A 57,185-nucleotide genomic window follows, 5' to 3' on the forward strand; every position below is an offset into this window, starting at 1 on the left:
CCCCGCGCGGCAGCGAGCCGCTGTTACGGGAGTTCTACGAGGGTCTGCTCGGCCTGCGCGAGGTGCCCAAGCCGCCCGATCTGGCCAGGCGCGGCGGCGTCTGGTTCAGGGGCGAGGGCGTGGAGGTGCACCTCGGCATCGAGGACGACTTCAGGCCCGCACGCAAGGCCCACCCCGCGTTCCTGGTGGACGACCTCGACGCGTACGCGGGCAAAATGCCGGACGCGTCCATAGATCACCTGTTCCCCGGCTACCGCCGGATCTACGTCTCTGACCCGGTGGGTAACAGAATCGAACTCCTGCAACCCGTGTGATGTTCACCTTCCGGTGGCATCATGGTCCGAAATCGGACTCTTGCGAGGTGTAGTGGGCATCGAGATCGAGGACAAATTCGACGTTCCCTCTGAGTACGAAGTTCCGGACCTCAGTGGTGTGGCCGACGTCGCCGGCCCGAAGAACTACCAGCTCGTCGCGCTCTACTTCGACACGCCGGACCTGCGCCTGGCCGCGCGCGGCGTGACGCTCCGGCGAAGACGGGGCGGCTCCGATCCCGGCTGGCACCTGAAGCTGCCCAAGGCCAAGGGTGTCCGCCAGGAGATCACCCACCCGCTCACCCGCAGCACCAAGGTCGTCCCCACGGAACTGGCCGAACTCGTCCGCGCCTACACCCGGGGCGCCGAGCTCCAGCCGGTCGCCGAACTCGACACCCGCAGGAGCGTCACGACCCTCAGCGACGGCGAGACCGGGCTGGTCGAGATCGCCGACGACCGCGTCAAGGGCACCGCCTACGGCCCGGAGCCGGTGATCGTACGGTGGCGCGAGGTCGAGGCGGAGCTGCTCGAAGGCGGCACCGAGCAACTGCTGGCCAAGGTCGGCAAGCGGCTCAGGAAGGCCGGGGCCAGCCCTTCCGCGGCCGCCAGCAAGCTGGCGAAACTGCTCGAACCCGCCCCGCTCCCCACCGCGCCCACCAAGCCGGGCTCGGCCGGCGAGGTCGTCGTCTCCTACCTGGCGGGCCAGGTCAAGGCCCTGCTGTCGCAGGATCCGCGGGTCCGCAGGGCCGAGGAGGACGCCGTGCACCAGATGCGGGTGGCCGCCCGCAGGATGCGCAGCGCGCTCAAGGCGTTCAAGACCATCGTCACCGACACCGAGCAGGTCCAGGAGGAGCTGCAGTGGCTCGGCACGGTGCTCGGCGAGGTGCGCGACCTGGAGGTGATCAGGGCCAGGTTCGCCAAGGAGCTGAGCCGCCTGGCGCCGGAGCTGGTCACGGGCCCCATCCAGATCCGGCTCGGGTCTGACATGTACAAACGCGAACAGGAGGCGTACGAGCGGGTCAAGGAGACACTCAGCGGCGAACGCTACTACTTCCTGCTGAACGCGCTCGACACGCTCGTCTCCGCCCCGGTCCTGGCCAAGGCGGCGGGCAAGCCGGCGCAGGAGCGGCTGCGCACCGACGCGGCGGCCAACTGGGGGCGCGTGACCAGGGCCTACGACCGCGCCCAGGCCATCGAGGACCTGGAGCGCCGCGAGATCGCCATGCACGACGTACGCAAGGCGGCCAAACGCGCTCGTTACACCGCGGAGGCGCTCAGACCGGTTCTTGGCGACGACATGGGCAGGCTCGCCAAGCTGGCCGAGAACGTCCAGGAGGTGCTCGGGACCTACCAGGACGGCGTGGTCACGCAGGAACTGCTGGCCAAGGAGGCGGAGAGCGCCCGCCAGGCGGGCGAGGACACCTTCACCTACGGGCTGCTGATCGGAATCGAGCGCGGCATCGCCGAGCAGGCACACGCCGAGTTCCCGGGAGTCTGGAAGGAGACGCTGAAAGCGGTTAGTAAGGTTCTATGAGGAGCCTTCCTACCATCCCCTTCGAACGCGGCAGTCTGCTCGAGGTGCCCGTGGCGTACCGGGAACTGCGGGCGGCGAAGGGCATCGCGAAGGTACGCACCCCGCTGGGCGACGAGGTCTGGCTGGTCAGCGGGTACGAGGACGCCCGAGCCCTGTTCAACGACAGCCGGCTCGGACGTTCCCATCCGGACCCGGGCAACGCCGCCCGCCTGTCAGGATCCGCCCTGCTCGGCGGGCCACAGGGCGAGGCGGCCACGGAGAAGGCCGAACACGACCGCATGCGCAAGCTGTTCGTGCCCTCCTTCTCCGCGCGCCGCATGAAGAAGCTCTCCGACCACGTCGGCTCGCTGGTAGACGAGCGGCTCGGCCACCTCGCCAAGCTCCCGCAGCCGGCCGACCTGCACGCCGAGCTGTCCTTCCCGGTCCCGGTGCTGGTCATCTGCCAGCTCCTGGGCGTCCCGTACGAGGACAGAGAGTACTTCAGCGGCGTGTCCTACCGCATGGGGGACATGCTGGACCAGGGCGTCAGCGAGGCCGCCCAGGAGGAGCTGAAGGCCTACATGGCCGGCCTGATCGAGCGCAAGCGGCACGAGCCGGCCGAGGACGTGCTGTCCGACCTGGCCGGCGAGCTGGACGACGACGGGACGATCGCCCAGCTCGCCGCGGCGCTGCTGTTCGCGGGCCACGAGACCACCGTCAACCGCATCGACTTCGGTGTGCTGCTCCTGCTCGCCAACCCGGGCCAGCTCGACCTGCTCAAGGCCGACCCGGGCCTGGCGAAGGGGGCGGTGGAGGAGATCCTGCGCCTGGCCTCGCCCAGCCTGCACGGCCTGCTCCGGTACGCGCACGAGGACATCGAGATCGGCGGCCTCGTCATCCGCAGGGGCGAGGCCATCGTGATCACCCCGGGTGTGGCCAACCGGGACGAGCGGATCTATCCGGATCCGGATGAGTTCGACCTGAACCGTCCGCAGACCGACCCGCATCTGGCCTTCGGCTACGGCCCGCGCTTCTGCATCGGCGCCAGCCTGGCCAGGGTCGAGCTGGAGGCGGTGTTCAGCCGGTTGTTCCAGCGCTTCCCCGGCCTGCGCCTGACCGTGCCGGAGCAGGAGCTGCCGCGTACGGAGGGGAGGATCACCGGCGGCTACGCCCGCCTGCCCATCACCTGGTGACCGTCACGGCCGGTGCACGGTCCCCGGCCGTCAGGTCGGGTAACGCTCGACGCTGACCACCCGCCCGCCGGCCCGGTGCAGCACGGCGAAGGTGCCCTTGCGCAGGTGCACCCGCTTGCCGCTCAACGCCTCGATCAGACCGGGCAGCACCTTTCCGTGACTGCACACGGCCGCGGGCGCCGGAAGGCCGCGTACCAGCGCGGGGGTCTTGCGCGGATCCTGGCCCTCCTCGCTGAGCAGCGGCTCGACCCTGATCTCGGCCGGCTCCCCGTCCGGCGCCCCGATCGCGGCCGCGTACGGCTCCAGCGTCTGCACGCACCTTGAGCTGGGCGAGCTGATCAGCAGGTCGGGCCGGTAGGCGGGCAGCGCGGTGGCCAGGTTCGCCGCCTGGGAGATCCCGTCGGAGTCGATCGGGCGGGCCGCGTCATCGCCCTGCCACTCGCTCCTGGAGCCGGCCGAGCTGTGCCGTGCGAGCACGAGGGGCTGGGTGTCCAGCGGCGCGACGTGCAGGGCGCGCAGCAGTCCCTTGTCCCACTCCCACGTCAGCAGCCTCTTCGCCTCGGCCACGGGCAGCCAGCGCAGCTCGTCCACCTCGTCGCCGGGCTCGAACCCGGCGTCGGCGACGGCCCGCGCCACCCAGTAGTCCACCCGCTTGAGCCGGTCGGCGCTCATGTAGTGGACGGGCGGCAGCGCGCGGCCGAGCAGCACGGTCAGGCCGGTCTCCTCGCGCACCTCGCGCAGGCCCCCGGCGATCACGTGCTCCCCGGACTTCAGCTTGCCCTTGGGAAAGGTCCAGTCGTCATAGGCGGGACGGTGGATGACGGCCACCTCGGGGTCGTGCTGGTCACCCCGCCAGACGACGGCTCCGGCCGCCCGGAGCGGGTCAGTCATCAACGGTCCTCCAGCGGCGCGTGCCGATGTGATGGCTCTGCAGGTCCTCGCCGGGATGGCGGACCCAGTTGCCGTCGGAGTTGAGCCACCACGCGTTCGTGGTGTCGGCCATGACCTGGTCCATCAGCTCGATGAGGTAGGCCTTGTGCTGTTGCGAGGTGACCTTGACCAGGGCCTCGACGCGGCGGTCCAGGTTCCTGCGCATCAGGTCGGCGCTGCCGATCCACACCTCTGGGCGCCGGCCCAGGCCGAACTCGTACACCCTGGAGTGTTCGAGGAAGCGGCCGAGCACCGAGCGCACCCGGATGTTCTCCGACAGGTCGGGGATGCCGGGGCGCAGGATGCAGACGCCGCGCACCCACAGGTCAACGGGCACGCCCGCCCTGGAGGCCCGGTAGAGCGCGTCGATGATGGGCTCGTCGACCAGCGAGTTGGTCTTGAACCTGATCCGCGCCGGGCGGCCCGCCTGCTGGTGGGCGATCTCCCGCTCGATCCTGGCCACCAGGCCGCTGCGCATCGAGTGCGGCGCGACCAGCAGCCGGCGGTAGGCCGAGTGGTGGGAGTAGCCGGTCAGGTGGATGAACAGGTCCGTGACGTCCTCGCCGACCAGCGGGTCGGCGGTGAGCAGGCCGAAGTCCTCGTACTGGCGGGCGGTCTTGGGGTTGTAGTTGCCGGTGCCGATGTGGCAGTAGCGGCGCAGCTCGCCGGAGGGCTCCTGGCGTACGACGAGGGCGAGCTTGCAGTGGGTCTTCAGCCCGACGACGCCGTAGACGACGTGGCAGCCGGCCCGCTCCAGCTTGCGTGCCCAGGAGATGTTGGCGTGCTCGTCGAAGCGGGCCTTGATCTCCACGACCACCACGACCTGCTTGCCGGCCTCCGCCGCGTCGATCAGCGCGTTCACGATGGGGGAGTCGCCGCTGGTGCGGTAGAGGGTCTGCTTGATCGCCAGCACCCGCGGGTCCTCCGCGGCCACTTCGATGAAGCGCTGCACGCTGGTGGCGAAGGAGTCGTACGGGTGGTGCAGCAGGACGTCGCGCTCGCGCAGGGTCGCGAACAGGTCGTCCTCGGCGTTGATCACCTCGGCGGGCACGAACGGCCGGTAGTTCAGCTCGCCGCGGTCCAGGTCGGCGATGGCGTGCAGGCCCGACAGGTCGAGCGGCCCCGGCAGCCGGTAGATCTCGTGCGGCGCCAGCTCCAGCTCCTCCACCAGCGGCGCCAGCACCTCGGGCGTGATCGTCTCCTCGACCTCAAGCCGTACGGGCGGCCCGAACCGCCGCTTCAGCAGCTCCTTCTCCAGGGCCTGCATGAGGTTCTCCGTGACGTCCTCGTCGACGTCGAGGTCCTCGTTCCTGGTCACCCGGAAGACGTGGTGCTGGAGGATCTCCATGCCCTTGAAGAGCTGCCCGAGATGCGCGGCGATGACGTCTTCGAGCGGTACGAACCGGTCCTTGGACGCCTGGACGAACCTGGGCAACTGCGAAGGAACCTTGACCCGGGCGAACACCGTGTGGTCGGTCGCCGGATTGCGTACCAGGACCGCCAGGTTCAGGCTGAGGCCCGAGATGTAGGGGAAGGGGTGGGCGGGGTCCACGGCCAGCGGCGTCAGGACGGGCCTGATCCGCTCCCTGAACAACTTGCGCAGCTCGGTGCGCTCCTCGCGGCCCAGGTCGTCCCACCGGACGATCTCGATGCCCTCGGTCGCCAGTTGCGGGGAGATCTGCTGGTGGAAGGCCGCCGCGTGCCGCCTGGCCAGCTCGTCCGCGACCATCGCGATCCTGGCCAGCTCCTCGCGCGGCTTGAGCCCGCTCTTGGTCCGCAGCAGCAGGCCGGTCGCCATGCGCCGTTTGAGGCCGGCCACCCGTACCCGGAAGAACTCATCCAGGTTGCTGGCGAAGATGGCCAGGAACCGCACCCGTTCGAGCAGCGGCAGCGCGGCGTCCTCGGCCAGTTCGAGCACGCGTTCGTTGAACTGGAGCCAGCTCTCTTCGCGGTTGAGAAACCGCTCCTGTGGTAGAGGCAGGTCATTAGTAGGCTGGAACGGTTCCGCGGACATATGGCGTATATTGCCCCGTTTGGTTGAACAGAACGTTAACGTAGTCGCAACGGCTTACCCGTGAAGGTCGGCCCTGCTCAAACCCATCGTCACCCCTGATGCCCCACGTGTTCAAGGCTCACTCGGGATGATCTACCTGTTCCAGGCGGGCGGCCCGCTCGGCCAGCCTGGCCTCCCGCTGGCGGAGCTTCTCCTCGCGCTCGCGCGCCTTCTCGGCCTCCTTCAGGAGCCGCTCGCGCTCCTTCTCCGCCTCTTTGAGCTGCCGTTCACGCTCCTTCAGCTCGCGAACCCTGGCCTTCTCCGACTCCTTGAGCTCGCGCTGGCGGAACTTCTCGGCCTCCTTGAGCTCCTTCTCGCGGGCCTTGTCCAGCTCGCGCTGCTCCTTCTCGCTGGAGTTGGGGACGGGGCCGGAGACGCGGGGCGGCTGCTTGACCTCGGGCACGTGCCCCCGGCTCGTGCTGGTGAGCGCCGGATTGGGGTTGAGCCCGGTGAGACCGTTCCAGGCCAGGTTGACCAGGTGCGAGGCGACCTCCTCGCGACCCGGCTTGCGCACGTCGAGCCACCACTGGCCGGTCAGCGCCACCATGCCGACCAGCATCTGGGAGTACATCGGCGCGAGCTTGGGGTCATAGCCGCGTGACACGAACTCGTCGGCCATGACGTCCTCGACCTGGCTGGCGATCTCGCTGATGAGGCTCGCGAACGTGCCGGTGCCCGAGGCGGCGTGCGAGTCGCGTACCAGGATGCGGAAGCCCTCGCTGCTCTCCTCGATGTAGCGCAGCAGGGCCAGTGCGGCCCGCTCCAGCTTGATCAGGGAGTGGGAGGCGGCGAGGGCTTCGGTGATCATGCCGAGCAGCTTCTGCATCTCGCGGTCCACGACGACCGCGTAGACGCCCTCCTTGCCGCCGAAATGCTCGTACACCACGGGTTTCGACACCTGTGCGGTAGCGGCGATCTCCTCGATAGAGGTCCCGTCGAACCCCTTCTCGGCGAAGAGGGTGCGGCTGATGTGGATCAGCTGCTCTCTTCGCTCGCTACCGGACATGCGCCTGCGAGATCGGGGTTCGGTCACGGTTTCCATAATGACGGTCATGGGTGCATGACCGCTCACCCGCGGAGCGGCGCCGCCAGCGGAGGCCGTGGACGTGCCGCTAGGCAATGCGCTTCGCCGCCAGGCGCTCGGGAGTGGGCCAGCGGACGTCGTACGCCCAGCCCAGCTTCTCGAAGATCCGGATCAGGCCGGCGCTCAGGTCGATCTGGCCCTTGAGCGCGCCGTGGCGGGCGCAGGTCGGGTCGGAGTGGTGCAGGTTGTGCCAGGACTCGCCGAAGGAGGGGATGGCCAGCCACCAGACGTTGCGCGACTTGTCGCGGGTCTGGAAGTCCTCCTCGCCGAAGACGTGGCAGATCGAGTTGATCGACCAGGTCACGTGGTGCAGCAGCCCGATGCGGACCAGGGTGCCCCAGAACAGCGCGGTCAGGGCGCCCTGCCAGGACCAGGTCAGCAGCAGGCCCAGTACGCCGGGCAGCAGCATCGAGACGATCGCCAGCGGGCCGAACCACTTGTGCAGCTTGACCACGTCCTGGTCCTTGCACAGGTCGGGGGCGTACTTCTCCCTGTTGGTGCGCTCGCTCTCGAACAGCCAGCCCATGTGGGCGTACAACAGGCCCTTGGACATGTTCTTGAAGCCGGGTCCGAAGCGCCACGGCGAGTGCGGGTCGCCCTCCTTGTCGGAGAACTTGTGGTGCTTGCGGTGCGTGGCCACCCAGTCGAGCACGGACATCTCCAGGGACAGGGTGCCCGCGATGCCCAGCGCGATCTTCAACGGCCGCTTGGCCTTGAACGAGCCGTGCGTGAAGTAGCGGTGCAGGCCCACGGTGACGCCCAGCCCGGAGACCACGTAGAAGACGAAGGCGATGGCGATGTCCGTCCAGCCGAGGCCCCATCCCCACGCGAGCGGCACGGCCGCCGCGATCGCGATCAGGGGGAGCCCGACGACCAGGCCGAAGGTGATCAGTTCTGACTTTGACTTCGGCTCGGGTTCGAAGTCGGGCTTCGGGGCAGGTGATGAGCGCTCGGCAGTAACGGTCATTGGCGACCTCCAACGACGTGTATGAGATTGAATGTCCGGGCTACGCAACCGTAACCTACGCCATCGTAAGTAAGGAAGACCTAAGACCGGAATGGATGGAAGGAGGGCCGGATGAGCGAGGTTCGCGCGATGTGCCTTTTCGGGCGGGCTGATATGCGGCGCGCCATGCCGCAAGCCCTCTGTCAGCAGGGCTGTTGACGGCTGAGGTGGGTGTGGGAGCCAATTACGGGCGCGCGCGTGGGCGCGGGGTCGGTATCGTAGGGGGTGTCGGACGTCACGTGTCCGATCTGTCCCGGATCGTCTAATCGGCAGGACAAGTGGTTTTGGTCCACTTTGTAGGGGTTCGAGTCCTCTTCCGGGAGCTTTGAGGCACTCCCCGGCGAGAACGTATCGGGGGAGGCCAGGTATCCTCACGGTGTCGGGAGGGTTGCGGTGCGGTTGACGCACCCAAATGCCCTGATCTGTCCAGCCACAGGGAGCCTCTGTCCGTGAGTGTGCCGCGCCCGGCAGCCGTCATCGTCCTCGCCGCCGGCGAGGGCACCCGGATGAAGAGCCAGACCCCGAAAGTCCTGCATGAGGTGTGCGGCCGCGCCCTGGTCGACCACATCCTCACCGCCGCCCGAGATCTCGGTCCCGAGCGGCTCATCGTCGTCATCGGCCACGCGCTGGAACGGGTCGGCGGCCACCTGGCCGTCAGCAGCCCCGACGCGCGCGCAGTCGTCCAGCGGGAGCAGCGCGGCACCGGTCACGCCGTGCGCACCGTGCTCGAAGAGGTCGGCACGATCTCCGGCACGGTCCTGGTCACCTACGGCGACACGCCGCTCCTGCGTACCGAGACCCTGGCCGGTCTGCTCGAACAGCACGCCGCAGACGGCAACGCCGTCACCGTGCTGACGGCCGAGGTGCCCGATCCGACCGGCTACGGCCGGATCATCCGCGACGAGGCCGGCGCGGTGCTGGAGATCGTCGAACAGAAGGACGCCAGCCCCGAGCAGCGCGCCATCAACGAGATGAACTCCGGCATCTACGCCTTCGACGGCACGTTGCTCGCCGACGCCGTCAAGCGCGTGTCCACCGACAACGCCCAGGGCGAGGAGTACCTCACCGACGTCCTGGCCATCCTGCGCCGCGACGGCCACCGGGTCGGCGCCTGCGTGGCCGCCGACTTCGTCGAGGTCGAGGGCGTCAACGACCGCGTGCAGCTCGCCGCCGTACGCAAGGTGCTCAACCGGCGCCTGCTGGAAGAGCACATGCGCGCCGGCGTCACGATCATCGACCCCGCCAGCACCTGGATCGACGTCGATGTGCGGATCGGCCGCGACGCGGTCATCCACCCGGGCACCCAGCTGCACGGGGCCACCGTGATCGAGACGGGCGCCGAGGTCGGCCCCGCCAGCACGCTGACCGACACCTTCGTCGGCGAGGGCGCGGTGGTCCGCAACGCCGTCTGCGACCACGCCGAGATCGGCCCGGAGGCCAACGTCGGCCCCTACGCCTACCTGCGTCCCGGCACCGTACTGGGCCACAAGTCGAAGGCCGGGACGTTCGTCGAGATGAAGAACACCAAGGTCGGCCGGGGCTCCAAGGTGCCGCACCTGTCCTACGCGGGGGACGCCACGATCGGCGACGACGTCAACATCGGCGCCTCCACGGTCTTCGTCAACTACGACGGGGTCAACAAGCACCGGACCACCGTGGGCGACGGCGCGTTCGTCGGTTGCGACACCATGCTCGTCGCCCCGGTCACGGTCAAGGAGGGCGCCTACACGGCGGCCGGCTCGACGATCACCGACGACGTGCCCCCGGGCGCGATCGGGGTGGCGCGGGCGCGGCAGCGCAACATCGAGAAATGGGTGTTGCGCAGGCGCGCGGGTACCAAGTCGGCCGCGCACGCCGAGCGCGCGCTGGCCGAGCAAGAACAGCGGGAGAGCGATCAATGACCAGCATCAAGCAGCCCGGAGAGAAGAACCTCATGCTCTTCTCCGGGCGGGCCCACCCGGAGCTGGCCGAGGAGGTCGCCGAGCACGTCGGCGTCTCCCTTACCCCCACCAAACTCATCGACTTCGCCAACGGCGAGATCTACGCCCGCTACCTGGAGTCCGTACGCGGCTGCGACGCCTTCGTCATCCAGAGCCACACCGGGCCCATCAACAAGTGGATCATGGAACAGATCATCATGGTCGACGCGCTCAAGCGGGCCTCCGCCAAGCGCATCACCGTGGTCATGCCGTTCTACGGATACGCCCGCCAGGACAAGAAGGGCCGCGGCCGCGAACCCATCACGGCCAGGCTCATCGCCGACATGTTCAAGACCGCCGGCGCCGACCGGCTCATGTCGATCGACCTGCACACCTCGCAGATCCAGGGCTTCTTCGACGGCCCGGTGGACCACCTGTTCGCCATGCCGGTCCTGGAGAGCTACCTCAAGAACAAGCTCGACCTGGAGAGCACCACCGTCGTCTCGCCCGACACCGGCCGCGTGCGGCTGTCGGAGCGCTGGGCCGACACGCTGGGCACGCCGCTGGCGTTCATCCACAAGCGCCGCGACCTCGACGTGGCCAACTCGGTGAAGGTCAGCGAGGTCGTCGGTGACGTACGCGGCCGCACCTGCGTGCTCATCGACGACATGATCGACACCGCGGGCACGATCTGCAAGGCCTCCGACGCCCTCTACGAGCAGGGCGCCACCAACGTCATCGTGGCCGCCACCCACGCGGTCTTCTCCGACCCCGCCGTCGACCGGCTCAAGAACTCCCGGATCTCCGAGGTCATCGTCACCAACACGCTGCCGCTGTCGCAGGCGGCCCGCTTCGACAAGCTCACCGTGTTGTCCATCGCGCCGCTGATCGCCCGCGCGGTGACCGAGATCTTCCAGGACGGCTCCGTCACGAGCCTGTTCGAGGGCGACACCTGAGCGAGTAAACTAGCGGGGTTGCGCTCGTAACGCCTTCCGCTAGGGCGGGTGAGGGTGAGCGCCGACGCATCCGTCAATCGCATCCCTAGGAGATGTCGTGTCCGAAGTACGTATCGCAGCCGAGCCCCGCACCACGTTCGGCAAGGGCGCCGCTCGCAAGATCCGCCGCGACGACAAGGTGCCCGCCGTCCTGTACGGGCACGGCATCGACCCCATCCACCTGACCCTGCCCGGCCACGAGGTGCTGCTCGCGCTGCGCACCGCCAACGTGCTGATCCACCTCAAGGGTGACGGCGTGGATGAGCTGGCGCTGCCCAAGGGCGTGCAGCGCGACCCGCTCAAGGGCTTCGTCGAGCACGTCGACCTGCTCCTGGTCCGCCGCGGCGAGAAGGTCACGGTCGAGATCCCGGTCACCACGGTCGGCGACGTCAACTCCGAGGGCCTGCTGGACCAGCAGCTCATCTCCGTCGCCGTGGAGGCCGAGGCCACCCACATCCCGACCGGCGTCGAGGTCGACGTCGAGGGCCTGGAGATCGGCACCGTGGTCACCGCCGCCCAGCTCAAGCTGCCGCAGGGCACCTCGCTGATCGCCGACCCCGAGACCGTCATCCTGCAGGTCATCAACAAGCCGGTCGAGGCTCCCGAGGAGACCGAGGAGGCCGCCGAGGGCGAGACCGCCGCGGCCGCCGAGGGCGAGACCGCCGAGGCTCCCGCCGAGTAACCGCGGGTGCAATCGTGAACGGGGCGGCCGGACTCGAGCCGTCCCGTTCCGCTATCAGGGGCTTGAAGGGCTGGGAGCATGGATCGCTGGCTGATCGCCGGACTGGGCAACCCGGGGGCCGAGTACGCCGGCAACCGGCACAACGCGGGCTTCATGGTGCTCGACGAGCTGGCCGCACGGGCCGGCGGGCGGTTCAAGGCCCACAAGAGCAGGGCCGAGGTGTGCGAGACGAGCGCCGCCATCCTGGCCAAGCCCCTGACGTACATGAACCTCTCCGGCGGGCCCGTCAAGGCGCTGGCCGACTTCTACAAGATCGGCCCTGAGCGGCTGATCGTCGTCCACGACGAGCTGGACGTCCCCTACGGCGCGCTGCGCGCCAAGCTGGGCGGCGGCGACAACGGCCACAACGGGCTCAAGTCGATCACCAAGGTCCTCGGCACCCGCGACTACCTGCGGGTCCGCTTCGGCATCGGCCGCCCGCCCGGCCGGATGGACGCCGCGAGCTTCGTGTTGCGGGACTTCGCCACCATGGAGCGCAAGGACCTGCCCTTCCTCGTGGACCGGGCCGCCGACGTGGTGGAGTCGCTGCGGGAACGCGGTCTTGAGGCCACCCAGAACGACTTTCACCGGGCCGACCTGAACATTTCCGGCCCTCCTCGCTGATCGCCACATAGAGACGTTCGCCGGTTCTCGGGTCGCCACGCGGCTACCATCTGTGACTGTCCGTTCAGGAGTTGGTCACACCTGGAGACATGCGTGCGTGGTGAAGGACTCATGTCCGTCGTCAGGACCGGGCAGGGAGTCCGCCGGGGAACCGCACCGCGCACGCCCTCCTGGGTCCGCTCTTACCGGCTGGGAGCCGTGCTGGGCGATCTGTGCGGCGCGGGGCTCGGCGCCGGGGCGGCCTTCACGGTCAGGTTCGGCGGGCTGACGCCGTACGTGCTGCCGTACCTGCTGGTCAGCCTGGTGCTGCCGCTCGTATGGTGTTGCGCGGTGGCGCTCAACCGCGCCTACGAGCCGCGCATGCTCGGCGTCGGCTCGGAGGAGTTCCGCCGGGTCGTGCAGGCGGGCGTGGCGCTGACCGCCGGCACCGCCATCGGCTCCTACCTCACCAAGACCGACGTCGCCCGCGGCTACGTCGTGCTGGCGCTGCCGCTGGTCACCCTCTTCACCCTGGTCTTCAGGTACGCCCTGCGCCACTCGCTGCAGCGCCGCAGGGCCGCGGGCGCGTGCATGCGCAAGGTCGTCGCGGTCGGGCACGCCGCGTCGATCTCCGAGCTGGTACGCCTGTTCCGCAAGGAGCCCTGCCACGGCATGCACGTCGTGGCCGCCTGCCTGCCCGGCGGGCGGGCGGGGGAGTCGGTGGCGGAGGTTCCGGTCGCCGGAGACCTCAGCGACGTGCCGATCGTGGTGGAGCACTACGAGGCCGACACCGTGGCCGTGCTGGCCTGCCCCGAGATGGACGGCCAGGCGCTGCGGCGGCTGGCCTGGCGGCTGGAGCGCACCCACACCGAACTGGTCGTGGCCCCCGCGCTGATGGACGTGGCAGGGCCGCGCACGACGATCAGGCCGGTCGCCGGGATGCCGCTGCTGCACGTCGAGCATCCCGAGCTGAGCGGGGCCAGGCAGCTCGTCAAGAACGTCTTCGACCGGCTGGTGGCCGCCGCGCTGCTGGTGCTGCTGGCGCCGGCGCTGGTGGCGCTGGCGGTGGCCGTGCGCGCGACGAGCCCGGGGCCCGCCCTGTTCCGCCAGACCCGGGTGGGCAGGGACGGCAGGGTGTTCACGATCGTGAAGTTCCGCACAATGCGCCGCGGATCCGAGGAGCAGAAGATCACTCTGGTGAGCGACGGGGACGGCGTGCTGTTCAAGGTCCGCAACGATCCGCGCGTCACCCCGCTGGGCGCGCGGCTGCGCAGGCACTCGCTGGATGAGCTTCCGCAGCTCATCAACGTCGTACGGGGCCACATGTCGCTGGTGGGCCCCCGCCCTCCGCTGCCCGACGAGGTGGCGCGCTACGGTGACGACGTGCGCAGACGACTCCTCGTACGCCCTGGGCTGACCGGGCTGTGGCAGGTCAGTGGAAGATCTGACCTATCTTGGGAGGAATCCGTACGTCTCGACCTACGTTACGTGGAGAACTGGTCCCTTACTTTGGACCTCCAGATCCTGTGGAAGACTTGGTCGGCCGTCGCCCGCGGGCAAGGAGCATATTGATGACGATTCGCGACGATCACGCCCTCGCCGCCGACTTGGCGACCGAGGCGGGTGAGAGGCTGCTGCGGATCCGCGAGCGCACGGGTTTCACCGACCCTGCCGCGCTGAAGGCGGAGGGCGACAGATCCTCGCACGTCTACCTCATGGAGTCGCTGGCCCGGCTGCGGCCCAGCGACAGCGTGTTGTCGGAGGAGGCGACCCGCGAGGAGCGGCTCGACCCGCGGAGGCTGACGGCCGAGCGCGTGTGGATCGTGGACCCGCTGGACGGCACCCGTGAGTTCTCCGAGGAGGGCCGGGCCGACTGGGCGGTGCACGTGGCGCTGTGGGAACGCGGCAGGCTGAGCGCCGGGGCCGTGGCGCTGCCCGCCCAGGGGCGCACGCTGACGACCGGCGAGCCGCCGAAGATCCCCACCTACGACAAGGGCCGCTTCCGCATCGCGGTGAGCCGTACGCGGCCGCCCGAGTTCGTGCGCAAGCTGGCCTACCTCGTGGGCGCCGACCTGGTGCCGATCGGCTCGGCCGGAGCCAAGATCTCGGCGGTGCTCACCGGCGAGGTCGAGGCGTACGTGCACGCCGGCGGCCAGTACGAGTGGGACTCCGCCGCGCCGGTCGCCGTCGCGCTGGCCGCCGGGGCCCACGCGAGCCGCATCGACGGCTCCGAGGCCACCTACAACCAAGCCGACCCCTCACTACCGGATATCCTGGTTTCCCTACCGGAGCTGGCGACATCCCTGCTCGCCGGCATCCGGGACCTGCACCGCTGAACCGCCGGAGGAAGCTCCCATGCTCCAGCGCGACTACACGACGTCGCAGCTCGACGTGCTCGAAGCAGAGGCCATCCACATCATGCGCGAAGTGGCGGCCGAGTTCGAGCGTCCCTGTTTGCTCTTCTCCGGCGGCAAGGACTCCATCGTCATGCTCCGCATCGCGGAGAAGGCGTTCTGGCCCGCCGCGATCCCGTTCCCGCTCATGCACGTCGACACCGGGCACAACTTCGACGAGGTCATCGAGTTCCGCGACCGCCGGGCCGCCGAGCTGGGCGCCAAGCTGATCGTGGCCTCGGTCCAGGACTCCATCGACCAGGGCCGGGTCGTGGAGGAGACCGGGCGGCGCGCCTCCCGCAACCGCCTGCAGACCACGACCCTGCTCGACGCGATCGAGGCCAACCGCAACGACGCCGTCTTCGGCGGCGCGCGGCGCGACGAGGAGAAGGCCAGGGCCAAGGAGCGGGTCTTCTCCTTCCGCGACGACTTCGGCCAGTGGGACCCGAAGAACCAGCGCCCCGAGTTGTGGAACCTCTACAACGGCCGGATCCGCCAGGGCGAGCACATCCGCGTCTTCCCGCTGTCCAACTGGACCGAACTCGACGTCTGGGACTACATCAGGCGCGAGGGCATCGAGATCCCCTCCATCTACTTCGCCCACACCCGCAAGGTCTTCGAGCGCGACGGCATGCTGCTGCCCGACGGTGACGTCGTCCAGCGTGGCGACGACGAGCCGCTGTTCGAGGCCGTGGTGCGCTACCGCACCGTGGGCGACATGACCTGCACGGGCGCCGTGCAGTCCACGGCCGCCACGGTCGAGGAGATCATCGAGGAGATCGCCGCCACCCGGATCACCGAGCGCGGCGCCACCAGGGCCGACGACCGCTCGTCCGAAGCCGCGATGGAAGACCGTAAACGCGAAGGCTACTTCTGATGATGACCGTCCGTACCAGTTCCGCTTCTGTTGGAAGACCGGCTGTGTCTAATTTCAAGGGTTACTTCTAAACCATGGACATTCTTCGCTTCGCCACCGCGGGAAGTGTCGACGACGGCAAGTCCACCCTCATCGGACGGTTGCTCTTCGACTCCAAGGCGATCTTCGAGGACCAGCTCGAAGCCGTCGAGCGCACCTCGCGCGACCGCGGCACCGAGTACACGGACCTGTCCCTGCTGACCGACGGCCTGCGGGCGGAGCGGGAGCAGGGGATCACGATCGACGTGGCGTACCGCTACTTCGCCACGCCGCGCCGCAAGTTCATCATCGCCGACACCCCGGGGCACATCCAGTACACCAGGAACATGGTCACCGGCGCCTCCACGGCCGACCTGGCGATCATCCTCATCGACGCCCGCAAGGGCGTGCTGGAGCAGTCGCGGCGGCACGCCTTCCTGACCTCGCTGCTGCGCGTCCCGCACCTGGTGCTGGCGGTCAACAAGATGGACCTGGTCGACTACTCCCAGGAGCGCTTCGAGGAGATCAAGGATGAGTTCACCGCGTTCGCGTCCAAGCTGAACGTCGGCGACCTCACCTTCATCCCCATCTCCGCGCTCAACGGCGACAACGTGGTCTCGCGCTCGGAGAACACGCCCTGGTACCTCGGCACGTCCCTCCTGCACCACCTGGAGAACGTGCACATCGCCTCCGACCGCAACCTGACCGACGTGCGCTTCCCCGTCCAGTACGTCATCCGCCCCCAGCGGGCCAACGACCCCGCCTTCCACGACTACCGGGGTTACGCGGGCCAGGTGGCCGGCGGCGTGCTCAAGCCCGGTGACGAGGTCGTGCACCTGCCGTCCGGGCTGACCACCCGCATCGCCTCCATCGACACCTACGACGGGCCGGTGGAGGAGGCGTTCTCGCCCATGTCGGTGACGCTGCGCTTCGAGGACGACCTCGACATCTCGCGCGGCGACATGATCGCCAGGCCCAACAACCAGCCGAGCGTGTCGCAGGAGCTGGAGGCGATGGTCTGCTGGATGGCCGACGGCGCCAAGCTGAGCCCGCGCACCAAGCTGACGATCAAGCACACCACGCGCACGGCCAGGGCCATGGTCCGCGACCTGCACTACCGGCTCGACGTCAACACCCTGCACAGGGACGAGGAGGCGGGCTCGCTCGGCCTCAACGAGATCGGCAGGGTGTCGCTGCGCGTCACGCAGCCGCTGTTCGTGGACGACTACGCGCGCAACCGGATGACCGGCGGCTTCATCCTGGTGGACGAGGCCACGAACGGCACGGTCGGCGCGGGCATGATCCTCGACGCAAGGTAGATCTTTAAGGGATTTCCTTACCTGTCGTTTACTCTCCGCGCTAGGGTCATCGCGTTCCGTGTTCACGACGCGAAAGCCCTCACCGTGACTGATCACGTGACCGCCCAGGTGATCTACCTGGGCGGCCTCGGCCGAAGTGGCACCACCCTGCTGGAGAGGCTCCTCGGAGAGCTCCCCGGCGTGGTGGCGCTGGGCGAGGTCGTGCATCTGTGGGACCGGGGGGTTCTGGCGGAGGAGCTTTGCGGTTGCGGATCGGCCTTCCCCCGCTGCCCGTTCTGGCGGGCAGTGGGGGATCGTGCCTTCGGTGGCTGGAGCCGGCCGCTGGCCGAGCGCATGCTGGCGCTGCGCGGCCGGGTCGACAGGACCCGCAGGATCGCCAGGATCGACCATCCCGACCTGGCCGAGTACGTGGCGGCCTACCGGCGGCTGTACGACGCGACGGGCGCGCCCGTCGTGATCGACTCCAGCAAGCACGCCTCGCTGGCCTGCTGCCTGGTGGCCGGCGGCCTGGACCTGCGGATCGTCCACGTCGTCAGGGACCCGCGCGCCGTCGCCCACTCCTGGGGCAGGACCGTGCCCCGGCCCGAGAACGGGCGGCCCATGACCCGCTGGAGCCCCGCCCGCGCCGCCGCGCACTGGTCGGCCCAGAACGCGGCGCTGGAGCTGCTGCCGGGACGCGGGGCGCGGGTGACCAGGATCAGGTACGAAGACCTGCTCGCCGCCCCCGCGGACGCCCTCAGGAACCTGGTGGTGCGGCTCGGCCTGCCGGAGCCCGAGCTGCCCTTCCTCGACGGGCGCACGGTCTGGCTCGGCCCTTCCCACACGGCCTCCGGCAACCCGATGCGCTTCCACGTGGGGCGGGTGGAGCTACGGCGGGACGACGCGTGGCGCTCCAGGCTGCCCGACGGGGACCGGCGCGTGGTCAACGCACTCACGTGGCCGCTCATGGCCCGGTACGGATACTGGGGGATGGCGGCATGAGGTCACAACCTTCCGTCGGGGTCGTCATCCCGACGCGCGGGACCCGTCCCCGGCAGTTGCGGGAGGCCGTGCAGGCGGTGCTCGTCCAGGACTATCCCGGCGAGCTCGAAGTGGTCGTGGTGGCCGACGGCGGGTGCTCCCGCTGGGTCACCGGGACGCTCGGCCCGGCCGTACGGGTGTTGCCCAACGCGCTCAGCCCCGGCCTGCCCGGCGCCCGCAACACCGGCATCGCCGCCTGCCGCAGCGACCTGATCGCCTTCTGCGACGACGACGACATGTGGCTGCCCGGCAAGCTCAACGCCCAGGTGAACGCCCTCAAGGAGGCCGGCGGCGAGTTCGCGAGCTGCGGCATCGAGGTGGAACACGGCGGGCGCCGGATGTCCCGCCTGGCGGGAACCTCCACCGTGACTGTGGACCACCTGGTCCGCTCACGGATGATGATGGTGCACTCGTCGACCTTTCTGTTTGAACGCGGCGTGCTCTGGCCCGACGAGAGCGCGCCCGGTGGACAGAACGAAGACTGGGACCTGGCCCTACGCGCCGCCAAGCGGCGGCCGCTTGTCCACGTCGACCGGCCGCTTGTGCTGGTGCGCTGGGCCGGGTCCCACTATGCGGCCCGGTGGGCGGACCGCATTGCCGGGCTTGAGTGGATGCTCGCCCGGCATCCGGAACTGGCCGTGGACCCGTGCGGCGCGGCGCGGGTCTACGGCCAGCTCGCATTCAGCCACGCCGCGCTGGGACAGCGGCGCGCGGCCGTCCGCTGGGCCGGCCGCGCCTTCGCGGCCCGCCTCGCCGAACCCCGGGCGCCGATCGCGCTGGCGGTGGCCGCCGGCCTCGTCTCCGCCTCCACCGTCCTGTCGCTCCTGCACAGCCGCGGACACGGCATTTGAGCCCGCCCCACGGCGACCCCGAGCCGCCCGGCCGGCGGGTGCACGTGGGCGGGGCCGGGCGGGTGCGCGTGGATGGGGCCGGAGGCGGGCGGGTGCGCGTGGACGGGGCCGGAGGCCGGCGGCTGCGCGTGGGCGGGGTCGAAGGCGGGCGGGTGCGTGTGGGCGGGGCCGGAGACCGGCGGGTGCGCGTGGACGGGGTCGAAGGCGGGCGGGTGCGTGTGGGCGGGGTCGAGGTGGACGCGCTCACCGAGGGCGAGGTCGTGCGGCGGGTGGCGGCGGCCATGGAGGCCGGCGAGGGCGGGCGGATCGTCACGCCGAACGTGGACATCTGCCGCGCCGCCGCCTCCGACCCCGCGCTCAGGGAACTCGTGTGCTCGGCCGACCTGGTCGTCGCCGACGGCATGCCGCTCGTGTGGGCGGCCCGGCTGCTCGGCACCCCCCTGCCCGCCCGGGTCACGGGCGCCGACCTCCTCTGGTCGCTCACCGAACTGGCCGCCCGCCACGACTGGCCCGTCTACCTGCTCGGCGGCGGCCCGCCGCACGTGGCGCCCAAGGCCGCGCGGGAGCTCACGAACCGCCACCCCCGCCTGCGGGTGTGCGGCGCGCACGCGCCTCCTTTCCACTTCGACGCCACCCCGGAGGGCGCCGCCGAGGTACGCGGGAAGGTGATCGCCGCCCGGCCCAGGCTCGTGTTCGCCGGGCTCGGATTCCCCCGCCAGGACCTCCTCATCGCCGCCCTGCGCGAAGAGCTGCCGGAGACGTGGTTCCTGGGCTGCGGCGCGGCCATCGCGTTCGCCGCCGGCACACTCGGCCGCGCGCCCGCGTGGATGCGGCGGACCGGGCTGGAGTGGGCCTTCCGCCTCGGCGCCGAGCCGGTCCGCCTGGCCCCCCGCTACCTGGTCAACGACCTGCCCTACGCGGCCCGGCTGCTCGGCGGGTCGTTCATGTCCGCGTCAGTGCGCGGACGCGGGCGACCTCCTGAGGGCTGAGCCCCCGTGTACCGTGGGCCAGCGCCAGGCGGGAGTCCATGGGCCGGTACGCCGTGCGCGACAGGCCCGACCAGGTGAACCCCTTCCCCGCCGCGCCCGAGTCGTGGCAGCAGGCGCGCAGGATGCGGCGTTCGGCGGCCGGGGTCCAGCACAGGCCCGCGTAGGCGTACAGGTCGCGGAAGCCGGCGATCGGGTCGGCGGCCAGCGACTCGTAGGAGGTGAGGTGGATGCCGGGGGTGCGGGCCAGGATGCCCCTGGTCACCCGCCACAGCGCGGCGGCCTTGGCCAGCCGGTCCTGCGAGCCGACCAGCGCCCGCAACTCCAGCAGCTCGGGATGGTCGCGGACGAGCAGCGGCTGCTCCAGCAACTCGTGGAAGTACACCGTCCAGCCCAGCCGCTGCCAGCTCGCCACGAACGACACCGGGTCCCGTACCAGCGCGATCACCCGGCAGCCCAGGTGCCGCGCGAACCATCCGGCGCTCAGCACCGCGAACGGGTCGTCAAGCAGCGCCCGCCGCCCGGCCAGCCGCCCGTGGGCGAAGGCGGCGCCGTAGCGGAGCAGGCGGGCCAGGTCGTACGGGGAGCGGTTGGCGCGCAGCTCGGCCAGCCACCGGTAGCGCAGGGCCACCGTGTCGCGGAAGGCGGGCAGCCAGTGTGCCGTGTTGTCGTCGCAGATGTACTGGAATCGGTGCGTCACCCGGGCGGCGAGCACCCCGGGACAACGGCCGGGCGGATGCTCGGGATTGAGCGGCTCGTTGACGTAGACGAGGTCGCCGCCGGCGGCGAGCATCTTGCCCGTCCAGCTCGTCCCACTTCGCGGCAACCCCGTCACCAGCACCGGCGCGCCGGCCGCCGGAACCAGGTCTCGCGTGTCGTGGTCCGCCGGGGCAGGTTCGCGGCTCATGCGGCCGCCCAGCCGCGTACGCGCAGGGCCGTGAGCGTGTGGCGGCCGAAGGGGTGCAGGCCGTAGCGGCGGTGCAACTGCCACAGCGGGAGCAGGTTCTTCACGACCACGCCCGCCGACCAGCCGGCCACCGCCCCGAGCGCGCCGTAGGAGGGGATCAGCGCCAGGTCGAGCAGCACGGTGGCGCCGACCGCGGCCAGCAGGTTGGCCAGGCTCGTGCCGGTGTGGCCGGCGGCGGTCAGCACCACGTCCACCATCCCGCAGGCCGTGGCCAGCATCATCGTGCCCGCCAGCACCAGCGCCACGGGCGCGGCGGCGCCGTACGAGGGGCCGAAGATCCGCAGCACCCACGGTGCCAGGGCCGCGTACGCCACCCAGACCGGCCACGTCAGCAGCACCAGCCAGACCGTGGCCGCCTGGTACAGCCGCCCGGCCCGCTCGTGCTCACCCTCGGCCAGCGCTCGGACCAGCCCGGCCTGCACCGCCTGCGCCAGCCCCTGGTTGGCGAGCTGCCCGACCACCTTGAACCGGGTGGCGGCCGTGTAGACGGCGGCCTGCGCGGGCCCGGCGAGCAGCGCCACGATCACGATGTCCACCCGCTGGAACACGGCCTGGATCGCCCCGGCCACCGACCTGGGCGCGGTGTAGCGCCACAGGTCCCGTCCCGTCCCCGGCAGGTAGGGCGTGCGCGGCAGCCGCCCCCGCAACCCGGCCGCGGCCAGGACCAGCACCGGCAGGTACGGCCCCGCCCACGCCAGCGTCAGCACCCACCCGGAGGCCCCCGCCAGGGCCGCCCCGCCCACCGCGGCGACCTGGCAGAGCGGCATCAGCACCCCGTCGAGCAGCACGGTGGGCCGCACGGTGCCGAACCCGCGGGTGGCGGCCAGCAACACGTCGGCCACCACCATGACGGGCAGCAGCGCGGCCACAGGCCCGAGCCGCGGATACAACACGACCGCCGCGCATCCGGCCACCGCCACGCACGGCACCAGCGCCGCCCGGACATATCCGGAGATGCCCCGGTAGCCGTAGGTCTTGGCGCGGGCGATGAAGTAGATCAGCCCGTTCCCGGCGTCCAGCTTGGCGATGCCCGCCGCCATGAGCGCCAGCGCGGTCGCGGTGAAGAACGCGCCCGCCTCGTCCGCCTCGTACGCCCTGGTCACCACCACCACCAGCACGAACTGCCCCAGCGCCCCGCAGGCCGCCCCCGCCAGCCCAGCCAGCCCTCTGCGGCCGAACCCCTGGAACCCGGTCACCGCCGCCACGAGGGCTCTCCGCCCAGCCAGCGCGTCAGCCGCGCGTCGTAGACCTCGAAGTGGTCCCGCAGCGCCCGCCCCAGCACCGGGGACACCCGGCGCGGCAGAGAGCGGCCGTTGTGGCGCTCGAAGGCGGGATAGCCCAGGTTCGGCACTCCCAGGAAGTCCAGCACCCGGTCGTAGATCGACTCGGGCTCAGCGAAGAAGCGGTGGCTGTCGAGCACGAGGATGCGTTCGCGGCCGATCAGCGCCTCAAGCCGGTCTAGCTGGTCTGCGTAGCGGCCCCTGGCCAGGTAGCCGTGGTGGCGGTGCGAGTGGTGCAGCGCCAGGGGGGAGTCGCGCAGCAGTTCCTCGGCGCCGGCCAGGCGGGTGGCCTCCAGCTCCACCGCGTACTCGAAGTGTGACTCGGTCTCGTAACCCCTGGCCAGCTCGTGGGCGTGCGCGGAGCAGGCCCGCTCCACCGGGTCGCGGACCAGCACGATCAGCTTGACGCCGGGCAGGTCGGCGGCGATGCGCTCCCCGGCCAGCGGGTGGAACAGGTAGTAGGGGGAGGACTCGTAGGCCAGGGCGCGGGTGCCGTACCGGTGGCCGAGCAGGGCCGCGCTCACCCGCAGCGGGAAGTGCGCCTGGTACCAGGCGAGGTTGCGCCAGTAGGCGACGTCGAAGTAGTGCACACCCTTGTGCAGCACGGGTTTGAGCAGCAGCGGATGCTGGGCCAGCGCGCGGTACAGGGAGGTGGTGCCGCACCGCTGCGCGCCCGTGATCAGGAACGACGGCAGCACGCGCGCTCCCGACGTGAACCGTCCCGTGGTCAGCGACAACGACAACACCGATCGCTTCATGGTCCTCAAGTGAGCTGCTCCTCGTGGTCTACGGCCGGGTTGAGCCAGGACTCCGGCGGGCCGAGCGGCGCGTGGCCGTCGGCGTGGTGCCGGGCGGCCAGCGCGATGAGATAGCGCAGCGCCGTCTGCCTGGCCGGCGCGGCCGACAGGCCCAGGGGCGCCAGCACCCGTACGGCCCGCGCCACGCACGCCCGCGCCGCGTCGGGCGGCCCCATCCTGCGCAGCGCCCGCTGGAAGAAGTGGTGCACGGCGTCGAAGCCGTAGGGGACGCCCACCTCGTACCGCTCCCAGTCCCACACCAGCAGCCGTCCGTCGGCGGCGCGGCAGATGTTCCAGGGGGACAGGTCGCCGTGCCAGGCCGGGCGCGCGCCGCCGGTGCCGGCGATCTCCCTGACCGCCGCCATCAGCAACGATCCGGGCACCCGGCCGCGCCGCACCGGCAGCGGCGACAGCGCCAGCACCGACAGGCCGCGCCAGTGACCGTGATGCAGCACGTCGGGGGCGGCGACCGTGCCGAGGGACAGCCCGGCCAGGCGGCGCAGCGCCGCGGCCTCGGCGGTGATCAGCTCCCGGGCCCGCGCGCTGTCGCCGATCTTCACGAACGCCAGCCGCCGCCCGTCCGCGTGCGCCTCCAGGATGGGCTTGCGGTTGGCCCGCCGCGCGGGACGTACATGAAGGACGGTTTCGACCCGCCGGTGGAAGACCTCGCTGAGGTGCGCCGAGATCGACCCCTCGACCGGCACCACGACCTCGGAGCCCAGATGCCACCACCGGCGCGGCGCCAGCCTGCGCGGCACGACGGCGTGCGGCAGCAGCGTGTACGCCCGGGGCGAGCCCGCCCCCGGATACAGCAGCCGCACGGTCTCCGCGAGATAGTCCAGACGGACGGCGGCGTCGTTCATGCGTGGTCCCCCTGTTCGGCGTTCCGCCACAACAGGGCGAAGGAGATGAGGTAGAGGCTGAGCGGCGTGACCAGGCCGTCGTAGACGAACATGTAGAGCAGCACGAGCCCCATCACGAGCACCCCGCCGAGCCCGATGGGGCTGCGGTCGCGCCAGTGCCGGCGGATCGCGCCCAGGAAGAACGCCACGTACAACGCCGCGCCCGTGAACCCCTGCGTGATGATCAGCAGCCAGAGTTGCCCGTCGCTGCCCAGCGGCGGATGCCCGCAGGTGTCGCACCAGTCGGTCTTGCCGGTGGTGATCGTGCGGTGGTTGCCCCTGGCGTTGCGGGTGTTGCCGTACCCGATCACCGGCGAGTGCCCGGCGGCGGTGAGGGTGGCGCCGACGGTGAACGCGCGGATGTCGTTGGAGTGCGGCTTGTCCAGGCGCTGGGCGAACACCGAGGCCAGCGGGCTGAGCGTGAACGCCAGCGTCGCCGCCGCGGCGGCCCCGCACAATGCCACCCTGGTACGCCCGCCCACCCGGACGATCAGGTAGAGCACGGCCAGGCCGAGGCCGATCCACAGGCCGCGGTTGAGCGAGTACACGATGGGGATGGCGGCCAGGGCGAGCACCACGGCGACGAAGACCCGGTGCCGCGTCCTGCCGTACACCCACCAGCCGATCACGAACCAGACCAGCAGCACCGAGGCGTTGCTGCCCCAGGCGTTGGCCCACTCGAAGGGCGCCTCGGGGCGGGCCAGGGAGAAGCCCAGCACCTTCTGCGTCTGGGCGGCGGTGGGGTGGATGATGTTCTGCACGAAGGAGTTCCCGCCGATCCACTCCGGCAGCAGCAACTCCACCGGCGAGGTGAAGGAGAATCCGGGCAGGAACACGCCGAGCAGCCCGCCGGCCACGGTGGTGACGAACAACACGCCGAGCATCCGCACCAGGCGCAGCTGCGGCAGCTCCCGCCGGGTGAGGTTGCCCAGGTAGACCACCATGATCAGGATCGAGACGTAGAGCGCCAGCCGCATGCCGTAGCCGACGACGCGACCGGGACCGAACGCGCCGTACGTGCCCGGCGGCGTCTCCGTCAACATCAGCGCGCTCACCAGGTACCCGGCCAGCAGCAGTAACCACAGCCCGAACCCGCGCGGCACCCTGATCGGCCGCCGCCGCCACAACAGCACCGCCATGGGCACGGCCAGCACGATCACCGACAGCCCGCCGAACCCCAGCGCCCACCAGACCGGATAGCCGACCAGCAGGGCCGCGATGGGCCAAGCGGGCCCTGTCACGTCTGCTTGCCCGGCCGCCGGGGCTGGTGGAGCGCCTGCATGGGCGTGGTGTCCGCCGCCACGCCCGGCTCCAGCTCGCCGGTCGCGACCAGCTTGCCGAGCGGGGTGCGGGGTTCCAGCAGGGGTACGAACGAGGGCACCGCGTCTGTGGCCGTCACCACGCCGATGATCGGCACGTCGTGCCTGGCGAGGCGGCGTACGACGGCCTCGACCTCCACGGAGGTGACCCGGCCGAGGCCCACCAGCAGCACGGCCGCGTCCGCCCTGGACAGGTCGCGCACGTCGGATCCGTCGAGCACGACCAGGGGCGCGCTCACGGCGAGCGGTTCGGCCAGCGACGAGGCGTACAGGTCGGCGGGCAGCGACCTGACCAGCAGCCGCTTGCCCGGGCACGCCGAGACCACGGCGCAGGCCAGGTCGTGCAGCACGCCGTGCTCGCGCGGGCTCGACAGGTCGCTGAGCACGGGCAGGCCGGTGAGCCGCTCGACGTCGGCGGGCGTGCGCAACCGCCGGTCGAACCGGTCGCGCACGTAGGCGGTGGCCGAGCCGGTCAGCAGGCCCAGCATGAGCCCGGTGCCGAGGTACAGGGGCAGGCTGGGGGAGCTGGGCGTGTCCGGCGGCGCGGCCTGGCTGATGACCGAGCCGGGGGTGACCGCGACCGTGCGCAGCGCGTCGTACTTGAGCGCGAGGTTGGCCGCCTGCCGGCTGAGCACGCTCTGGCGCTGGGTGGCGATCGCGTGCTCGGGGCTGGTCCTGCGGAGCCGGTCGAGCCGCTTGATCCCCTCGTCGATTCCGGCGTTGACCTGCTTGAGCTTGCTCAGCACCGCCTCCTGCTGCTCGGCCATGGAGGTCAGCGCGCTCTCGCGGCGATGGGCCAGGTACGCCTCGGCGTAGGCGCGTGACCAGGTCGCGGCGGTTCCGGGGTCGGCGGCCGTCACCGAGATCAACAGGACCGAGGAGTTGGGCGGCACGGTGACCTCGACCGGCTCCGCCTGCACCTCGGTAGTGGGCCCGGCCGCTGCCCCGGTCGTGGGCCCGCTCGTGGTTCCAGCTGTGGCCCCGGCTGTGGCTCCGGTCGTGGCGTCGGTTCTGGCGTCGGTTCTGGCGTCGGCCTCGGTGAGGCCGAGTGTTTTGGCCGCCCGGGCCGCGACCACGGCCGACTGCGCGACCTGGGCCTCGGTGTCGAGGTTGAGCGATTCGCGCAGGCGGCTGGTCACCTGGTTGGTCGGCTCCTGCGGGCCGAGCGGCGTGACCAGCACCTGCGTCGTGGCGGTGTAGGCGGGCGGGCTGAGCCGCATCAAGGCCAGCCCCGCGGTGCCGCCGAACACGACGCAGCCCACGAGGAGCAGCCACCGCCTGCGCAGCAGCGAGATGTGCTCGTCGAGGTCGGTGCCGGAGCTCATGAGCGCCCACTATAGGAGGGACGGTCAGTACCCAGGTTGAATACTAAAGATTTTCTCCGGTAAGGCCAGAAAGAAGCAACCTGAAAAGTCGAAAAATCAGGAAATTCGGGACCTTACTTGGCCGCTACGAACTGGGAGGACTTCCCCACTGGCTGAAGTTCCAGGAATGACATGGCAAGGTTCAGGTGTGTGTAAGGCGGGGGTCATTCGACGAAGGAGTTGGAAGGCTTTGCAGCTACGGGGCATTTCGCAAAACATCTCGAATGCCGCGTTCAGCGGCGTTATTCTGGCCGTGGTCGTGGTGCTGGCCGCGTGTTCGAGCGCCGAGGGCGCGGGCGCCCCGCCCACTCGCGTACCGGCGCCCGCCGCCAAGCCGGCGGGCGCGCCCCCCTGCACGGCCACCACGCGGCTCATCCCGTCCTGCGGGGCGTGGTGGGGCATGGCGCCGGAGGTCTTCACCGGCGCCGGGGTGGAGCAGGCGCTGCACGGCGCGGAGTCCCGCATGGGCGCCGCGGCCGACGTGCTGCACGTCTACCACCGGGGCCGCGAGCTGTTCCCGACCGAGGCGGAGGTCAGGCTGGCCCGCGACCCGGCCAGGCCGCGACTGCTCATGATCAATTGGAAGCCGTCTTTCGACCACACCTGGGCGGAGATCGCCAAGGGGACGCTGGACGCCAGGATCGACCGGCTGGCCGCTTACCTGCGGCGTACCTTCCCCGAGCGGTTCTTCCTCACCCTGCACCACGAGCCGGAGAACGACGTGGACGCCTCCTCCGGCTCCGGGATGCGGGCCGCCGACTACGCGGCCATGTTCCGGCACGTCGTGCTGCGGCTGCGGGCGGGCGGCGTGAAGAACGCCGTGGTGGTCGTGACCTACATGGGGGCGCCCAACTGGGCGGCCGAGCCCTGGTTCGAGGAGCTCTACCCCGGCGACGACGTGGTGGACTGGGTGGCGATGGACCCGTACGCCGATGACCGGGTACAGGACTTCGACGGGCTGGTGAACAAGACGCGCAAGGAGTATCCGGACTGGCCGGGGTTCTACCGGTGGATGCAGGCGCGCTTCCCCGGCAAGCCGGTCATGGTGGCCGAGTGGGGGGCGTTCGAGCGGCCCCGTGACCGCTCGTTCAAGAAACGCTTCTTCGAGTCCGTGCGCGCGCAGATCAAGAACTATCCGCAGATCAAGGCGCTGCTCTACTTCGACTCGCCGCAGGCGCCGCGCGGTGACACGAGCTTCGACTCCGACCCCGGCGCGGATCGGGCGTTCAGCGAGCTGGCTCGAGATCCGTACTTCCGCTCGACGCCCGTGCCGCGGCCCTAGCCTTGAGGCGCCAGCCGACGACCGTGACGACGGTGGCGGCGGCCAGGGCCCAGACGGTGAGCACGTTGTCCACGTCGAGCAGCTTGAGCGCGGAGGCCAGCAGCACGATCGCCAGCATGGCCCTGATCAGGCCGCCGGGGGCGCGGGAGGAGATCCTGGCGCCCAGGTAGACGCCCGGGATCGAGCCGATGAGCAGCGACAGCGTGAGGTCCATCTGGAAGTCGCCGAACAGCAGGTGGCCGAGAGCGGCGGAGACGACCAGCGGCACCGCCTGCACCAGGTCGGTGCCGACGAGCTGGTTGGCCTTGAGCGCCGGATACAGGACGAGCAGGGCGACGATGATCAGCGAGCCCGAGCCGACGGAGGAGACTCCCACCACCAGACCGCCCACCATACCGACCAGTAGGGTCGGGATTGGGCGCACGACAATGTCGCGGGCGTCCGACGATCCTCCCCGCCCGCCGAGCCAGCTCTTCAGCGCCATGCCCGCCACGGCCAGCAGCAGGGCGACGCCGAGGGCGTACTTGACGCCGTCGGTGACGGCGAACGCCCTGGCCAGGAACACCCCGCAGAACGCCGTCGGCACCGACCCCGCGCACAGCCAGCCGACCAGGCGCAGGTTGACGGTGCCGCGGCGCAGGTGCACGACGCTGCCGACCGGCTTCATGACGGCGGAGGCGACCAGGTCGCTGGAGACCGCGGCCAGCGGCGGCACGTTGAAGAACAACATCATCATCGGGGTCATGAGCGCCCCGCCGCCCATCCCGGTCAGCCCGACCACGATGGCGACGAGAAAAGACCCGCCGATCAGCGCCCAGTCGATCAACGGATCCAGCCTCCCCGCCGCTGTGCCCGGCCGGTCACCGAGTCCGGCCTTCCTCGCGCGGTGCCTCGCCGATCATCGGACCCAGCCTCCGCTCTTCAGCGTGTCCAGCACCCTGGAGACGGCCGCCTCGATGGAGAGGTGCGTGGTGTCGATCTCCAGGTCTGCGTCCTCCGGCTCCTCGTAGGGGTCGGAGATGCCGGTGAACTCGGGGATGAGGCCGGCGCGGGCCTTGGCGTACAGGCCCTTGCGGTCGCGCCGCTCGCACTCCTCCAGCGGCGTGGCGACGTGCACGAGCAGGAAGTCGGCCCCGACGGACTCGACCATCTCGCGCACCTCCTCACGGGTGGCCGCGTACGGCGCGATCGGGGCGCAGATGGCCAGGCCGCCGTGGCGGGCCGTCTCGGCGGCGACGAAGCCGATGCGGCGGATGTTCAGGTCGCGGTCGGCCTTGGAGAAGGTCAGGCCCTTGGACAGCAGGTGGCGCACCACGTCGCCGTCGAGGTAGGTGAGCGTGCGGCTGCCCAGCTCCAGCAGCGCGTCGCGCAGGCCGCGGGCGATCGTGGACTTGCCGGAGCCCGACAGACCGGTGAAGAACACCACCAGGCCGCGGCGGTGCGGCGGGCCGGGGATGTGCACGGGCTCGGGTCCGGCCAGGTGCTCGCTCGCGCCGTACGCGGTGGCGACGTGCTCGCGCAGTTCCAGGTCGATCTCCGGCTCGTCGCGCGGGGCCAGCGGCACCGGGACCACGATCGTGTCCTCGGGCAGGCGTTCCGCGCAGCGCAGCGCGGCGCGTACGACGGCGGGGCCGGCCTCGCCATACGAGAGGGGGAGCAGCAGGATCGCCGCGTCCAGTTCCTTGGCCGTGGCGACGATCTCGGAGAGGTCGTCGAGCGGGCCGCGCATGGTGACGGCGAGCGCGGGACGCCCGGCGAGCCGCTCCTTCACCTCGGCCGGGGTGCGCCGCAAACGGGCGAAAGGCCCGTGCTCCGGCGTGCCGAGGGCCTTGATCGGCCCCGAGGTCAGGCCGTCGGGCTCGTGGCCCGCCACGGCCAGCGCGGCCAGCGGCAGGCCCTCGGGGTCGAGCAGCGTGACCTCGTCCCCCGGTGACAGGTCGGCGTCGATGTGCAGGGTGACGGCGGCGGGCCACGGAGCGCCGCCGGCCAGCGTGCCGCGCTCGTGTACGGCGTGCAGATCGTCGTGGCCGAGGAACCCGGTCAGCGGCTCGAACGCGCCGGAGAGCAGCAGCTCAAGATCGGCCAGTTCGCGCGGGCCGGGGGTCCACTCCACGATGTCTGCATCCCAACTATTCCGATTGAATTGGTAGGAAAGGAGTCTACCGACTGATACCAGTGTGTCGCTAGACCCTCTCCTGTTGCGCCTGGGGTCCGCCTAGAGCAGCCGGGCGAAGTGGTGCTGCGGTTTCCTGATCACCATGGTGATCTCATCGTGTGAGGCGGGGAAACGGCCGCTGGTCAGCTTGGACATCAACCCGACGGCGACGGCGCCGATCCCCCGGGCGCGGGCGGGGCCGCTGGTGTTGCGCTCGTCGTCGGTGATCATCAGGCCCCTGCTCAGGCAGAACGCGTGCAGGCCGTCGCTCGACGCCAGGGGCTCGTACACGGCGGGCAGCGGGCCGGGTACGCCGGATCTCACCAGGCCGCGCCAGAGCAGGCGGCGCAACCAGGACGGCGTGATCCGGTCCAGCAGCCCGTAGGCGGATCTTCGGTCGCGCATGCGCAGCAGCACCAGGCCGCCCGGCCGCAGCGACTGCAGCAGCCGGTCGAAGACCAGCTCCGCGTGGCTGACGCGCTCCAGCAGGAACGACAGCTGGATGATGTCGAAGCCCCTGGGCGGCAGCGGCACCGAGCGCAGGTCCCCGAGTTGCCAGGTGACCAGGTCGGCGCGTTGTTCCAGTGCCCTCCTGATCGCGGGGTGGTCCTCGTCGGCTCCCGTGGCCCTGGTCTCGATGTGCTCCAGGACCAGCGGCCCGTCGTGCGCGCACCCGGCGAGCAGCACGTCGAGCCGCCGTATCGGCTGTCCCGCGCAGTGCTCGCGGACCCGATGACCGAAGAGGTCGCCTCGCTGAACGACCGATCGCACCTCAGACATGTCACCTACAGTAGTCATTCACTTCCCATACGTAATGCATTTCCCTGCTAGCGTCCTGCCTCGTGAGCGATCAGATCTACGTGGGCAACGCCGGTCTGGACGCGGCGGGGGACCGGGGATGGCTGCTCGGCCACTTCAAACCGCCCGGCGATCCGCGGCACAGCGACGACGTCGAGATCAAGTGGGGCGTGCATCCGCCGGGCGACGAGCGGCTGGAGTGGGTCAAGGGGGAGGCGCGCACGGCGCTGCTCATCCTGATCAGCGGCAGGTTCCGGGTGGAGTTGCCGGGGCGCAGCGTGTTGCTGGCCGAGCCCGGCGACTATGTGGTGTGGGGCAAGGGCGTCGACCACTCCTGGCGCGCGGAGGAGGCATCGACTGTCCTGACCGTGCGCTGGCCTTCCGTGCCTGGTTACCGCGCAGGCTGAGCCTCCGCGACCGGTAACCGGCCGGGGCCGGGCGGCGAGTAGGCTGGGAAGAGACCCCCGCGACCTGACACGGCCGGGGGTAGTCGTGTTGCCGTCGTGGGGCTGTGGGCGTATCTGATGAGTCTTTCCGGGCTACTTGACCTTGTTCGCGCCGACCCGAAGCTGACCGCCGCTCTCGAAGAGGGCGGCGACGTCTCGCTGATCGCGCCGTCCGCGCTGCGTCCGTTCGGCGTGGCCGCGCTGACCGCGCACGACCAGCGCACGGTGCTGGCCATCACCGCCACGGGGCGTGAGGCGGAAGACCTGGCCACCGCGCTGACCAGCCTGATCGAGCCCAATTCCGTCGCGGTGTTCCCCGCATGGGAGACGCTGCCGCACGAGCGGCTCTCCCCGCGCAGCGACACCGTGGGTCAGCGGCTGGCCGTGCTGCGCAGGCTGGCGCACCCGGTCAAGGGCGACACCGCCGCCGGGCCGCTCAGCGTGATCGTGGCGCCGATCAGGGCCCTGCTGCAGCCCATCGTGAAGGGCCTGGGCGACCTGGAGCCCATCCGGTTGCGCGCGGGCGACGACGCCGACCTCGACGCCGTGGTGGCCAACCTGGTCAACAACGGTTACCACCGGGTGGACATGGTGGAGAAGCGCGGTGAGGTGGCCGTGCGGGGCGGGCTGCTCGACGTGTTCCCGCCGACCGAGGAGCATCCGCTGCGGCTGGAGTTCTGGGGCGACACCGTCGAGGAGATCCGCTGGTTCAAGGTGGCCGACCAGCGCTCGCTGGAGGCGGCCGAGGACGGCCTGTTCGCGCCGCCGTGCCGGGAGCTGCTGCTCACCGCCGAGGTCAGGACCAGGGCCAGGGAGCTGGCCGAGGAGCACCCGTCGCTGGCCGAGGTGCTCGACCAGCTCGCCGAGGGCTCGCCGGTCGAGGGCATGGAGGCGTTCGCGCCCGTGCTGGCGGGGGAGATGGACCTGCTGCTGGACCACCTGCCGATCAGGTCAGCGGTGTTCGTGTGCGATCCCGAGCGGATCAGGGGGCGGGCCGAGGAGCTCGTACGCACCTCGCAGGAGTTCCTCGAAGCCTCCTGGATCAACGCGGCGGCCGGCGGCGAGGCGCCGATCGACCTGGGCGCGGCCGCGTTCCGCTCGCTGGAGGAGATCCGCGGCCACGCCGACGCGCTGGGCCAGCCGTGGTGGACGATGGCGCCGTTCGGCAACGGGGTGGAGCTGGAGGCGCACGACTCCGAGGCGTACCGGGGCGACACCGCCAAGGCGCTGGCCGACATCAAGGGCTGGCTGGCCGACGAGAAGGCCGTGGTGCTGCTCAGCGAGGGCCACGGCCCGGCCGAGCGCATGGTCGAGCTGCTCAAGGGCGTGGACGTGCCCGCCAGGCTGCGGGAGTTCCTGGACAAGGCGCCCGAGCCCAAGGTCGTGCACGTCTCGACCGGCCTGATCGAGCACGGCTTCATCACGCCCTCGCTGGCCGTGCTCACCCACCTCGACCTGGTCGGCCAGAAGGCCTCCACCAAGGACATGCGCCGCCTGCCGTCGCGCCGCCGCAACATGGTGGACCCGCTGCAGCTCAAGGTCGGCGACCACGTGGTGCACGAACAGCACGGCGTGGGCCGCTACATCGAGATGGTGCAGCGCACGGTGCAGGGCGCCACCCGCGAATACCTGGTCATCGAGTACGCCAAGGGCGACCGCCTCTACGTGCCGACCGACCAGCTCGACGAGGTCACCCGCTACGTCGGCGGCGAGGCGCCCACGCTCAACCGCATGGGCGGCGCCGACTGGAGCAAGGCCAAGTCCCGGGCCAAGAAGGCGGTCAAGGAGATCGCCGGCGAGCTGATCAGGCTCTACTCCGCCCGCATGGCCTCGCCGGGCCACGCCTTCGGGGACGACACGCCTTGGCAGCGGGAGATGGAGGACGCCTTCCCCTACGCCGAGACCGGCGACCAGCTCGAAGCCATCGACGAGGTCAAGCGCGACATGGAGCGCGGCGTCCCGATGGACCGGCTGATCTGCGGCGACGTCGGCTACGGCAAGACCGAGATCGCGGTGCGGGCGGCGTTCAAGGCCGTCCAGGACGGCAAGCAGGTCGCGGTGCTGGTGCCCACGACGCTGCTGGTCCAGCAGCACATGTCCACCTTCAACGAACGTTTCTCCAGCTTTCCCGTCTCGGTCAAGCCGATCTCGCGCTTCCAGACCGACGGCGAGGTCAAGGGCACCCTCGAAGGGCTGCGTTCCGGCGCGGTGGACGTGGTGATCGGCACGCACCGGCTGTTCAGCCCGGAGGTCAGGTTCAAGGACCTGGGGCTGATCATCATCGACGAGGAGCAGCGGTTCGGCGTCGAGCACAAGGAGGCCATGAAGCACCTGCGCACGCAGGTGGACGTGCTGGCCATGTCCGCCACGCCGATCCCGCGCACGCTGGAGATGGGTCTGACCGGCATCCGCGAGATGTCCACGATCCTCACGCCGCCGGAGGAGCGGCACCCGATCCTCACGTTCGTGGGGCCGTACGAGGAGAAGCAGATCGGCGCCGCGATCCGGCGCGAGCTGATGCGCGACGGGCAGATCTTCTTCGTGCACAACCGGGTGGCCTCGATCAACCGGGTGGCCGCGCGGCTGCGCGAGCTGGTGCCCGAGGCCCGCATCGCGGTCGCACACGGGCAGATGAACGAGCACCAGCTCGAAAAGATCATGGTGGGCTTCTGGGAGCGGGAGTACGACCTGCTCGTCTCCACCACGATCGTCGAGTCCGGGCTCGACGTGCCCAACGCCAACACGCTGATCGTGGACAGGGCCGACAACTACGGCCTTTCGCAGCTGCACCAGCTGCGCGGGCGGGTCGGGCGGGGCAGGGAGCGCGGGTACGCCTACTTCCTCTACCCGCCGGAGAAGCCGCTGACCGAGACCGCGCACGAGCGGCTGGCCACGATCTCGCAGCACACCGAGATGGGCGCGGGCATGTACGTCGCGATGAAGGACCTGGAGATCCGCGGCGCGGGCAACGTGCTGGGCGCCGAGCAGTCCGGGTTCATCGCGGGCGTCGGCTTCGACCTGTACGTCCGGCTCATGGCCGAGGCCGTGCAGGAGCAGAAGGCCAAGCTGTCGGGCGCCGAGGTGCAGGAGGAGCAGCAGGACGTCAAGGTCGAGCTGCCGATCAACGCCCACATCCCGCACGACTACGTGACCTCCGAGCGGCTGCGGCTGGAGGCGTACAAGCGGATCGCGGCCATCGCCACCCCGATCAACATCGAGGAGGTGCGCGAGGAGCTGACCGACCGCTACGGCAAGCCGCCGGCGGAGGTGGACAACCTGCTGGAGGTGGCCAGGTTCCGCATCAGGGCCCGCGCGGCCGGGCTCACGGACGTCACGCTGCAGGGCCAGAACATCAAGTTCGGCCCGGCCAGGCTGAAGGAGTCGCAGCAGGTCCGGCTCGACCGGCTGTACAAGAAGGCGATATACAAGCAGGCGGCAGAGACGTTGCTGGTGCCGGTGCCCAAGACGAAGCCGCTGGGCGGGCAGCCGTTGCGCGATCTCGATCTGCTCAAATGGTGTGGTGACCTGGTCGAGGCGATGTTCCTCGAACCCACCCGGGTAAGCTAGCGGCGGTTTCTGGTCGGAAAGGGACGTACGTGAAGTCGATACGAGTGGTCGCCGCCGCCGCGGCGGCGGTCGCGGCACTGACCGCCTGCTCCTCCCCCATGCAGGCCGGGGCCGCGGCCGTGGTGGGTAATGAGCGCATCTCCACGAGCAAGCTCAACGAGGAGACGCAGGCGTACCTGGCCGCGCTGAAGAGGGTCAACCTGGACGAGACGGCGCTCGGCGTGCCGGCCAACCAGGCCGTGCTGCAGCGCCTGGTGCACGTGAGCGTGTCCAGGCAGCTCGCGGCCCGCCACAAGGTGCCGGTGAGCGAGACCGAGATCGACGCCGCGCTCAAGGACCCGGGCCAGCAGCAGTCGCCCGAGATGAACCTGCTGTCCAACGCCGTCAACCCGAGCGACGCCCGCGAGTACGTCCGCGCCATGGTGGGCCTGGCGAAGTTGCAGCAGCAGTACGGCCAGGCCGGCCAGCAGAAGCTGATCGAGGAGTTCAGCTCGATCAGGACGACCATCAACCCGCGCTTCGGCACGCTCAACCCGCAGCGCACGCAGGAGAACCCGGCCCTGTTCGTGGACACCGGCAGGTTCGGCCAGGTCCAGCAGGTGCCGCAGCAGCCGATGCAGCAGCAGCCCCAGGGCTGAGCGTGGCGCTGATCGTCGTCACCACCTCGCCCAGGGTCGCCCCGGGCCTGCTGAGCCATCAGGCCTGGCAGGCTCTGCGCTCGGGCCCGGTGCTGACCGGCTCCGAGGTCCATCCGCTGCTGCCCTACCTGGCCGAGGCCGGGATCGTGGTGGAGGTCGTCCGGCCCGACCCGGAGGCCCTGGCGTCGCGGGCCGCCGCCGAGACCGTGGTGTGGCTGGCCGAGCAGGACGGCGAGGACTTCATGCGCGCCGTCGGGCACGCCGCCGTCGCGCTGGCGGACCCGCCGCTGATCGAGGTGCTGCCCGGCTCCTACGACCTGCCGGGCGCGCGGGTGCTCGACCTGGTCGCGGTGATGGAACGGCTGCGCACCGAGTGCCCGTGGGATCGCAAGCAGACGCACGAGACGCTGGTGCCGTACCTGCTGGAAGAGGCCTACGAGGTGCTCGAGACCATCGAGCACGGTGACTATCCGGCGCTCCGCGAGGAGCTGGGCGACCTGCTGCTGCAGGTGGTCTTCCACGCGCGGGTGGCCGAGGGCTTCGACATGGACGACGTGGCGGCCGGGATCGTGGAGAAACTCGTCCGCCGCCATCCGCACGTCTTCGGCTCCGTACGCGCCGAGAGCGCGGAGGAGGTCAACGACAACTGGGAGGCGATCAAGGCGGCCGAGCGGGCGGCCAAGAGCACCGAGTCGTCGGCGCTCGACGGGGTCCCCATGGGGCAGCCGGCGTTGTCGCTGGCCGCCCAGCTGCTGCGCAGGGCCGAGCGGGCGGGGGCGCCCGAGTCGTTGTCGGCCGCGGTCGGGCAGGGGGTGGCGCGCGAGCTGTTCGACCTGGTGCGCCGGGCGGCCGAGGCCGGGCTGGACGCGGAGGCCGAGCTGCGGGGGGCGGCGCGGTCGTACCGGGATCGGGTGCGTACGTGGGAGTCGTCGGAGCCCACCGACTGAGTTTGACGCTACACGTCGCGAAAGGGGGCTGACCTTCGCGACCGGGGGGATCGGTGGAGCTGAGACCGCTGCACGCGGGGGAGCCACGGCAAGTGGCCGGGTACCGCCTGCTCGGCGGCCTCGGGGACGGCGGGCAGGGCTCGGTGTTCCTGGGCCGGGACGCCGGGGGAGCGCGGGTGGCCGTCAAGGTGCTGCACGCGCGGCTGCTCGGCGACGCGCACGCGGAGCGCAGGTTCCTCCAGGAGAGCGCGACGGCGGCCAGGGTGGCCGGGTTCTGCACGGCGAACGTGCTGGACAGCGGGCTGGTCGACGGCAGGCCGTACATCGTCAGCGAGTTCATCGAAGGACCGTCGCTGCACGAGCAGGTGATGACCGCCGGGCCCCTGTCGGGCGGTGAGCTGGAACGGCTGGCGGTGGGCACGATCACCGCGCTGAGCGCCATTCACGGGGCCGGGATCGTGCACAGGGACTTCAAGCCGAGCAACATCCTGATGGGCCCCGACGGGCCACGGGTGATCGACTTCGGCATCGCCAAGGCCATGGACGCGACGACGACGGCCAGCAGCGTGGTGGGGACGCCCGGGTACATGGCACCCGAGCAGATCGCCGGGGAGAACGTCACGGCGGCCTCCGACGTGTTCAGCTGGGCCTCCACGATGGGCTTCGCCGCGACGGGGGAGCCGCTGTTCGGCCGCGACTCGATCCCCGCCGTGATGAACCGCATCCTGAACGCCGAACCGGAGCTCGGAGCGGTCGGGGAGCCGCTGCGGTCGGTGTTGCGCGCCTGCCTGTCCAAGGACCCGGCCGTGCGGCCGACGACGGACGACGTACTCAAGCGCCTGCTCAGGCGGGCCGACCAGACCGCCTCACTGGAGCCGGACCCCAACCCGCACACGACGCCCGCACCGGCCCCGAACCCGCACACGACACCCGCCAGGCGCCGGGGTGGGAGGCGGCGGTCCTTGGCCGGCAAACGCTCCAGGTGGGCCATCGCCGGCGCGCTGGTCGCCGTCGGACTGGTCACCACGCTCCTGTGGCAGGACCTGCTCCTGCCGGATTCAGGCGCGAGCCCGTCCACCACCGTGACCGCGGGCGAGCGGTACGCGGACGACCTCGGGCCCGCATTCGCACCCCGGGCGGGCTCGGACGTCGAGGTCATGGCCATCGGGTACAACGGGAGCTCGCCCATGGTCGCCTACGCCGACAGGAACAACAACACGATCAACGTGTGGGAGGCCCGCGGCGGCCAGATGGTGGACAACCTGGCCAACCCCGGCAAGGCCCCCGTCACCTCGATCGGGCTGACCACGGTCGGCGGCAAGCGGAGCGTCGTCTGGACGGGCGCCGACGGCATCCTGCGGCGCTGGCGGATCGGCCGGCCCAAGCAGGACAGGTGGCAGAGCGTCTGCACGGGCGCGGCCCGGATGAGCCTGGCCAGGTGGCGCGAGCACGCCGTCGCCGTGGTCGCCTGTCCCAACGGCCGGGTCGTCCCGCTCGACCTGGACACCGGCCGCATGATCGGCGAGCCGCAGCAGGCCCGCGGCCCGATCACCGCGCTCGGCTTCAACGGGCTGACCGGCCGGCCGCTGATCGGCACGCTGAACGGCGTGCTCGGCGGCGCGAACAAGGTCATCGGGAAGGGCGAGGTCCGCTCGCTGGCCACCGTCGGCAGCAACCTGGTCGCCATCACGGTGGGCGACTCCACGGGCCTGTACCAGCTGGGCACCGGCAAGTACGTACGCGGCTTCACCACGGGCACGGCGGGCGTCGGCGTCACGTCGGTGAACAACACCAGAAATCTGATCGCCACCGGCGGCCGCGGCCTCACCATGTGGAACGCCGACGGCAGCGGCCGGCGGACCCTGCTGGACCCGCGCATCGAGGTGGACTCGCTGGCGGTGGGCGACGGCCTGCTGGTGGCCGAGATCGACGGCGAGATGCGGGCCTGGAACCTGGACGAGCACACCCAGTGAGCCCGGTGGGCCGCAGACCGCCCCGACCCGGTACGCGGCCGTACCGATAGGCTCTGACCGCCTATCACTTTCGATTTAGGAGCGCATCCCGTGGCTACCATCGAGGTCGTATACGCTCGCGAGATCCTCGACTCCCGGGGCAACCCCACGGTTGAGGTCGAGGTCGTGCTCGACGACGGCAGCACCGGCCGCGCGGCCGTCCCGAGCGGGGCGTCCACCGGCCAGTTCGAGGCGGTCGAGCTGCGTGACGGCGGCAAGCGTTACGGTGGCAAGGGCGTGGAGAAGGCCGTCCTGGCGGTGAAGGACGAGATCTTCGACGAGATCAGCGGGGTCGAGGCGGAGGACCAGCGCATCATCGACCAGATCATGATCGATCTGGACCGCACGCCCAACAAGTCGAAGCTGGGCGCCAACGCCATCCTGGGTGTCTCGCTGGCCGTGGCCAAGGCCGCCGCCGACAGCGCCGAGCTGCCGCTGTTCCGCTACCTGGGCGGCCCCAACGCCCACCTGCTGCCCGTGCCGATGATGAACATCCTCAACGGCGGCGCCCACGCCGACACCAACGTGGACATCCAGGAGTTCATGATCGCGCCGATCGGGGCGGAGACGTTCAGCGAGGCCGTGCGCATGGGCACCGAGGTCTACCACGCGCTCAAGGGCGTGCTCAAGGAGAAGGGCTACGCCACGGGCCTGGGCGACGAGGGCGGCTTCGCACCCAACCTGCCCTCCAACCGCGACGCGCTCGACCTGATCCTGGTCGCCATCGAGAAGGCCGGCTACGTGCCGGGCGAGGACGTCGCGCTGGCGCTCGACGTGGCCGCCTCGGAGTTCCACAAGGACGGCGTCTACACGATCGACGGCAAGGGCCTGTCGGCGCGCGAGCTCATCGCGTTCTACGAGGACCTGGTCGCCAACTACCCGCTCGTCTCCATCGAGGACCCGCTCGACGAGGAGGACTGGGAGGGCTGGAAGGCCATCACGGAGTCCCTGGGGGACAAGGTGCAGCTGGTCGGCGACGACCTGTTCGTGACCAACCCCGAGCGGCTGGAGCGCGGCATCAGGGACGGCGCGGCCAACGCCCTGCTGGTCAAGGTCAACCAGATCGGCACGCTGTCGGAGACGCTCGACGCCGTGGACCTGGCCCACCGCAGCGGCTACCGCTGCATGATGAGCCACCGCTCCGGCGAGACCGAGGACACGACGATCGCCGACCTGGCGGTGGCGGTCAACTGCGGTCAGATCAAGACGGGCGCCCCTGCCCGATCCGACCGGGTGGCGAAGTACAACCAGCTCCTGCGCATCGAGGAGCTTCTCGATGACGCCGCCCGCTACGCGGGTCGCGCGGCTTTCCCGCGTTTCCGGCGCTAGTTTCGAGTACGGCTCGCGGCGCCCCGAATCCGGTCGCGAGCCGTACTTGAGGGGGTGTGCAGCAATTGGCGAAGAGGCCGCAGCTCACCGGGCGGGCCGCCATCCTGGCAGTCGTGGTGTGCGCGATCGCGATGAGCCTGGCCTACCCTGTGCGCGAGTACATCAGCCTGCGCCGCAGCATCTCCGAGCTGCGCGCGGAGAAGGCCAGGGTCGAGGCGGAGAAGCAGTCGCTGCTGGCCCGTGACCGGCAGAGCGACGATCCCAACTGGATCAAGAAGACGGCCAAGGAACGGCTGCACTACTGCGGGCCTGGCGAGAAGTGCTACGTGGTGATGGAGCCGGAGCAGGGCAAACAGCAGACGGCCGTGAAACAGCAGGCGGCGGTGCCGCCGTGGTACGAGACGCTCTGGGAGTCGGTGGAGGCCGCCGACAAGGGCACCGGCCGCAGGGCCGTGACGGGGAAGGAAAGTGTTGGACAGTAAGGACGTCGAGGTCGTCGAGCAGCAGCTCGGGCGGCCGCCCCGGGGGTTGCGGGAGGTGGCGCACCGCTGCGCGTGCGGCAATCCCGACGTGGTGGAGACCGCGCCCAGGCTGCCCGACGGCTCGCCCTTCCCGACCCTGTTCTACCTGACCTGCCCCAAGGCGGCCTCGGCCATCGGCACGCTGGAGGGCTCGGGGCTGATGCGCGAGATGCAGGCCAGGCTGGCCACCGAGCCCGACCTGGCGGCGGCCTACCGGGCGGCGCACGACGACTACGTGGCCAGGCGGGACGAGGCCGCCGGCGCGCAGGGCCTGGAGCCGCTGCCGCGCGACATGCAGAGCACGGGCGGCATGCCGGAGCGGGTCAAGTGCCTGCACGCGCTCGTGGCCCACGAGCTGGCGGCTCCCGGAGTGAACCCGTTCGGCAGGGAGGCGCTCGATGCCCTCCCCGACTGGTGGAGTGACGGACCATGCGTGTAGCCGCCGTCGACTGCGGCACCAATTCCGTACGCCTGCTCATCGCCGACGTCGGCTCCGAAGAACTGAGCGACGTCGAGCGGCTGATGGAGATCGTCCGCCTGGGCCAGGGCGTGGACAGGACGGGCAGGCTGGCGCCCGACGCGCTGGAGCGCACGTTCAAGGCGATGCGCGCCTACCAGGAGCTGATCGAGCGGCACGGCGCCACCGCGACGCGCGTGGTGGCCACGAGCGCGACGAGGGACGCGGCCAACCGGCAGGAGTTCGTCGACGGCGTCAGGGAGATCTTCGGGGTCGAGCCCGAGGTGATCTCGGGGTCGGAGGAGGCGGAGCTGTCGTTCACGGGCGCGACCAGGGGCCTGCTGCGCCTGTCGCCCGAGACCGAGGTGCCGCAGGGCCCGCTGCCGCCCTATCTGGTGGTGGACATCGGCGGCGGCTCCACGGAGTTCGTGGTCGGCGCCGAGCACGCGGAGTCCGCGTTGTCGGTGGACATCGGCTGCGTGCGCCTGACCGAGCGGCACCTGCGGGAGGCCGGTGACCCGCCGTCGGCGCGGGCCCTGGAGGCCGTGGTGGCCGACATCGAGGCCGCGCTCGACCGGGTCGAGGCGGAGGTTCCCGTCAGGCGGGCGCACACGCTGGTGGGGCTGGCCGGTTCGGTGACGACGGTCGCGGGCATCGCGCTCGACCTGCCCGCGTACGAGCCGGAGCGCATTCACCACGCGCGGATCTCCGCCGAGCAGGTTCACGACGTGACGCGGCGGTTGCTCGCGATGACCCATGGTGAGCGTGCCGAGGTTCCGGTGATGCATCCCGGGAGGGTTGACGTGATTGGCGCGGGTGCGCTAATTCTTGACCGGATCGTCCGTCGTTTCGCGTTTTCGCAGGTCGTCGTGAGTGAACACGACATCCTCGATGGAATCGCCTGGTCTCTCGCCGGATAGCTGAAGAAATCCGGACATTTCCGATCCACAGGCCGTGTTGAGCACTCATTCAGTATTGTGCTTAGGTAAAGGGGCATAACGGGGACTTTGTCATATCGCTATGCGCGAAAGGCGCTGGCGTGGCGACCGTTCCCGAGCGCGTCTCTTCCCTCACGGAATGGAGCACTCTCACATGATGTCTGTCGGGTTAGCACGTAAAGCCGCCGCGTTCGGCGCGGGGGCCGCGGTGCTGGCCGTCCTGTCCGCGGGCCTGGTGACCAGCCCCGCCCAGGCGGCCACCTCGACCACTGCCAAGGCCGCGAAGGTCTCGGTCGCCAAGCCGAAGGTCTCCAAGGGCGACTACGAAGGATCTTGCCCCGTCAAGATCAACTTCTCGGCCAAGATCAAGGTTCCCGTCAAGGGCAAGACCGAGCTGGCCTACCGCTGGCTGCACGGCGACGGGTCCAAGAGCAAGGTCAAGGTGGTCAAGCTCAAGGGCAAGGGCACCAAGACCGTGACGGTCAAGCAGTCCGTCACCTTCAAGGAAGACGTCAAGAAGGGCTGGGAGGCCGTCCAGGTCCTCGGTCCGAAGAAGGCCACGTCCAAGAAGAGCTACTTCTCCGTCGACTGTCAGAAGGAGGAGTCGCTCAACGAGGTGGTCACGCACGGCGACGACTCGATCGACGCCCGCGCCTGGGCCAGCCCGAGCTCGTACGTCGGCCGTTGCGACACCCCCGGTGACAAGATCGACTTCACCGGCGTGATCAAGACGGACCGCCCGCGCTGGGTGCGTTACCGCTGGGTCCTCAACGGTGACGTGGTCGACTACGGCAAGGTCAAGGTCTACGACGCGCGGAAGGTCGGCTTCGGCATCAACCCGCGTCACAGCGAGCGTGGCTGGGCCAAGCTCGAGGTCCTCGGCCGTGACGGCACCTCCTCCAACCGGGCCTACTACAAGGTCTGGTGCAAGAAGGACAAGCCCGAGTACCCGGACCACCACGACCACGACGTCAAGGTGTCCGCGGCCGCCTCGGTGAAGACCGGCACCGACTGCACGGTCTCCGCCAGTGGCCAGATCACCTCGACCGGCGAGGGCCGGGTGTCCTACACCTGGTCGCTGAACGGCACCGAGGTCAGCAGCGGCACCACCTACTTCGACCGCAAGGGCGGAACCCACGTCATCAACGGGTTCTCCCAGACCGTGTCGGGTGAGGCCACCAAGGGTGGCGTCGTGAGGTTCTCGATCTCCGGCGAGGACGACCGCGACAGCGTCTCCACGCGCTACGCCGCCTGCAAGACTCCTCCCACCACGCTTCCGGCCCCGGCCGAGAAGGCGGAGGAGAAGCCGGCCGCCACGCCTTCGCCCTCGGCGACGGCCACGGAGACCAAGTCCGCCGTCTGACGGCGACCAGTTTGACCGGTAAGTCGAACCGGGTGGCACCTTCGGGTGCCACCCGGTTTTTCTTGCGAATATAAAGCGGACATAAATCGAATCCATAGCGGCCCCTGCCATCGTGCCCGCATGGGCAAAGCGAAGATCGCCGTCGCGCTGCTGCTCCTGGCCGGCCTCCTGGCCCCGGCCTCGGCGCACGCCACCGCGGCGGCACCACCTGACGTGTGGAGCAAGGCGACATTCAGCGAACCGGGGCAATCCGCAATTCAACGGCACTACGTGAATCTCATCGACGCGGCCGAGTAAGGCACGTCGATCAAGCTGACGATGTTCCGGTTGTGGGATCCGGGCATCATCAACGCGCTGACCAATGCGGCGATCAACCGGAAAGTCTCCGTCCAGGTCCTGGTCGACGACGGCAACGTCAAGAACAGCGAGCTGGACCAGGCTTACCGGACCATGAAGGAGCGGCTCAAAGCCACCTCCAACTCCAGGGCCATGGAGTGCGAGGACGCCTGCCACGGCGACGGGCAGATGCACAACAAGTTCCTGCTCGTCGAGGACGTGAAGAAGACCGACGCGGTCCCCGCCTCCAGCTACGTCGTGGTCACGGGCACATCGAACATGAGCTTCGACACGATCGGCGGCACCGGCGGCTACAACAGCGCCTTCACCCAGGCCGCCAACCAGGACCTGTTCCTGCGCTACAGCCAGTACTTCGCGGACCTGACGAGGGACGAGGATGACCTGAACTACTACGACAGCAGGCCCCCGGCCACCTACGGGAACGTCAAGGCGTACTTCTACCCGCGCGACGACGGCGCCGACCCCGTGCTCAACACGCTCAGGGAAGTCACCTGCAGCCCGTTGCTGCCGACCCACATCCGCATCCAGATGTGGTCCATGAGCCGCACCGGCATGGCCGACGAACTCGCCAAGCTGGGACGGGAGGGATGCCGGATCGAGATCGTCGCCAACCACATGAGCAGGGTGAACGTCGGTGGCGACGGCGCCACGCGGGCAGGGGTGTGCCCGAGACTGGCCGGCCAGCCGAACGTGTCCATCCGCGGCTACAACAACGAGCGCGGCGTGCACGACAAGAACCTGATGATCGACGGGTACTACATGGAGAAGCGCACCAAGGCCGTCTGGACGGGGAGCCAGAACTACAACTACACCTCCAAGAACTCCAACGACGAGAACTACGTCAGGATCCTCGGCGACGAGGAGATCCACGATCAGTACGCGGACCACATGTCACGCACCATGGCGAAGGCCCCGTTCGCGGTCTCGGCGCCGGCCGAGTGTGTGCGGATCGAGCCCAAGGACCTGAACCCGGCCGAGCCCGAATGATCGGGCACCATCGGTGTCATGAGTTTCGTACCTCCCGGCACCGGCTGGCCGGAAGACCCCGCGACCGCTGACACCCCGGTCGCGCTCGATCCCGCCGACGTGCGCCGGCTCGCCGCCGGCGCGGTGACCCTGGCGGAGCTCACCGCCGGGCAGTCGGTCTGCCGGGCCTGTCCGCGCCTGGTGGCATGGCGCGAGGAGGTGGCGGTGGCCAAGCGCCGCGCGTTCGCCGAGGAGACGTACTGGGGCCGTCCTGTCCCCGGCTGGGGCGCGGAGCATCCGCGGATCCTGCTGGTCGGCCTGGCGCCGGCCGCCCACGGCGGCAACAGGACAGGACGCATCTTCACCGGCGACCGCAGCGGCGACTGGCTGTTCGCCTCGCTGCACCGCACCGGCCTGGCCGCTCAGGAGACCAGCACGCGCGCGGGCGACGGCCAGCGGCTGCTCGGCACGCGCGTGCTGGCCTCCGTCCGCTGCGCCCCGCCCGCGAACAAGCCAGAACCGTCGGAGAAGGCCGCGTGCTTCCCGTGGATGGCCAGGGAGGTGGCGATGGTCGCGCGGGACGTACGGGTGATCGTGGCGCTCGGAGGGTACGCCTGGCAGGCCGTGTGGCCCGCGCTGAAGGACGCGGGCTACGCGTTGCCGCGCAGCCGGCCGCCGTTCGGCCACGGGGCCGAGACCGAGATCCGGTACGGCGACGAGCCCGTCACGCTCATCGGCTGCTACCACCCCAGCCAGCAGAACACCTTCACCGGCCGGGTCACCGCCCAGATGCTGGACGAGATCTTCACCAGGGCCAGGTCACTGGCTGTGTGACGCGTCCCACCACCCCCGGATTGGATTCGCCGGCGGTGCTTGACGTAAGCTTGTGAATGCTTTCACAAGCACTCCACGAGGGATGGGGCCTCAGGATGAACAAGCACATCTTGATCGTCGGCGGCGGATACGTCGGCCTGTACACAGCGCTTCGGCTGCAGCGCAAACTCCGTGGGGAACTGCGCAGTGGCGAAGCCCGCATCACGATCATCGACCCCCAGTCCTACATGACCTACCAGCCGTTCTTGCCGGAGGCGGCGGCGGGTAACCTCTCGCCGCGGCACATGGTGGCGCCGCTGCGCAGGATCCTGCCCAAGGTGCGCATACTCAACGGCAGGGTCACGCGGGTGAACCACGCCGAGCGCCTGGTCACCTTCCAGCCGGCCGTGGGCGAGCCCCGCCAGGTGGCCTACGACGTGATCGTCATGGCCGCCGGCTCGATCTCGCGCACGCTGCCCATTCCCGGGCTCACCGACATCGGGATCGGCTTCAAGACCGTCGGCGAGGCCATCGCGCTGCGCAACCGGGTGCTGCACCTGCTCGACGTGGCAGAGTCGACCGACGACCTGGAGGCGCGGCGCAGGGCGCTGACGTTCGTGGTGGTCGGGGCCGGGTTCGCCGGCGTCGAGGCGCTGGCCGAACTGGAGGACATGGCCAAGGACTCCACCCGCTACTACCGCAACATCGAGCCGTCCGACATCCGCTGGGTGCTCGTCGAGGCCACCGACCGGGTGCTGCCCGAGGTCGGCCCCGAGATGGGCAAGTGGACGCTGGAACAGCTTCGCGAGCGCGGCATCGACGTCAAGCTCGACACCCGCCTGGAGTCCTGCGAGGACGGCCACGTGGTGCTGTCGGACGGCTCGAAGTTCGACGCCGACACCCTCGTGTGGACGGCGGGCGTCAAGCCCAGCCCCGTGGTCAACGACAGCGACCTGCCGATCGACGAGCGCGGCCGGGTCAAGGCCACCGCCATGCTCACCGTGGCGGGCACGCCGGGCGCGTTCACGGCGGGTGACGCCGCCGGCGTCCCCGACGTCACCAACCCCGGCCAGTACTGCGCGCCGAACGCCCAGCACGCGGTCCGTCAGGCCAAGGTGCTGGCCGACAACATCGTCCGCCACCTTCAGGGGCAGGAACTGGTCGAATACCGCCACAAGTATGTCGGATCGGTGGCCGGATTGGGCCTTCATCAGGGCGTCGCCAATGTCTATGGCGTCAAGCTTCGCGGATTCCCTGCGTGGTTCATGCACCGGACCTACCATCTGTCGCGGGTGCCGACGCTGAACCGCAAGGTCCGGGTCGTCGTCGATTGGACCCTGGCCCTGTTCTTCAAGCGAGAGACGATCTCGCTGGGTGAGATGGAGCACCCGCGCGAGGGCTTCAGGGCCGCGGTGGCGACGACTCGCCGCTAGCCCGGGTACGGCAGCGCCCCGGCGACCCTTGCGCCGGGGCGTTTTCGGCGCCCCTGACGTAAGCGGAAGGGGTACCACGGGTGGGTCTATCAGCGGTGACCGTGCTCGGCGTCGACCGGCCCGGCGTGATCGCCGCAGTAACCGGTTCGCTCGCCGACTGCGGCGCGAACATCCAGGACTCGACCATGACGTTGCTCGGCGGCCACGTCGCGATGATGTTGCTCGTGTCGGGCGAACTGGACTCCGCCGAACTGACGAAACGGTTGGGAGCGCCCGACCTGGTGATCACCGCCTCGGCGATCGAGGCCCGCCGTCACTTCTGCGACGGCGGCGACGGGCTCGGCTACGTGCTGACCGTGCACGGCCCCGACCGGCCGGGCATCATCTCCGCGATCAGCGCCGTGCTGGCCGAGGACGGAGGCAACATCACCGGCATGAGCACGAGGCTCACCGGACGGCTCTATGTCCTGATCGCCGATGTCGAGCTGCCGAAGCAGGTGGACGTGGCGGCGCTCATGCGCAGGCTGGCGGCCGTCGGCGCCAGCCTCGACTCCGACATCACCTTCCGCCCCGTCGAACCGGATCTGTTGTGAAGCGGCAGGTGGGCACGGCGCGCGAGATCCTCGGCGCTCCGCATCCGCTCCTGTCGGCCGTGGCGGAGCCCGTGGATCCGACCGCCCCGGAGGTCGTGGCCGCCGCGGCGGACCTGCTGGCCACTCTGCGGCGTCTGGAGCCCGCCACGATCGGGCTGGCTGCCCCCCAGATCGGCCTGAGCTTGCGCCTGATCGCCTTTGACGCCCGGCTCCACCCCAGGAGCCGGTCGTGGGCCGGAGAGCTCGTGGTGGCCAATCCACGGCTCGCCGGGGCGTCCCACTGGGGGCACGGGCGGGAGGGGTGCGCGTCGATCACCGGATTGACGGCAGATGTCCGCCGTGCGACGCGCATCACCGTACATGGGCATTTGCCAGGTACGGGCGAGGACGTCACCATCGAAGCGGATGCCTTCGAAGCTCGTTGCATTCAGCACCAACTGGACCATCTGGACGGTCTACTCTTCTTGGACAGAGTCCGGGGGGCGCTATCACTTCACCGCAGACTTCACACTTGTGACGCCTGATGCGAAGTTGTGCTCCTCGGAAGCATGGTCCGTTTCGTATGATTACGGCGCCCCCGTAGCCCAATGGCAGAGGCAAACCCCTTAAAAGGGTTGACGTGCGGGTTCGAATCCCGCCGGGGGCACTTGCCATCTTCATTGTTCTCCAGGTCTCTGACCTGGAGGTTTACCGTGAACGCCGGACTGGTTCCGCGCTGACCGTTCACGGTCGATATCGAGTTGTTATGGAGTTGTCCTGTCACCGGGCGCTCACTGCTGGTGGAGGGCCGGTCCCGTAGGGGTCGAGGGCCCTGGCGGGCCGGCGAGTAAGATCTCACCGGCGGGTTGCCGGTGAGGGTCAGTGTTCGCCTGCTCGAAAACTTTTCGTGCGCCGGATGATATTGACAACCCGCCAGTTTTCTGCCTGCTCTGCGCTTTGCGGGAGTTTCTTTCTGTGAATGGTTGACTACGCTTTACAACCGGGCTTTTCGCTCCGGGGAAACTTCGATAGTGAGCGGCGGGCCGGGCGGGGGGTCGCCGGAGCGTCTCCCGGGGGCCCGCTCCACGCCGGGGCGGCCCACGTCGAGGGCCGGTCGGGGCCGTCCGTGGCAGACTTCTTCCGGGGCGGGATGACCTTGGGAACTCTCCGGCGGGCACGTTCGTTGTGAACCCAGCCGAAGTCCCAAATAACATCGATCTGAGCGTCAGTTGACCAGGGTGCTGCCGGCCCACATAGGCTCGGCGTCACAGGAGGCAGCGATGGAGAGCAAGAACCCCGTATTCAGCAGGTCGCGGCAGCAGGCCGCGACGGGGTGGGCGGGCCCCACCCCGTCCCCGGACCAGCTGCAGAACATGTACGACGCGCCGTCGTACGCACAACCCACCCGGCCGGCGTACCGGACCATGACGCTCGACGACGTCGTGGTGCGAGGGTTCCTGACCCTCGGCACGCTCGTCGTGGCCGCGGCCGCGGCCTGGATCCTGCGGGTCCCGCCCGCAGTCGCCATCGGCGCGGCCATCGTGGCGCTGGTCCTCGGCCTGATCGCCTCCTTCAAGATGAGCACCAACCCGGCGCTCATCCTGGGCTACGCGGTCTTCGAGGGCGTTTTCCTCGGCACCATCAGCGCCCTGTTCGAGAACATGTTCAACGGCATCGTGCTGCAGGCGGTGCTGGGAACGGCGTTCGCGTTCGGCGCGGTGCTGACCGTCTACGCGCTGCGCATCGTCCGTGTCACACCCAAGCTGGTGAAGTTCGTGGTCGCCGCCGCCATCGCGGCGGTCGGGCTGATGCTCGTCAACCTGCTGGCCGGCTTCTTCGTGGACGGCGGCCTCGGCCTGCGCACCGACACCCCGCTCGGCTGGATCTTCAGCCTCGCCATGATCCTGCTCGGCTGCTTCTTCCTGCTGCTCGACTTCGACTCGATCGAGCAGGGCGTCAAGCAGGGCGCGCCGGAGAAGTTCGCCTGGCAGTGCGCGTTCGGCCTCACGCTGAGCCTGGTGTGGATCTACCTGGAGGTGCTGCGGTTCATCAGCTACTTCAGCAGTAGCGACTGACCGTTCAGCTTCACGTCATGAGGGAGGGCCTCGCCGTTCAGGCGAGGCCCTTCTCGCTGTGCGACCGAAAATCTACCTGCCGTCACCAAAGGATCCTGGGCTGGGGTCTTGCCATTCGCAGATCCGTGTTGCAGTGTCGAGCAAAGGACCATATTCCGCGGAGGTGCTCATGTCCTTGAACCACTCACCGGAGACGCAGACAAAGCTCATCGCCAGGGTCCCTACGATCACGGGACGCGAACTCCCCGAGTGGTTCCAAGCCATCGACAACGGCCCGGCTTTCCTACGATGTGACGAGCGGGCCAACTGGCTCGCCGACGAGCACGGGCTGACCCACGGCTACGCCGCCGCCATCGTCCACGAGCACGAGCGGCACCGCCGTAACCGCATGGGCTTCATTTAGGCCCAACACGCCCCCGCGCCCGCGCCCCAAGCGCGGGCGCGTCATCATGAGGTCATGGACCTCGACAAGGCACTCGGCTTTCTCCGCACCCATCACCGTGCGATCCTGCTGACCCGGCATCCCGACGGGCGGCCGCAGATGTCTCCGATCACGGCCGGCGTTCAGGACGGCCACGTGGTCATCAGCACGAGGGAGACGGCGGTCAAGGTCCGCAACGCCCGCCGCGATCCCCAGGTGTCGCTGTGCGTCTTCACCGACGCCTTCTTCGGCGAGTGGATCCAGGTGGACGGCACCGCGGACCTCGTCCCCCTGCCGGAGGCCATGGACCTGCTGGTCAGGTACTACCGCGACATCTCCGGGGAGCATCCCGACTGGGAGGACTACCGCGCGGCCATGGTCAGGGACCGCCGCGTGATCATGCGCATCACCCCGACCCGGGTGGGCCCGGACCACCACGGCTAGGCCGCGCCCCCATGATGGTGGGCGCGGCCGTCGCCGGTGGTCAGCTCAGGCGTTCGATGACCATCGCCATGCCCTGGCCGCCGCCCACGCACATCGTCTCCAGGCCGATGTTCCTGTCGTGGTGCTGGAGGCTGTTGATCAGCGTCGAGGTGATCCGCGCGCCGGTCATCCCGAACGGGTGCCCGACCGCGATCGCCCCGCCGTTGACGTTGAGCCGGTCGAGGTCGATGCCCAGCTCCTGGTAGGACGGGATCACCTGGGCCGCGAACGCCTCGTTGATCTCCACCAGGTCGATGTCGTCGATCGCCATCCCGGCCCTGGACAGCGCCTGCTTGCTGGCCTCCACGGGACCGAGCCCCATGATCTCCGGCGACAGGCCGGAGACGCCGGTGGAGACGATCCTGGCCAGCGGCGTGATGCCCAGCTCCGCCGCCTTGACGTCGCTCATGATGACGACCGCCGCCGCCCCGTCGTTCAGCGGGCAGCAGTTGCCCGCCGTGACGGTCCCGTCGGGGCGGAAGACGGGGTTGAGGCCGGCGACCTTCTCGTACGTCGTCCCCGCCCGCGGCCCGTCGTCCTTGCTCACCACGCTCCCGTCGGGCAGGGTCACGGGCGTGATGTCCTTCTGCCAGAACCCGTCGGCCAGCGCCTTCTCGGCCAGGTTCTGCGAACGCACGCCGAACTCGTCCTGCTCCTTGCGCGAGACGCCCTTGAGCTGGGCCAGGTTCTCGGCGGTCTGACCCATGGCGATGTAGATGTCGGGCACGGTGCCGTCCTCGCGCGGGTCGTGCCAGACCTGCCCGCCCTCGGCGAAGGACTTCGTACGGCCCAGCGCTTCGAGGAAGACCGGGTTGTGCGTGTCGGGCAGCGAGTCCGAGTTGCCCTTGACGAACCGGGAGACGGTCTCCACACCGGCGGAGACGAACACGTCGCCCTCGCCCGACTTGATGGCGTGGAAGGCCATCCTGGTGGTCTGCAGCGATGAGGAGCAGTAGCGGGTCACGGTGGTGCCGGGCACGTTGTCGAGCCCGAGCATCACCGCCACCACGCGGGCCATGTTGAAGCCCTGCTCGCCTCCCGGCAGGCCGCACCCCAGCATGATGTCCTCGATCGAGGCCGGGTCGAGCTGGGGCACCTTGGCCAGCGCCGCCTGGATCATCTGCACGGTCAGGTCGTCGGGCCTGATCTCCTTGAGCGACCCCTTGAAGGCTCGTCCGATCGGGGAACGCGCGGTTGCGACGATGACTGCCTCGGGCATGGCCCCTCCTTTGTCGGCGCTAATAGTAGAACTATATTCCAGTTCTTCGCGCAAGGCCCGCCGACGGGGCTGGCGTTATCCGTACATACCCGGCGCCGTCGCCGTGTGGTCGTTCACCGCGTGCATGGCGCCCTTGTCGTCGCGCCACAGTCTCCAGCCGTCCTGGCTGCCCGTGAACCAGGGGGGCGGGGTCGTGGCGGGGGAGACCCGCTTGCCGGTGCCGAGGTCGTACTCGCACAGGGCGGCCGTGGAGTAGAAGCCCGGCGCCTGGCCGCGCAGTGGCAGCGGCTTGGGGTCGGTGACGCAGAAGGACCAGCCGCGCTCCGCCTCCACCGCCACGGGCTTGCCCGAGACGAGGTCGAAGCTCGTGCCCTTGGCGCCGTGCTTGAGGAAGCCCAGCTTGTCCATGCGGTCGGGGAAGGCCAGCCACCAGCCGGAGCCGGGCACGTCGGCGGCGGTGACCTGGCCGACCACGCGCCCGCTCGCGGAGTCCAGCCGGGCGAAGCCGCCGTAGGAGCCCTGGCGGTCCACTGGGCGTACGACGGGGGCCAGGCCGGGGCTGCCACTGGGATAGACGCGTACGACCGAGGGCCGCATCCAGTTGATCGTCCCGTCGGCGATCTTGACGGAGAACAGCCCGAAGGTGGAGACCTTCTTGCTCTGCGGGTTGGTGTACGGGGCGACATATCCGACCAGGTCATCGCCTGTCCCGCCGAATGCCCATCCGCCCGACATGTCGATCCCCGGCCCCAGTGCCTGCTCGATCGGCTGCTGCCACTGGAGCTTGCCGGACTTGAGCTCGTACGACTCCACCATGGGGTTGGAGGCCAGCCGCAGCAGCAGGACCCGCTCCTGGTCGGACCACTCGACCTCGGAGATCCCCGGCAGTTTCCACATCTGCTTGCCGGTTGCCGGGTCGAGCACGACCGTGCGGGCGCCCGCCAGGGCGGTGTGCTCGGAGACGCAGACGTAGGGCCCGCAGCGCTGCGGGCCGAAGCTGGAGTGGATCGGCCGGGTCCACTTCTGCACGCCGGAGTGGGCGTCACGGGCGATGAGCAGGGCGTTCCAGCGGCCCTTCTTGGTCGGGTCGAGCGCGACGACCACGCCCTGCCCCTTGCCGGTCTCCATGATCGCGGGGGCGGAGACGCCCATTCCCGGCAGGCGGCCGGCCATCGTGGCGGGGTAGGCCCACAACCGCTTGCCATTGCTGAGGTCGACGGCGACGGTCTCCAGCGCGCCGTCGGGCTTCATGGAGGTGGCGGCGACGACCCCGCCTGCCACCATCATCCGGCTGACGGCGTTGACCTGGGAGTTGTGCCAGGTCGGGAATTTCGACGTGGCCGCGTCGCTGCCTGCGCAGGCGGTCACGGTCAGGGATCCTGCGAGGGTTCCGGCTAGGGCGAGGGACGGTTTCCAGAGGGGCCGGAGCACGGGCAATCCACTCCAAAGAGGACGGGGAGTGGCGACTCCGGAGCGGAGGGTGACCGGCCGGGGCCGCGCGGCCGTCAGGTGTCGTTGACTGCCTCGCCGAGTCGTCGCCGGAACAACGCCGCCCACTTTCCGTGCAGGCCCGTCGCCCGTCCGTCGACCCGGGTCGCGGTGACCTCGGTGCCGGGCTCCTCCGCGGCCGTAGCCGCCGCGAGGTAGATCGGTTGCAGTGCTTCGCCGCGCGCGGGGCGCGGCTCAGGCCACAGCCCCAACGCAGCGCACACCGAAGGTAGCACCGCGTAAGCGGCCTGCGCGTAACCTCGGTCAGATGGATGGAAACGATCGGGTCCGAACATTTCTGTCGGATTTGTATCGAATTCCGGGCCCAGGACGTCGGCGAAGGCCACCGTACGCGCGCCCGCGTCCACCACGGCCACCGTCTGCGCCGCGGCCAGCTGCCGGCTCCAGCGCCGCGTCACCCAGCGCAGCGGCTGCGCGATGGGCCGCACCGTGCCGAGGTCGGGGCAGGTGCCCACGACCACCTCGACGCCCGCGTCCCGCAACCGCCGCACCGCCTTGGTCAGATGCCGTACGGCGATCGCGGGCGGCGTCTGCGTGATGATGTCGTTGGCCCCCACGAAGATCACCGCCACGTCGGGCTCCATCGCCAGCGCCACGTCCACCTGCCCGCCCAGCTCGGCCGACGGCGCGCCGGACTTGCCCGCCACCACCAGCCGCACCGGCCGCTCGGCCACCGCGGCCAGGCCGCCGGCCAACAGCACGGCCGGCGTCTTGGCGGGGTCGGTCATGCCCAGGCCGACCGAGGTGGAGTCGCCGAGCATGGCCATCCTCAGCGGCTCGCCGGGATGGAAGCCGCCGTAGAGCCCATCGGATGGCGGGCCGTCCAGGCCGTGCGGGGTGCCGATGGCCTTGCGCGCGAGCAGCCCTTCCGCGATCAGGAGACCGTAGGCCGTGGCTCCCAGAGCCGTCAGCCCGCCTCCTCCGAGTGCCGCCGCGGCGGCGATCCTGCGCGCCGCGCGCGCCATTCCCGGTGCCCAGACCACGTACGTACCCCTCCCCGGTCGAACTCGGCGGTAGCGTTTGCTTGAAACTAACCGAGGTCCCGCCACCCCCATCGGACCTCGGCCTTGGACAAGCTGATCAAGCTTCGGCAAAGAAGGTGAGCACCTCGGTGCGCGTTTACGATTCCCTGGTTGACCTCATGGGGAACACCCCCCTGGTCAGGCTGAACAAAGTCACCGCGGGAGTGCCCGCCCAGGTGCTGGCCAAGGTCGAGTACTTCAACCCCGGAGGCTCGGTCAAGGACCGCATCGCCGTACGCATGATCGAGGCCGCCGAGAAGTCCGGCGAGCTGCGGCCCGGCGGCGTGATCGTGGAGCCGACCTCCGGCAACACCGGGGTCGGGCTCGCCATCGTGGCCCAGCGCAAGGGCTACCGGTGCCTGTTCGTGGTGCCCGACAAGGTGGCCCAGGACAAGATCGCGGTGCTGCGGGCGTACGGGGCCGAGGTCGTGGTCTGCCCGACCGCCGTCTCGCCCGACCACCCCGACTCCTACTACTCGGTCTCCGACCGGCTGGCCCGCGAGGTGCCGAACGCCTGGAAGCCCGACCAGTACTCCAACGTCAACAACCCCGAGTCCCACTACCACTCCACGGGCCCCGAGTTGTGGCAGGACACCGACGGCGGGATCACGCACTTCGTGGCGGGCATCGGCACCGGTGGCACGATCAGCGGCACGGGCCGCTACCTGAAGGAGATCTCCGGCGGGCGGGTGCGGATCATCGGGGCCGACCCCGAGGGCTCGGTGTACTCCGGTGGGTCCGGGCGGCCGTACCTGGTGGAGGGGGTCGGCGAGGACATCTGGCCGGCCACGTACGACACCGAGGTCTGCGACGAGATCATCGCGGTGTCCGACAAGGACTCCTTCAACATGACCCGCAGGCTCGCCCGCGAGGAGGGTCTGCTGGTCGGCGGCTCCTGCGGGATGGCCGTGGTGGCGGCGCTGCAGGTGGCGGCCGGGGCGGCGGCCGGCGACACGGTCGTCGTGCTGCTGCCGGACGGCGGCCGCGGCTACCTGTCGAAGATCTTCAACGACGACTGGATGGCCGACTACGGCTTCCTGATCACCAGCTCCGACGAAGGGCTGGTCGGTGACGTGCTGTCGCGTAAGGGGCCGGGTATGCCGGAGTTCGTGCATGTTCATCCGCACGAGTCGGTCGGCACGGCCATTCAGATCATGCGCGAGTACTCGGTGTCCCAGCTGCCGGTGATGAAGGAGGAGCCGCCGGTCATGGCGGCGGAGGTGGTCGGTTCCATCGTCGAGCGCGATCTCCTCGAAGCCCTCTATCACGGCCGGCTCTCCTCCGATGATCCGATCGCCGATCACATGTCCGCGCCGCTACCCACGATCGGCAATGGTGAACCTGTGGCGCGTGCGGTTGAAGCGCTGGAGAAGGCGGATGCGGCTGTTGTGCTGGAAGACGGCAAGCCCTCCGGGCTGCTGACCAGGCAGGACCTGCTCGCCTTCCTCGCCAACCACTGATCGTCAAGGGCTGAGCGGGAACTCGGCGATCGCTTCCCACTGACCCGGCAGGACCCGCTCGCCTTCCTCGCCAACCACTGATCGTCAAGGGCTGAGCGGGAACTCGGCGATCGCTTCCCACTGACCCGGCAGGACCCGCTCGCCTTCCTCACCGACCACTGATCGTCAAGGGCTGAGCGGGAACTCGGCGATCACTTCCCAGGCGCCCTCGGGCGACGGGCCCGCATAGAGCCTGCCGCCCAGCGCCTCCACCCGTTCGGCCATGCCGACCAGCCCGAACCCGCCGCCCAGCCGCGACACCCGAGGGTCCGAGCCGGACCCGAAGTTGCGTACCCGCAGCACCACGACCCGTTCGTAGCGCCGCAGGTCCGCCTCCACCCAGGCGGTGCGGGCGGCATGCTTGCGGATGTTCGTCAGGGCCTCCTGCATCACCCGGTGCAGGGTCGTCATGACCTCGGGCGCCAGCGTGTGGTCGTCGAGGCCCTGCCCGATCTCGAAGGCCACCTTGGGCCCGTCCGCCGAGAACCGGTCGGACAACATCCGCAGGTCGGCCAGCGCGATGCCGGGCTTGCGGGCCGCGTCGTCCTCCGTGCGCAGCACCGCGACCATGCGCCGCATCGAGGTCAGCGCGTCGGAGCCGGCCGTCGCGATCGCGTCCAGGGCGGGCGCCACCGCCTCCGGTCTGGTCTCGGCGACCGTACGGGCGGCCTGGGCCTGTACGACGATGCCGGTGATGTGGTGGGCGACCAGGTCGTGCAGCTCCCTGGCCAGCTCCAGGCGCTCGGCCCGGCGTACCGAATGGACGGCCATGTTACGGCGCTCCTGCTGGAAGCGCAGGTAGGCGCCGATGCCGGCGGCCGTGGACCAGCTCGCGAACAACATGAACGCGATGATCAGGCCCGAGTTCTGGTACTCGCGCCCGTTCGCCTCCCACATCAGCACGACGAGCGCCACGCACGCCAGCGTCGCGGCCAGGCGGACCGGCTCCACGTGCCGCAGCACCCCGATGATCAGGATGAGCAGCGCGCCCGTCTCCGCCAGGCCCGGCGCGCCGACCCACCCGGTGACCCCCATGAGCAGGGAGATGCCGAACGACGTGCTCATCAGGGCGCAGAACCCCACCACCCGGTACCTGCGCCGCAGGGCCACGGCCACCATGCCGCCCACGCCGCACATCACCACGAGCCACTGCAGGGGCCCGATGGTGACGGCGAGCACGAGGTCGAGCATGAGCAGCATGAGCAGCCAGCCGTACATCGCGATCTCGCTCAGCCGGCGGACCCAGTACAGGATGCGTTTGGAATCACCCACGACCTCGAGCCTAAGCCGGAGGTCGGACATGTCGTATCAACCGTTCGGCCGAGGAGACCCCGCAGAGACCAGCCCTTAAGCGGAGGCGGCGGGCGGGAGGCATCGCTGATCCTGGAGGTGTCGGAAAGGGGATAGACATGGTTGCCATCGGGTTCGCGCTGCTGGGCGCCGGACTGGTCGTCGCGGTGCTGCTCGCACTGGCCGACCCCGTACTGCTCTCCCGGATCAACGGGGAGCACGCGGAGGGCGGCAGCGGCCGGTTCATCAAGGCGGACGTCGTACGGCTCCCGCCCGGGCCGGGCGAGAACCGTCACGACCGTAACGGCGGTCACGAGCGTCGTCACGAGCGTCGTCACGAGCCCAAGGCGGCCTGACCGGCACGGCTCGCGCGGGCATGGTGTGCGAGCCACACGGGAGGTTGTGGGGACGATCTCCCGTGAGCGGCCCGCGATCCCGTTGGGGAACGGATCGCGGGCCGTCTTCCGTTAACGTGGCCTGTATGAGCAACGGTTTTGAGACCCTGGCCATCCACGCAGGTCAGGAGCCCGACCCCCTGACCGGTGCGGTCGTGCCGCCGATCTACGCCACCTCCACCTACAAGCAGGACGGCGTGGGCGGGCTGCGTTCCGGATACGAATACAGCCGCTCGGCCAACCCCACCAGGACCGCG

Annotated in this window: 54 protein-coding genes and 2 tRNA genes (2 of these 56 cut by a window edge); 39 read left to right on the forward strand and 17 right to left on the reverse strand. The window is 70.0% G+C overall.

Annotation, left to right across the window (positions count from 1 at the left end; all coding sequences use genetic code 11):
* The 3 genes in view from AB0I81_RS16405 to AB0I81_RS16415 are tightly spaced (at most 52 nt apart) and all read left to right on the forward strand, a layout consistent with a single transcriptional unit that may run on beyond the window.
* Window positions 1-314: the 3' portion of a glyoxalase gene (locus tag AB0I81_RS16405; RefSeq protein WP_360656744.1), read on the forward strand. It extends 37 nt beyond the left edge of the window; only the last 314 of its 351 coding nucleotides appear in the window; the start codon falls outside the window, past its left edge; it ends in the stop codon at window positions 312-314.
* 52 nt (window positions 315-366) lie between these two features.
* Window positions 367-1,845, forward strand: a complete 1,479-nt coding sequence (locus tag AB0I81_RS16410) for a CYTH and CHAD domain-containing protein (RefSeq protein ID WP_360656747.1) — start codon at window positions 367-369, stop codon at window positions 1,843-1,845.
* Window positions 1,842-3,017, forward strand: coding sequence for a cytochrome P450 (locus AB0I81_RS16415; protein ID WP_360656750.1), 1,176 nt, complete (start codon window positions 1,842-1,844; stop codon window positions 3,015-3,017). Before AB0I81_RS16410 ends, AB0I81_RS16415 begins: the two co-directional genes overlap by 4 nt.
* 30 nt (window positions 3,018-3,047) lie before the next feature.
* Here the strand turns inward: AB0I81_RS16415 and AB0I81_RS16420 are convergent, their stop codons facing one another.
* From AB0I81_RS16420 to AB0I81_RS16435, 4 genes are all read right to left on the reverse strand, one after another.
* Window positions 3,048-3,908, reverse strand: a complete 861-nt coding sequence (locus tag AB0I81_RS16420; protein ID WP_360656753.1) for an NUDIX hydrolase — start codon at window positions 3,906-3,908, stop codon at window positions 3,048-3,050.
* Window positions 3,901-5,961, reverse strand: a complete 2,061-nt coding sequence (locus AB0I81_RS16425) for an RNA degradosome polyphosphate kinase (RefSeq protein ID WP_360656755.1) — start codon at window positions 5,959-5,961, stop codon at window positions 3,901-3,903. The genes AB0I81_RS16420 and AB0I81_RS16425 overlap by 8 nt, the downstream gene beginning before the upstream one ends.
* Window positions 5,962-6,079: 118 nt before the next feature.
* The gene (locus AB0I81_RS16430; protein WP_360656758.1) at window positions 6,080-7,033 is read right to left on the reverse strand and encodes a TetR family transcriptional regulator; all 954 of its coding nucleotides are present in this window, start codon (window positions 7,031-7,033) and stop codon (window positions 6,080-6,082) included.
* Between the two features lie 79 nt (window positions 7,034-7,112).
* On the reverse strand, window positions 7,113-8,051 hold the full coding sequence (locus tag AB0I81_RS16435) for an acyl-CoA desaturase (RefSeq protein ID WP_360656761.1): 939 nt from the start codon (window positions 8,049-8,051) through the stop codon (window positions 7,113-7,115).
* 290 nt (window positions 8,052-8,341) lie between these two features.
* Here AB0I81_RS16435 and AB0I81_RS16440 point away from each other — a divergent pair.
* The 12 genes from AB0I81_RS16440 to AB0I81_RS16495 all read left to right on the forward strand — a co-directional run bounded on the left by AB0I81_RS16440 (window position 8,342) and on the right by AB0I81_RS16495 (window position 19,795).
* Window positions 8,342-8,413, forward strand: a tRNA-Gln gene (locus AB0I81_RS16440).
* Between the two features lie 126 nt (window positions 8,414-8,539).
* Window positions 8,540-9,991 (forward strand): bifunctional UDP-N-acetylglucosamine diphosphorylase/glucosamine-1-phosphate N-acetyltransferase GlmU, encoded by a 1,452-nt coding sequence (glmU, locus tag AB0I81_RS16445; protein WP_360656764.1) that lies wholly within the window; start codon window positions 8,540-8,542, stop codon window positions 9,989-9,991.
* Window positions 9,988-10,965, forward strand: coding sequence for a ribose-phosphate diphosphokinase (locus AB0I81_RS16450; RefSeq protein WP_360656767.1), 978 nt, complete (start codon window positions 9,988-9,990; stop codon window positions 10,963-10,965). Before glmU ends, AB0I81_RS16450 begins: the two co-directional genes overlap by 4 nt.
* 97 nt (window positions 10,966-11,062) lie before the next feature.
* On the forward strand, window positions 11,063-11,686 hold the full coding sequence (locus tag AB0I81_RS16455) for a 50S ribosomal protein L25/general stress protein Ctc (RefSeq protein WP_360656770.1): 624 nt from the start codon (window positions 11,063-11,065) through the stop codon (window positions 11,684-11,686).
* A 78-nt stretch (window positions 11,687-11,764) separates the two neighbouring features.
* A complete protein-coding gene (gene pth, locus AB0I81_RS16460; RefSeq protein WP_360656773.1) occupies window positions 11,765-12,349 on the forward strand; it encodes an aminoacyl-tRNA hydrolase in 585 nt (194 codons plus the stop codon).
* Between the two features lie 111 nt (window positions 12,350-12,460).
* A complete protein-coding gene (locus AB0I81_RS16465; protein ID WP_360656776.1) occupies window positions 12,461-13,900 on the forward strand; it encodes a sugar transferase in 1,440 nt (479 codons plus the stop codon).
* Complete coding sequence (locus AB0I81_RS16470; RefSeq protein WP_360656779.1) at window positions 13,900-14,664, forward strand: 3'(2'),5'-bisphosphate nucleotidase CysQ; 765 nt, start codon at window positions 13,900-13,902, stop codon at window positions 14,662-14,664. The genes AB0I81_RS16465 and AB0I81_RS16470 overlap by 1 nt, the downstream gene beginning before the upstream one ends.
* Before the next feature lie 19 nt (window positions 14,665-14,683).
* Window positions 14,684-15,598, forward strand: coding sequence for a sulfate adenylyltransferase subunit CysD (gene cysD, locus AB0I81_RS16475; RefSeq protein ID WP_360656782.1), 915 nt, complete (start codon window positions 14,684-14,686; stop codon window positions 15,596-15,598).
* Window positions 15,599-15,672: 74 nt separating this feature from the next.
* Window positions 15,673-16,935: a sulfate adenylyltransferase subunit CysN gene (cysN, locus tag AB0I81_RS16480; RefSeq protein WP_360656784.1), complete on the forward strand. Its 1,263-nt coding sequence runs from the start codon at window positions 15,673-15,675 to the stop codon at window positions 16,933-16,935.
* A gap of 84 nt (window positions 16,936-17,019) precedes the next feature.
* Window positions 17,020-17,916 carry a sulfotransferase gene (locus AB0I81_RS16485; RefSeq protein ID WP_360656787.1) on the forward strand — a complete coding sequence of 299 codons (897 nt, stop codon included), beginning with the start codon at window positions 17,020-17,022 and terminating at the stop codon, window positions 17,914-17,916.
* Window positions 17,913-18,806 (forward strand): glycosyltransferase, encoded by an 894-nt coding sequence (locus AB0I81_RS16490; RefSeq protein ID WP_360656790.1) that lies wholly within the window; start codon window positions 17,913-17,915, stop codon window positions 18,804-18,806. The genes AB0I81_RS16485 and AB0I81_RS16490 overlap by 4 nt, the downstream gene beginning before the upstream one ends.
* Entirely contained in the window at window positions 18,803-19,795 is a 993-nt protein-coding gene (locus AB0I81_RS16495; protein ID WP_360656793.1) for a WecB/TagA/CpsF family glycosyltransferase, read from the forward strand. The genes AB0I81_RS16490 and AB0I81_RS16495 overlap by 4 nt, the downstream gene beginning before the upstream one ends.
* On the opposite strand, the gene AB0I81_RS16500 is transcribed toward AB0I81_RS16495, so the two are convergent.
* The 6 genes from AB0I81_RS16500 to AB0I81_RS16525 are packed head-to-tail and all read right to left on the reverse strand — an operon-like array spanning window position 19,749 to window position 26,382.
* Window positions 19,749-20,699, reverse strand: coding sequence for a sulfotransferase (locus tag AB0I81_RS16500; protein WP_360656796.1), 951 nt, complete (start codon window positions 20,697-20,699; stop codon window positions 19,749-19,751). The genes AB0I81_RS16495 and AB0I81_RS16500 overlap by 47 nt on opposite strands.
* Window positions 20,696-21,964 (reverse strand): lipopolysaccharide biosynthesis protein, encoded by a 1,269-nt coding sequence (locus AB0I81_RS16505; RefSeq protein WP_360656798.1) that lies wholly within the window; start codon window positions 21,962-21,964, stop codon window positions 20,696-20,698. Before AB0I81_RS16505 ends, AB0I81_RS16500 begins: the two co-directional genes overlap by 4 nt.
* On the reverse strand, window positions 21,952-22,797 hold the full coding sequence (locus tag AB0I81_RS16510; RefSeq protein WP_360657196.1) for a sulfotransferase: 846 nt from the start codon (window positions 22,795-22,797) through the stop codon (window positions 21,952-21,954). The genes AB0I81_RS16505 and AB0I81_RS16510 overlap by 13 nt, the downstream gene beginning before the upstream one ends.
* Before the next feature lie 5 nt (window positions 22,798-22,802).
* Window positions 22,803-23,699 (reverse strand): hypothetical protein, encoded by an 897-nt coding sequence (locus AB0I81_RS16515; protein WP_360656801.1) that lies wholly within the window; start codon window positions 23,697-23,699, stop codon window positions 22,803-22,805.
* Window positions 23,696-24,979: a hypothetical protein gene (locus AB0I81_RS16520; RefSeq protein ID WP_360656803.1), complete on the reverse strand. Its 1,284-nt coding sequence runs from the start codon at window positions 24,977-24,979 to the stop codon at window positions 23,696-23,698. Before AB0I81_RS16520 ends, AB0I81_RS16515 begins: the two co-directional genes overlap by 4 nt.
* A complete protein-coding gene (locus tag AB0I81_RS16525) occupies window positions 24,976-26,382 on the reverse strand; it encodes a Wzz/FepE/Etk N-terminal domain-containing protein (RefSeq protein ID WP_360656806.1) in 1,407 nt (468 codons plus the stop codon). Before AB0I81_RS16525 ends, AB0I81_RS16520 begins: the two co-directional genes overlap by 4 nt.
* A gap of 229 nt (window positions 26,383-26,611) precedes the next feature.
* Here AB0I81_RS16525 and AB0I81_RS16530 point away from each other — a divergent pair, with 229 nt between their 5' ends.
* The gene (locus tag AB0I81_RS16530) at window positions 26,612-27,703 is read left to right on the forward strand and encodes a hypothetical protein (RefSeq protein WP_360656809.1); all 1,092 of its coding nucleotides are present in this window, start codon (window positions 26,612-26,614) and stop codon (window positions 27,701-27,703) included.
* On the opposite strand, the gene AB0I81_RS16535 is transcribed toward AB0I81_RS16530, so the two are convergent.
* From AB0I81_RS16535 to AB0I81_RS16545, 3 genes are all read right to left on the reverse strand, one after another.
* The gene (locus AB0I81_RS16535) at window positions 27,648-28,529 is read right to left on the reverse strand and encodes a sulfite exporter TauE/SafE family protein (RefSeq protein WP_360656812.1); all 882 of its coding nucleotides are present in this window, start codon (window positions 28,527-28,529) and stop codon (window positions 27,648-27,650) included. The two genes, AB0I81_RS16530 and AB0I81_RS16535, sit on opposite strands and share 56 nt — an antisense overlap.
* Window positions 28,530-28,601: 72 nt before the next feature.
* The gene (cysC, locus tag AB0I81_RS16540) at window positions 28,602-29,816 is read right to left on the reverse strand and encodes an adenylyl-sulfate kinase (protein WP_360656815.1); all 1,215 of its coding nucleotides are present in this window, start codon (window positions 29,814-29,816) and stop codon (window positions 28,602-28,604) included.
* A gap of 102 nt (window positions 29,817-29,918) precedes the next feature.
* Window positions 29,919-30,638 carry a class I SAM-dependent methyltransferase gene (locus AB0I81_RS16545; protein WP_360656818.1) on the reverse strand — a complete coding sequence of 240 codons (720 nt, stop codon included), beginning with the start codon at window positions 30,636-30,638 and terminating at the stop codon, window positions 29,919-29,921.
* Window positions 30,639-30,700: 62 nt separating this feature from the next.
* Here AB0I81_RS16545 and AB0I81_RS16550 point away from each other — a divergent pair, with 62 nt between their 5' ends.
* The 20 genes from AB0I81_RS16550 (at window position 30,701) to AB0I81_RS16645 (ending at window position 49,955) form a co-directional block, all read left to right on the forward strand.
* Window positions 30,701-31,063 carry a signal peptidase I gene (locus AB0I81_RS16550; RefSeq protein WP_360656821.1) on the forward strand — a complete coding sequence of 121 codons (363 nt, stop codon included), beginning with the start codon at window positions 30,701-30,703 and terminating at the stop codon, window positions 31,061-31,063.
* A 117-nt stretch (window positions 31,064-31,180) separates the two neighbouring features.
* Window positions 31,181-34,669, forward strand: coding sequence for a transcription-repair coupling factor (gene mfd / locus AB0I81_RS16555; protein WP_360656824.1), 3,489 nt, complete (start codon window positions 31,181-31,183; stop codon window positions 34,667-34,669).
* A 29-nt stretch (window positions 34,670-34,698) separates the two neighbouring features.
* The gene (locus AB0I81_RS16560; RefSeq protein ID WP_360656827.1) at window positions 34,699-35,307 is read left to right on the forward strand and encodes a SurA N-terminal domain-containing protein; all 609 of its coding nucleotides are present in this window, start codon (window positions 34,699-34,701) and stop codon (window positions 35,305-35,307) included.
* 2 nt (window positions 35,308-35,309) lie between these two features.
* Entirely contained in the window at window positions 35,310-36,254 is a 945-nt protein-coding gene (locus AB0I81_RS16565; RefSeq protein ID WP_360656830.1) for a MazG family protein, read from the forward strand.
* 92 nt (window positions 36,255-36,346) lie between these two features.
* A complete protein-coding gene (locus tag AB0I81_RS16570; RefSeq protein ID WP_360656834.1) occupies window positions 36,347-38,227 on the forward strand; it encodes a serine/threonine-protein kinase in 1,881 nt (626 codons plus the stop codon).
* 90 nt (window positions 38,228-38,317) lie between these two features.
* Window positions 38,318-39,595: a phosphopyruvate hydratase gene (gene eno, locus AB0I81_RS16575; protein WP_360656837.1), complete on the forward strand. Its 1,278-nt coding sequence runs from the start codon at window positions 38,318-38,320 to the stop codon at window positions 39,593-39,595.
* Between the two features lie 65 nt (window positions 39,596-39,660).
* A complete protein-coding gene (locus tag AB0I81_RS16580) occupies window positions 39,661-40,077 on the forward strand; it encodes a septum formation initiator family protein (RefSeq protein ID WP_360656840.1) in 417 nt (138 codons plus the stop codon).
* On the forward strand, window positions 40,067-40,555 hold the full coding sequence (locus tag AB0I81_RS16585) for a DUF501 domain-containing protein (RefSeq protein ID WP_360657199.1): 489 nt from the start codon (window positions 40,067-40,069) through the stop codon (window positions 40,553-40,555). The genes AB0I81_RS16580 and AB0I81_RS16585 overlap by 11 nt, the downstream gene beginning before the upstream one ends.
* On the forward strand, window positions 40,546-41,493 hold the full coding sequence (locus AB0I81_RS16590) for a Ppx/GppA phosphatase family protein (RefSeq protein ID WP_360656842.1): 948 nt from the start codon (window positions 40,546-40,548) through the stop codon (window positions 41,491-41,493). The genes AB0I81_RS16585 and AB0I81_RS16590 overlap by 10 nt, the downstream gene beginning before the upstream one ends.
* Window positions 41,494-41,665: 172 nt before the next feature.
* Entirely contained in the window at window positions 41,666-42,874 is a 1,209-nt protein-coding gene (locus AB0I81_RS16595) for a hypothetical protein (RefSeq protein WP_360656845.1), read from the forward strand.
* Window positions 42,875-42,994: 120 nt separating this feature from the next.
* Window positions 42,995-43,171 (forward strand): hypothetical protein, encoded by a 177-nt coding sequence (locus AB0I81_RS16600; protein ID WP_360656848.1) that lies wholly within the window; start codon window positions 42,995-42,997, stop codon window positions 43,169-43,171.
* 15 nt (window positions 43,172-43,186) lie between these two features.
* Complete coding sequence (locus AB0I81_RS16605) at window positions 43,187-44,218, forward strand: phospholipase D-like domain-containing protein (RefSeq protein WP_360657202.1); 1,032 nt, start codon at window positions 43,187-43,189, stop codon at window positions 44,216-44,218.
* A gap of 18 nt (window positions 44,219-44,236) precedes the next feature.
* Window positions 44,237-45,031: a uracil-DNA glycosylase gene (locus AB0I81_RS16610; protein ID WP_360656851.1), complete on the forward strand. Its 795-nt coding sequence runs from the start codon at window positions 44,237-44,239 to the stop codon at window positions 45,029-45,031.
* Between the two features lie 95 nt (window positions 45,032-45,126).
* Window positions 45,127-46,443: an NAD(P)/FAD-dependent oxidoreductase gene (locus tag AB0I81_RS16615; RefSeq protein WP_360656853.1), complete on the forward strand. Its 1,317-nt coding sequence runs from the start codon at window positions 45,127-45,129 to the stop codon at window positions 46,441-46,443.
* 80 nt (window positions 46,444-46,523) lie between these two features.
* Complete coding sequence (locus tag AB0I81_RS16620) at window positions 46,524-47,036, forward strand: ACT domain-containing protein (protein ID WP_360656856.1); 513 nt, start codon at window positions 46,524-46,526, stop codon at window positions 47,034-47,036.
* Window positions 47,033-47,560: a peptide deformylase gene (locus AB0I81_RS16625; RefSeq protein ID WP_360656859.1), complete on the forward strand. Its 528-nt coding sequence runs from the start codon at window positions 47,033-47,035 to the stop codon at window positions 47,558-47,560. Before AB0I81_RS16620 ends, AB0I81_RS16625 begins: the two co-directional genes overlap by 4 nt.
* A 49-nt stretch (window positions 47,561-47,609) precedes the next feature.
* Window positions 47,610-47,682 (forward strand) — tRNA-Leu (locus AB0I81_RS16630).
* 613 nt (window positions 47,683-48,295) lie between these two features.
* On the forward strand, window positions 48,296-49,090 hold the full coding sequence (locus tag AB0I81_RS16635; RefSeq protein ID WP_360656861.1) for a Bax inhibitor-1/YccA family protein: 795 nt from the start codon (window positions 48,296-48,298) through the stop codon (window positions 49,088-49,090).
* Between the two features lie 169 nt (window positions 49,091-49,259).
* Entirely contained in the window at window positions 49,260-49,493 is a 234-nt protein-coding gene (locus AB0I81_RS16640) for a DUF4287 domain-containing protein (RefSeq protein ID WP_043628756.1), read from the forward strand.
* Window positions 49,494-49,547: 54 nt separating this feature from the next.
* Entirely contained in the window at window positions 49,548-49,955 is a 408-nt protein-coding gene (locus AB0I81_RS16645) for a PPOX class F420-dependent oxidoreductase (RefSeq protein ID WP_360656865.1), read from the forward strand.
* 40 nt (window positions 49,956-49,995) lie between these two features.
* Here the strand turns inward: AB0I81_RS16645 and AB0I81_RS16650 are convergent, their stop codons facing one another.
* The 3 genes from AB0I81_RS16650 to AB0I81_RS16660 all read right to left on the reverse strand — a co-directional run bounded on the left by AB0I81_RS16650 (window position 49,996) and on the right by AB0I81_RS16660 (window position 53,705).
* A complete protein-coding gene (locus AB0I81_RS16650; RefSeq protein ID WP_360656868.1) occupies window positions 49,996-51,213 on the reverse strand; it encodes an acetyl-CoA C-acetyltransferase in 1,218 nt (405 codons plus the stop codon).
* 75 nt (window positions 51,214-51,288) lie between these two features.
* A complete protein-coding gene (locus tag AB0I81_RS16655) occupies window positions 51,289-52,581 on the reverse strand; it encodes a PQQ-binding-like beta-propeller repeat protein (RefSeq protein WP_360656871.1) in 1,293 nt (430 codons plus the stop codon).
* A gap of 137 nt (window positions 52,582-52,718) precedes the next feature.
* Window positions 52,719-53,705 carry an SGNH/GDSL hydrolase family protein gene (locus AB0I81_RS16660; protein ID WP_360656874.1) on the reverse strand — a complete coding sequence of 329 codons (987 nt, stop codon included), beginning with the start codon at window positions 53,703-53,705 and terminating at the stop codon, window positions 52,719-52,721.
* A 128-nt stretch (window positions 53,706-53,833) separates the two neighbouring features.
* On the opposite strand from AB0I81_RS16660, the gene AB0I81_RS16665 reads away from it, so the two are divergent.
* Window positions 53,834-55,204 (forward strand): cystathionine beta-synthase, encoded by a 1,371-nt coding sequence (locus AB0I81_RS16665; protein ID WP_360656877.1) that lies wholly within the window; start codon window positions 53,834-53,836, stop codon window positions 55,202-55,204.
* A 165-nt stretch (window positions 55,205-55,369) separates the two neighbouring features.
* On the opposite strand, the gene AB0I81_RS16670 is transcribed toward AB0I81_RS16665, so the two are convergent.
* Window positions 55,370-56,515, reverse strand: coding sequence for a histidine kinase (locus tag AB0I81_RS16670; protein ID WP_360656880.1), 1,146 nt, complete (start codon window positions 56,513-56,515; stop codon window positions 55,370-55,372).
* A 137-nt stretch (window positions 56,516-56,652) separates the two neighbouring features.
* Between AB0I81_RS16670 and AB0I81_RS16675 the strand changes: the two genes are divergently transcribed.
* A complete protein-coding gene (locus tag AB0I81_RS16675) occupies window positions 56,653-56,889 on the forward strand; it encodes a hypothetical protein (RefSeq protein ID WP_360656883.1) in 237 nt (78 codons plus the stop codon).
* Window positions 56,890-57,014: 125 nt separating this feature from the next.
* Window positions 57,015-57,185, forward strand: partial view of a cystathionine gamma-synthase gene (locus AB0I81_RS16680; protein ID WP_360656886.1) — the 5' portion only. The gene runs 969 nt beyond the window's last position; 171 of the gene's 1,140 nt are visible here — the first part of the coding sequence; its start codon is at window positions 57,015-57,017; the stop codon falls past the right edge of the window.

Source organism: Nonomuraea sp. NPDC050404 (assembly GCF_040655495.1).
In the GTDB taxonomy this organism is placed as follows: Bacteria; Actinomycetota; Actinomycetes; order Streptosporangiales; family Streptosporangiaceae; genus Nonomuraea.

What these genes read in the sequence shown, in the direction of transcription:
- AB0I81_RS16675 (WP_360656883.1), top strand. Translation starts at nt 56,653, where the DNA reads ATGGTTGCCATCGGGTTCGCGCTGCTGGGCGCCGGACTGGTCGTCGCG.
- AB0I81_RS16640 (WP_043628756.1), top strand. Translation starts at nt 49,260, where the DNA reads ATGTCCTTGAACCACTCACCGGAGACGCAGACAAAGCTCATCGCCAGG.
- AB0I81_RS16600 (WP_360656848.1), top strand. Translation starts at nt 42,995, where the DNA reads ATGGGCAAAGCGAAGATCGCCGTCGCGCTGCTGCTCCTGGCCGGCCTC.
- AB0I81_RS16490 (WP_360656790.1), top strand. Translation starts at nt 17,913, where the DNA reads ATGAGGTCACAACCTTCCGTCGGGGTCGTCATCCCGACGCGCGGGACC.
- AB0I81_RS16525 (WP_360656806.1), bottom strand. Translation starts at nt 26,382, where the DNA reads ATGAGCTCCGGCACCGACCTCGACGAGCACATCTCGCTGCTGCGCAGG.
- AB0I81_RS16470 (WP_360656779.1), top strand. Translation starts at nt 13,900, where the DNA reads ATGACGATTCGCGACGATCACGCCCTCGCCGCCGACTTGGCGACCGAG.
- AB0I81_RS16610 (WP_360656851.1), top strand. Translation starts at nt 44,237, where the DNA reads ATGAGTTTCGTACCTCCCGGCACCGGCTGGCCGGAAGACCCCGCGACC.
- AB0I81_RS16650 (WP_360656868.1), bottom strand. Translation starts at nt 51,213, where the DNA reads ATGCCCGAGGCAGTCATCGTCGCAACCGCGCGTTCCCCGATCGGACGA.
- AB0I81_RS16635 (WP_360656861.1), top strand. Translation starts at nt 48,296, where the DNA reads ATGGAGAGCAAGAACCCCGTATTCAGCAGGTCGCGGCAGCAGGCCGCG.
- AB0I81_RS16500 (WP_360656796.1), bottom strand. Translation starts at nt 20,699, where the DNA reads ATGAGCCGCGAACCTGCCCCGGCGGACCACGACACGCGAGACCTGGTT.
- AB0I81_RS16545 (WP_360656818.1), bottom strand. Translation starts at nt 30,638, where the DNA reads ATGTCTGAGGTGCGATCGGTCGTTCAGCGAGGCGACCTCTTCGGTCAT.
- pth (WP_360656773.1), top strand. Translation starts at nt 11,765, where the DNA reads ATGGATCGCTGGCTGATCGCCGGACTGGGCAACCCGGGGGCCGAGTAC.
- AB0I81_RS16515 (WP_360656801.1), bottom strand. Translation starts at nt 23,699, where the DNA reads ATGAACGACGCCGCCGTCCGTCTGGACTATCTCGCGGAGACCGTGCGG.
- AB0I81_RS16450 (WP_360656767.1), top strand. Translation starts at nt 9,988, where the DNA reads ATGACCAGCATCAAGCAGCCCGGAGAGAAGAACCTCATGCTCTTCTCC.
- AB0I81_RS16595 (WP_360656845.1), top strand. Translation starts at nt 41,666, where the DNA reads ATGATGTCTGTCGGGTTAGCACGTAAAGCCGCCGCGTTCGGCGCGGGG.
- cysD (WP_360656782.1), top strand. Translation starts at nt 14,684, where the DNA reads ATGCTCCAGCGCGACTACACGACGTCGCAGCTCGACGTGCTCGAAGCA.
- AB0I81_RS16645 (WP_360656865.1), top strand. Translation starts at nt 49,548, where the DNA reads ATGGACCTCGACAAGGCACTCGGCTTTCTCCGCACCCATCACCGTGCG.
- cysN (WP_360656784.1), top strand. Translation starts at nt 15,673, where the DNA reads ATGGACATTCTTCGCTTCGCCACCGCGGGAAGTGTCGACGACGGCAAG.
- AB0I81_RS16415 (WP_360656750.1), top strand. Translation starts at nt 1,842, where the DNA reads ATGAGGAGCCTTCCTACCATCCCCTTCGAACGCGGCAGTCTGCTCGAG.
- AB0I81_RS16425 (WP_360656755.1), bottom strand. Translation starts at nt 5,961, where the DNA reads ATGTCCGCGGAACCGTTCCAGCCTACTAATGACCTGCCTCTACCACAG.
- AB0I81_RS16465 (WP_360656776.1), top strand. Translation starts at nt 12,461, where the DNA reads ATGTCCGTCGTCAGGACCGGGCAGGGAGTCCGCCGGGGAACCGCACCG.
- mfd (WP_360656824.1), top strand. Translation starts at nt 31,181, where the DNA reads ATGAGTCTTTCCGGGCTACTTGACCTTGTTCGCGCCGACCCGAAGCTG.
- AB0I81_RS16510 (WP_360657196.1), bottom strand. Translation starts at nt 22,797, where the DNA reads ATGAAGCGATCGGTGTTGTCGTTGTCGCTGACCACGGGACGGTTCACG.
- AB0I81_RS16435 (WP_360656761.1), bottom strand. Translation starts at nt 8,051, where the DNA reads ATGACCGTTACTGCCGAGCGCTCATCACCTGCCCCGAAGCCCGACTTC.
- AB0I81_RS16590 (WP_360656842.1), top strand. Translation starts at nt 40,546, where the DNA reads ATGCGTGTAGCCGCCGTCGACTGCGGCACCAATTCCGTACGCCTGCTC.
- AB0I81_RS16615 (WP_360656853.1), top strand. Translation starts at nt 45,127, where the DNA reads ATGAACAAGCACATCTTGATCGTCGGCGGCGGATACGTCGGCCTGTAC.
- AB0I81_RS16420 (WP_360656753.1), bottom strand. Translation starts at nt 3,908, where the DNA reads ATGACTGACCCGCTCCGGGCGGCCGGAGCCGTCGTCTGGCGGGGTGAC.